This is a genomic window from Bacteroides sp. OM05-12, assembly GCF_003438995.1.
In the GTDB taxonomy this organism is placed as follows: Bacteria; Bacteroidota; Bacteroidia; order Bacteroidales; family Bacteroidaceae; genus Bacteroides.
This window is the reverse complement of record NZ_QSUN01000003.1, coordinates 57,672-115,342: the sequence shown is the minus strand read 5'-3', so window position 1 is coordinate 115,342 and position 57,671 is coordinate 57,672. Positions and strand designations below refer to the sequence as shown.

At 38.5% G+C, this 57,671-nt stretch carries 33 protein-coding genes (2 of these 33 cut by a window edge); 17 read left to right on the top strand and 16 right to left on the bottom strand.

What is annotated here, in order from left to right:
- The 9 genes from DXB63_RS03800 to DXB63_RS03760 all read left to right on the top strand — a co-directional run.
- Positions 1-511 carry the 3' portion of an ROK family protein gene (locus DXB63_RS03800; RefSeq protein ID WP_122125069.1) on the top strand. 452 nt of this gene lie to the left of the window's left edge, so 511 of the gene's 963 nt are visible here — the last part of the coding sequence; the start codon falls outside the window, past its left edge; the stop codon is at positions 509-511.
- Positions 495-2,270 carry a class I mannose-6-phosphate isomerase gene (locus tag DXB63_RS03795; protein ID WP_122125068.1) on the top strand — a complete coding sequence of 592 codons (1,776 nt, stop codon included), beginning with the start codon at positions 495-497 and terminating at the stop codon, positions 2,268-2,270. Before DXB63_RS03800 ends, DXB63_RS03795 begins: the two co-directional genes overlap by 17 nt.
- 11 nt (positions 2,271-2,281) lie before the next feature.
- Positions 2,282-3,061: a glucose-6-phosphate isomerase family protein gene (locus DXB63_RS03790; protein WP_122125067.1), complete on the top strand. Its 780-nt coding sequence runs from the start codon at positions 2,282-2,284 to the stop codon at positions 3,059-3,061.
- 36 nt (positions 3,062-3,097) lie between these two features.
- On the top strand, positions 3,098-4,528 hold the full coding sequence (locus DXB63_RS03785; RefSeq protein ID WP_122125066.1) for a sugar porter family MFS transporter: 1,431 nt from the start codon (positions 3,098-3,100) through the stop codon (positions 4,526-4,528).
- Between the two features lie 205 nt (positions 4,529-4,733).
- Entirely contained in the window at positions 4,734-7,856 is a 3,123-nt protein-coding gene (locus DXB63_RS03780; protein WP_233522772.1) for a TonB-dependent receptor, read from the top strand.
- 12 nt (positions 7,857-7,868) lie between these two features.
- A complete protein-coding gene (locus tag DXB63_RS03775; RefSeq protein ID WP_122125065.1) occupies positions 7,869-9,401 on the top strand; it encodes a RagB/SusD family nutrient uptake outer membrane protein in 1,533 nt (510 codons plus the stop codon).
- Between the two features lie 65 nt (positions 9,402-9,466).
- On the top strand, positions 9,467-12,661 hold the full coding sequence (locus DXB63_RS03770) for a glycoside hydrolase family 66 protein (RefSeq protein WP_122125064.1): 3,195 nt from the start codon (positions 9,467-9,469) through the stop codon (positions 12,659-12,661).
- A 45-nt stretch (positions 12,662-12,706) separates the two neighbouring features.
- On the top strand, positions 12,707-13,831 hold the full coding sequence (locus tag DXB63_RS03765) for a T9SS type A sorting domain-containing protein (protein WP_122125063.1): 1,125 nt from the start codon (positions 12,707-12,709) through the stop codon (positions 13,829-13,831).
- Between the two features lie 128 nt (positions 13,832-13,959).
- Positions 13,960-16,623, top strand: coding sequence for an RICIN domain-containing protein (locus tag DXB63_RS03760; protein ID WP_122125062.1), 2,664 nt, complete (start codon positions 13,960-13,962; stop codon positions 16,621-16,623).
- Between the two features lie 310 nt (positions 16,624-16,933).
- Here DXB63_RS03760 and DXB63_RS03755 read toward each other — a convergent pair whose 3' ends face one another.
- From DXB63_RS03755 to DXB63_RS03745, 3 genes are all read right to left on the bottom strand, one after another.
- The gene (locus DXB63_RS03755; protein WP_122125061.1) at positions 16,934-17,509 is read right to left on the bottom strand and encodes a DUF4858 domain-containing protein; all 576 of its coding nucleotides are present in this window, start codon (positions 17,507-17,509) and stop codon (positions 16,934-16,936) included.
- A gap of 171 nt (positions 17,510-17,680) precedes the next feature.
- The gene (locus DXB63_RS03750) at positions 17,681-19,975 is read right to left on the bottom strand and encodes a bifunctional dihydroorotate dehydrogenase B NAD binding subunit/NADPH-dependent glutamate synthase (protein WP_122125060.1); all 2,295 of its coding nucleotides are present in this window, start codon (positions 19,973-19,975) and stop codon (positions 17,681-17,683) included.
- 206 nt (positions 19,976-20,181) lie between these two features.
- Positions 20,182-24,618, bottom strand: a complete 4,437-nt coding sequence (locus DXB63_RS03745) for a T9SS-dependent choice-of-anchor J family protein (RefSeq protein WP_122125059.1) — start codon at positions 24,616-24,618, stop codon at positions 20,182-20,184.
- Positions 24,619-24,842: 224 nt separating this feature from the next.
- Between DXB63_RS03745 and DXB63_RS03740 the strand changes: the two genes are divergently transcribed.
- Positions 24,843-27,668 carry a M6 family metalloprotease domain-containing protein gene (locus DXB63_RS03740; RefSeq protein ID WP_122125058.1) on the top strand — a complete coding sequence of 942 codons (2,826 nt, stop codon included), beginning with the start codon at positions 24,843-24,845 and terminating at the stop codon, positions 27,666-27,668.
- A 100-nt stretch (positions 27,669-27,768) separates the two neighbouring features.
- Here the strand turns inward: DXB63_RS03740 and serS are convergent, their stop codons facing one another.
- A complete protein-coding gene (gene serS, locus DXB63_RS03735) occupies positions 27,769-29,043 on the bottom strand; it encodes a serine--tRNA ligase (RefSeq protein ID WP_122125057.1) in 1,275 nt (424 codons plus the stop codon).
- 157 nt (positions 29,044-29,200) lie between these two features.
- Between serS and DXB63_RS18345 the strand changes: the two genes are divergently transcribed.
- A complete protein-coding gene (locus DXB63_RS18345; protein WP_255419991.1) occupies positions 29,201-29,326 on the top strand; it encodes a hypothetical protein in 126 nt (41 codons plus the stop codon).
- A gap of 56 nt (positions 29,327-29,382) precedes the next feature.
- On the opposite strand, the gene rpmA is transcribed toward DXB63_RS18345, so the two are convergent.
- From rpmA to DXB63_RS03690, 9 genes are all read right to left on the bottom strand, one after another.
- Positions 29,383-29,646: a 50S ribosomal protein L27 gene (gene rpmA, locus DXB63_RS03730; RefSeq protein WP_122125056.1), complete on the bottom strand. Its 264-nt coding sequence runs from the start codon at positions 29,644-29,646 to the stop codon at positions 29,383-29,385.
- A gap of 21 nt (positions 29,647-29,667) precedes the next feature.
- Positions 29,668-29,985: a 50S ribosomal protein L21 gene (gene rplU / locus DXB63_RS03725; protein WP_122125055.1), complete on the bottom strand. Its 318-nt coding sequence runs from the start codon at positions 29,983-29,985 to the stop codon at positions 29,668-29,670.
- Positions 29,986-30,125: 140 nt separating this feature from the next.
- Positions 30,126-30,641, bottom strand: coding sequence for a C40 family peptidase (locus DXB63_RS03720; RefSeq protein WP_122125054.1), 516 nt, complete (start codon positions 30,639-30,641; stop codon positions 30,126-30,128).
- A 233-nt stretch (positions 30,642-30,874) separates the two neighbouring features.
- On the bottom strand, positions 30,875-31,576 hold the full coding sequence (locus tag DXB63_RS03715) for an ABC transporter ATP-binding protein (RefSeq protein WP_122125053.1): 702 nt from the start codon (positions 31,574-31,576) through the stop codon (positions 30,875-30,877).
- Between the two features lie 24 nt (positions 31,577-31,600).
- Positions 31,601-33,085 (bottom strand): DUF5687 family protein, encoded by a 1,485-nt coding sequence (locus DXB63_RS03710; RefSeq protein ID WP_122125052.1) that lies wholly within the window; start codon positions 33,083-33,085, stop codon positions 31,601-31,603.
- A gap of 75 nt (positions 33,086-33,160) precedes the next feature.
- Positions 33,161-35,974: a pitrilysin family protein gene (locus DXB63_RS03705; protein ID WP_122125051.1), complete on the bottom strand. Its 2,814-nt coding sequence runs from the start codon at positions 35,972-35,974 to the stop codon at positions 33,161-33,163.
- A gap of 182 nt (positions 35,975-36,156) precedes the next feature.
- On the bottom strand, positions 36,157-40,233 hold the full coding sequence (locus DXB63_RS03700; protein ID WP_122125050.1) for a fibronectin type III domain-containing protein: 4,077 nt from the start codon (positions 40,231-40,233) through the stop codon (positions 36,157-36,159).
- Positions 40,234-40,251: 18 nt separating this feature from the next.
- Positions 40,252-42,000 (bottom strand): T9SS type A sorting domain-containing protein, encoded by a 1,749-nt coding sequence (locus DXB63_RS03695; protein ID WP_122125049.1) that lies wholly within the window; start codon positions 41,998-42,000, stop codon positions 40,252-40,254.
- A gap of 43 nt (positions 42,001-42,043) precedes the next feature.
- A complete protein-coding gene (locus DXB63_RS03690; protein ID WP_122125048.1) occupies positions 42,044-43,768 on the bottom strand; it encodes an Omp28-related outer membrane protein in 1,725 nt (574 codons plus the stop codon).
- 302 nt (positions 43,769-44,070) lie between these two features.
- Between DXB63_RS03690 and DXB63_RS03685 the strand changes: the two genes are divergently transcribed.
- On the top strand, positions 44,071-45,891 hold the full coding sequence (locus DXB63_RS03685) for a tetratricopeptide repeat protein (RefSeq protein ID WP_122125047.1): 1,821 nt from the start codon (positions 44,071-44,073) through the stop codon (positions 45,889-45,891).
- 788 nt (positions 45,892-46,679) lie between these two features.
- Here the strand turns inward: DXB63_RS03685 and trxB are convergent.
- The 3 genes from trxB to DXB63_RS03670 form a co-directional block, all read right to left on the bottom strand.
- Entirely contained in the window at positions 46,680-47,633 is a 954-nt protein-coding gene (trxB, locus tag DXB63_RS03680; protein WP_122125046.1) for a thioredoxin-disulfide reductase, read from the bottom strand.
- A 121-nt stretch (positions 47,634-47,754) separates the two neighbouring features.
- A complete protein-coding gene (locus tag DXB63_RS03675; RefSeq protein WP_122125045.1) occupies positions 47,755-48,393 on the bottom strand; it encodes a LolA-like putative outer membrane lipoprotein chaperone in 639 nt (212 codons plus the stop codon).
- Positions 48,390-50,852 (bottom strand): DNA translocase FtsK, encoded by a 2,463-nt coding sequence (locus tag DXB63_RS03670; protein ID WP_122125044.1) that lies wholly within the window; start codon positions 50,850-50,852, stop codon positions 48,390-48,392. The genes DXB63_RS03675 and DXB63_RS03670 overlap by 4 nt, the downstream gene beginning before the upstream one ends.
- A 106-nt stretch (positions 50,853-50,958) precedes the next feature.
- Between DXB63_RS03670 and DXB63_RS03665 the strand changes: the two genes are divergently transcribed.
- The 5 genes from DXB63_RS03665 to DXB63_RS03645 all read left to right on the top strand — a co-directional run.
- Complete coding sequence (locus DXB63_RS03665; protein WP_122125043.1) at positions 50,959-51,531, top strand: DUF5063 domain-containing protein; 573 nt, start codon at positions 50,959-50,961, stop codon at positions 51,529-51,531.
- Positions 51,528-52,157, top strand: a complete 630-nt coding sequence (locus DXB63_RS03660) for a 3'-5' exonuclease (protein WP_122125042.1) — start codon at positions 51,528-51,530, stop codon at positions 52,155-52,157. Before DXB63_RS03665 ends, DXB63_RS03660 begins: the two co-directional genes overlap by 4 nt.
- A gap of 1 nt (position 52,158) precedes the next feature.
- Positions 52,159-53,343, top strand: coding sequence for a class I SAM-dependent rRNA methyltransferase (locus DXB63_RS03655; RefSeq protein ID WP_122125041.1), 1,185 nt, complete (start codon positions 52,159-52,161; stop codon positions 53,341-53,343).
- A 308-nt stretch (positions 53,344-53,651) separates the two neighbouring features.
- Positions 53,652-56,393 carry a SusC/RagA family TonB-linked outer membrane protein gene (locus DXB63_RS03650; RefSeq protein ID WP_122125040.1) on the top strand — a complete coding sequence of 914 codons (2,742 nt, stop codon included), beginning with the start codon at positions 53,652-53,654 and terminating at the stop codon, positions 56,391-56,393.
- Positions 56,394-56,404: 11 nt separating this feature from the next.
- Positions 56,405-57,671 carry the 5' portion of a RagB/SusD family nutrient uptake outer membrane protein gene (locus tag DXB63_RS03645; protein WP_122125039.1) on the top strand. The gene runs 365 nt beyond the window's last position, so only the first 1,267 of its 1,632 coding nucleotides appear in the window; its start codon is at positions 56,405-56,407; its stop codon lies off the right edge, out of view.

Below are 57,671 nucleotides of genomic sequence, written 5' to 3'. Positions count from 1 at the left end.
AAACGGCAACCATTATCAGGCCGGTTCGTTAGGAGGACATATCATTGTCGACTATCGGGGCAGGCGTTGTACATGTGGGAATATAGGTTGTGTCGAGGCAATGGCTTCCTCTTTTTTCCTGCCGGAAATTATTCGCACACATCCTAAAATCAGTAATGAATATAAAGTAAAGGCGACTCACTATGATTTCAAAACCTTATTTGGTTTAATGCGACAAGGAGAAGCGGAAGCGACCCTTTTGTGCAAAGAGTGTATGGACGTATGGGCTGCGGCTATCATCAATTATATTCATGCGTATGATCCGGAGATTATAGTAATGGGCGGAGGTATAATGCGTAGTGCGGATATAATCCTGCCTTATATAAAGGAACGGGTAGATCGTTTGGTGTGGGCTCCGGAATATAAAGTGAAAATCAAGCCGTCTTTATTGGGAGACAATGCCGCGCTTTTAGGAATTTCTTATACACTATCAACAATTAAAAAAGAAAAGTATTATGAACAAATATTATAATCATACATCTAATTATGATAAATATCCGGTAGTAAATGTGCCGGGCACGGATGGAGAGTGCTATACTGGTTGGGATGCTATTGCGGAGTGCCTGAACCGGGACTTGATGAAAATCAACGAAAAGGTAAAGGTGGTAGTTTTAGAATGTTATCAGGGGGTGTTGGATGAAGAAGTAGTCGTTTCCTTGCAAGCCCGTTTCCCTGCATCCCATTGGTTCTATTCGGCAGACGCCATGTTATCTTCCGATGAGATTAACGCTATCTTGAAGCAAGACATCACAGACGATGAGATATTTGGCTATATGACTCGTCTGAATATGGATTGTTATTTTGATGGGAAGAAGCTGGCTGAACTTCGTTCCAAAGTAGCTGCGGTCAAAGAAGGTGTCGTTTTTGTCTATGGAGTCGGGGCGGCTTATGTGCAGCAAGTATATGACTTGCTTGTTTATGCCGATATGGCCCGTTGGGAAATACAGATGCGTTTTCGTAGAAATGAAATATCCAATGTTGGTGTTGAGAATAAAGAAGAACGTGCTTCTTTGCAATATAAGAGAGCCTTCTTTGTTGACTGGCGCATCTGTGACCGTTTCAAAAAGAAACTGATGAGAGAATGGGATTATGTGCTGGATACGAATATCGCCGGCACTCCTAAAATGGCTACGGGAAAAGCTGTATGGGCAGGATTGGAAAAAGCCTCTCAAACTCCGTTTAGAGTGGTTCCTTTCTTTGATCCGGGACCGTGGGGTGGACAATGGATGAAAGAAGTATGCGACCTTGACCGGAATACAGCCAACTTTGCATGGTGCTTTGACTGTGTGCCGGAGGAGAATAGCCTTTATTTGGGATTTGGAAATGTCCGTTTTGAGATCCCTTCTATCGACCTCGTATTTGCTTATCCGGCACGTTTGTTAGGTAATCCGGTATATGGACGCTTCGGTGACGAGTTCCCTATCCGTTTTGATTTTCTTGATACGATGGGGGGAGGGAACCTGAGCTTACAGGTGCATCCTTTAACACAATATATACAGGAAAAGTTCGGTATGCACTATACGCAAGACGAGAGCTATTATATGCTGGATGCGACGGAAGATGCTACTGTTTATTTAGGCGTGAAAGAAAACATCCATCCGGATGAAATGATTAATGCGCTTAATGAAGCGCAGGAGAGCGGAAACTTTGATGCTGAGAAATATGTAGGCCATTATGCTGTCAAGAAACACGATCACTTGCTGATACCGGCAGGTACTATACACTGTTCCGGAACAAATGGAATGGTGCTTGAAATCAGTGCCACTCCTTATATCTTTACTTTTAAACTTTGGGATTGGGGACGCTTGGGGCTGGATGGTCGTCCGCGTCCAATCAACATAAAGCATGGAAAGGAAGTCATTCAGTGGAATCGTACCGAATCATGGGTAAAGAAAGAAATATTTAACCATATTGAAACGGTAGGAGAAGGGCAAGGCTGGAAAGAGGAACGGACAGGTTTGCATGAAAACGAATTTATTGAAACTCGTCGCCATTGGTTTACAGTGCCTGTTCTGCATAAAACGGATGGTAGTGTGAATGTTCTGAATCTGGTGGAAGGCAGGGAAACGATAGTAGAGAGCCCCGAAGGAAAGTTTGAACCTTTTGTGGTTCATTACGCAGAGACTTTCATTATTCCGGAGTCAATAAAAGAATATACAATCCGTCCTTATGGAGAGTCCGAAGGAAAGCAATGCGCTACCATTAAAGCTTTCGTTAAACATAACGCTTAATTTGTACTACAATGAAATTTAATCCCGGTTTTAATATAGAGCCTACGACAAATCCGATGGGGTTTGTCTATGGCACCGATGTTTTTGGGCCTCAGGTTGAGAACAGATATTTGAAAGACATTCGTAAAAGTTTGTCAGATCCTGATTGTGAAGGGCCCGAAGTGGTTTATGCAATAGCGATGGATGTCGGTAAAAAGATTCATGCTGAATTATTGAAAGATATGCATCTTTTATATGGAGTAGTGACCTATGCTGCCGGAAAATTAGGAAAAGAACCTATACGCAGTCAGGGACATATTCATTGGATATCCAAGTTTAGTCATTGGTCTACTCCGGAAGTATATGAAATATGGTCGGGTGAAGCTATTATTTATATGCAGGAATATGCGGAAGATAATCCCGGACGTTGTTTTGCTGTTTATGCCCGTCCCGGAGATGTTGTAATTGTTCCTCCATACTGGGCACATGCTACAATTAGCGCTAATCCGGATAAGCCATTGACTTTCGGCGCTTGGTGTGATCGTGATTATGGCTTTGAATATGAGGGCGTTCGCAAGCATAAAGGCATTGCATGGTTTCCTGTCTTTAACGAAAAGAATGAAATTGAATGGCAAGCAAATCCCTTGTATGAAGAATCAAAGCTGATTTGTAAATCTCCTGCGGATTATTCATCGCTTGGCATTGTAAAAGGTGAATCCATTTATACAACTTTTGAGAAGAACCCGGATACATTCTTATACGTTCCCCGGCCGGAACTTAAAAAAGAGGTATGGGAAAGGTATGAGCCTTAAATTTGAGAATTAGTAACCAGTCATAATTTAATTACCATGAAAACAGAGTATAATAGTAAGTTGATTTATATTATCGCAGTGGTTGCAGCAACAGGCGGACTTCTGTTTGGCTTTGATACCGGTGTAATCTCCGGAGCTATTCCTTTCTTCCAGAAAGATTTTGGAATAGACAATAATATGATTGAAATTGTCACAGCTTCCGGTTTATGCGGAGCTATTCTTGGAGCACTGTTTTGCGGAAAAGTAACGGATACGTTAGGACGTAAGAAAGTAATATTGGCTTCGGCTGTTATTTTCGCCATTGGTGCATTATGGTCGGGATTTGCTCCTGATGTTTATCATCTTATAGCTTCGCGTTTATTCTTGGGAGTTGCTATCGGTGTCTCTTCTTTTGCCGTACCTTTATATATAGCGGAAATTTCTCCTACAAAGAAACGCGGAGCTTTGGTCTCCATGTTTCAATTGATGATAACTATCGGAGTATTGGTGTCTTATCTTTCTGATTTGTTTTTCGCTGATGACAGTAAAATGGATTGTTGGCGTCCAATGTTCTATGTGGGTGTAATCCCTGCAATCATTTTATTTGTCGGTATGATTTATATGCCGGAAACTCCGCGTTGGTTGATGAGCCGTGGCAGAGAATCGGAAAGCTTGGCTATCCTGTCGAGAATTGAATCTCCGAAGGTAAGAGATGAGGCTTTCAAAGCAATCAAGGATGAGGTATCTAAAAGCCGCGAAGAAAAATCCAGTTATCGTGAACTGTTTAAACCGTGGTTGCGTAATGCTGTGATAATTTGTGTCGGCATTATGTTCTTCCAGCAGTTTGTCGGAATTAACACCGTAATATATTATAGCCCCAAGATTTTCTTAATGGCGGGATTTGAGGGAACAGTGTCTGCTATTGGGGCTTCAGTAGGAGTAGGAGTGATAAATCTGCTTTTTACGATTGTTTCGGTTTATTTTGTTGATAAATTGGGGCGGCGCAAACTCTTTTTTACCGGTTTAACGGGAATTACTATCTCGTTAGTCTTACTTGGGATTTGCTTTGCATTTTCCGGTTCGCTTGGCGAAATGGGTAAATGGTTGTCTATTATATTGGTTTTCTTTTATGTGGCGTTCTATGCCATCAGTATAGGTCCGTTGGGTTGGCTTATCATTTCCGAGATCTTTCCTCAGAAACTAAGAGGTTTGGGCTCTTCTTTGGGTTCTTTATCTGTATGGTTCTTTAATAGTATTGTGTCTTTTACTTTCTTCAAAATAGTTCATGCTTTTACGATAGAAGGTACGGAGATATATGTGGAAGGTGAGAATCTTGGGAATCCGGCAGGTGCTTTCTGGTTCTATGCAGTAATAGCTTTTGCGGCACTTATATGGGGATACTTCTATGTTCCGGAAACGAAAGGAGTTTCTTTGGAAAAGATTGAGGAATATTGGCGTAAGGGTGGTAAGCCGCGTCTGTTGAAATAGGAATTCTTTAATAAGATATTGGAATAATATCAATAAATAGGAATGGGAAAGCTTATTATGGTAAGATATCATAATAATCAGCTAAAATGATGGAAAGAACGTATGTCGTTTAACTGTAATTTTACATTCGTCATTCAATGCTAACCATAATTCTTTTGTTTAATTGAAATTTAAGTTGATTGTAATAATGAAAAACACAATGAATATGAAAACAGAGTATCTATGTAAAAGTCGCATGAAGCATACTTTGCTTATCGGGACTGCGATGTTTCTTATCTCTCCAATTGCTGTTCATGCAACTGGTATTACTGACAATCCGAGTGAGGGTAGTACAATGGGAGTCATGCATGTAACACAACAAGAACAAACGGTAAAAGGTACGGTGAAAGGGCAAGATGGATTACCTGTTATTGCCGCAACTGTTTCCCAAAAAGGAACTAATAATGCTACCATTACTGATTTGGACGGTAATTTTACACTGAAAGTCAAAGGGCAACGTCCTGTATTGGTTTTTTCTTATATAGGATACGTTACTACCGAAGTGAGTGTTTCTGATAAAACATTTATTAATGTAGTAATGAAAGAGGATGTTGAGACTTTGGATGAAGTGGTAGTAGTGGGGTACGGAACGATGAAAAGGAAAGATGTTACAGGTGCGGTTTCTTCAGTCAAATCATCTGAAATCACCAAAAATGCAACATCAAATGTTATGCAAGCTATTGCCGGAAAAATGTCCGGTGTTCAGGTTGTACAAAACTCCGGTGCTCCCGGTGGAGATGTCTCCATTCTTGTACGTGGACTCGGTACTATCAATGATGCTTCTCCTTTATATGTTATAGATGGAGTTCCGGTTAGTGCAGGCATGTGGTATTTGAATCCTAATGATGTGGAGTCCATAGACGTTTTAAAAGATGCTTCGGCTACAGCCATCTACGGTTCACGAGGTGCCAATGGAGTCGTGATGGTTACGACTAAGCAAGCGCAAGAAGGCCATACGGAAATTAATTTTGATTATAGTTATGGCATACAGCATTCTGCAAAGACATATAAGATGATGAATGCAGCGCAATATGCCGCTTTGCATAATGAGATGCGTACCAATGCGGGACCTGAGTATTCTTTGAATCCAGCATTTGCCGATCCTGAGTCTTTGGGTGTTGGTACTGATTGGACGGATGCTATATTCCATACTGCACCGATGCAGAAAGTAAATCTTTCTATTCTGGGAGGAAATCAAAAAATAAGTCACGCCACTTCTTTAGGGTATTATACTCAGGATGGTATTATGAAAAACTCTTCCTTTGAACGTCTGAGTTTACAATCAAACATTTCTTCCAAAATAGCTTCCAATGTAACGGTTAGAGCAAATGTAAATTTAAGTGCGGAAAACAGACGCAATCAACCGGTCGGAACGGTAATTCAAAATGCGATGCGTATTCTTCCGTCTATTCCGATAAAAGATGAAAACGGAGAATATGCAGGTCCTACGGGTAATGCCGAGTGGAATGGTAATGCACTCAACCCAGTGGCTATTATCAACGAACAAAGTTACCGGATGAAAGGCTTTCGTATGTTGTCTAATATATCTCTTGAATGGGAAATCATCAAAGGTTTGAAATTTAAAACAACGGGAGGAGCTGAATTAGGATATGATTATAATAACTCATACATACCTAAATACAAATGGGGGATGAATGAGTCGAAGAATACGATGCAGTCAATTGCTTCCGTTTATGAGCAATTATATTTGTGGGATAATATTTTGAACTATGATAGATCTTTTGGAAAGCATAAATTGAATGCAATGGTTGGTACGTCTTATCAGGAATATAAGAAAGAATCCGTTTCCGCAGCAGGGTCAGGACGTGCCAGCGAACTTACGACTGAATTGGATAACGCAACCAAAGCTACGGATGTTGGTGGTAACTCTTTACGGTGGGCATTAATGTCATACATGACACGTTTGCATTATTCTTTTGATGATCGTTATCTGTTGACTGCAACTTTTCGTGCCGACGGTTCTTCTAAGTTCGGAAAAGATAATCGTTTTGGCTTTTTCCCATCTTTTGCTGCTGCATGGAATGTAGCCAATGAATCTTTTATGCAAGATGTGAAACCTATTTCCCAATTGAAACTTAGGGCTGGTTATGGACAGACCGGTAATCAACATATCGGATCTTATACATTTGCAGATAAATTGAGCGTAAACGGTGTTTATAATTTTGGTTCCCAACGTGGCTTTGAATCTAATTTAGTGGATTTGATTTATCCGTATTTGTTGTCTAATCCATCTATAAGATGGGAAGCTGTGGAGCAATATAATGTAGGTATTGATATAGGCTTTTTGCAGAATCGCATCGTTGCAAATATTGATTTTTATAAGAAAAATACGATAGATATGCTCACAAAGAAACCGGTACCTCAAACCAGTGGTACTTCTTTGGAACAAGGTGATTGGCCTCCGGTAAATATTGGTAAAGTATTGAATAGAGGTTTTGAGTTTACTATTAATACTAAGAATTTTATAGGAGAATTTAAATGGGAAACCAATTTGAATATGAGTTTCAACCATAATGAAGTTGTTTCTATCGGAGGGCCTGAAATCTTAAACGGAGTAAGTCTTATTCGCGAAGGAGAGTCTATTAACTCTTTCTATGGTTACAAATTAGGAGGAGTATATCAGACGCTTGATGAAGTCTTTACTGGTCCGGTAATGGAGAATCGTGCTGCGGATAAAGCTTCTCATAACCCTTATAAAAATACTTCTCCCGGTGATATGTGGTTTGTGGATGTAGATAAAAACGGAAGTATAAATGATTTGGACCGTACTGTAATCGGTAATCCGTCACCTGATTGTTTCTTTGGATTTAACAATACCTTCAGTTATAAAAACTTCGATTTAAGTATATTCTTTCAAGGTGCTTTGGGAAATCAGGTATGGAATGGAGTCAGAGCCAGCCATGAAAGTATGAACAGTACATATAATCAGTTAGCTTCAACTTTGGAAAGATGGAAAGGGGAAGGTACCAGCACTTCAATGCCACGTGCTATTTATGCTGATCCGAATAATAATTCCCGGGCATCGACTCGTTGGTTGGAGAACGGTTCTTATGCTAAGTTGAAGAACTTGACTTTCGGATATACGTTCCCGCAGCAATGGACAAGTAAAGCGAAAATTAAAGCATTACGTCTTTATGTTAGCTTCGATAATCTTTGTACGATAACTAATTATTCGGGATTAGATCCTGAAGTGGGTTTAAATGGGCTTGATTATGGTGTATATCCTTCTGCTCGTACATATATGTTTGGTGCATCTGTTAAATTCTAATAATATAAGACTATGAAAAAGTATATTTATATATTCACCTTTTTAGGATTATCGCTCTGCAATCAGAGTTGTATGGATAAATTGGAGATATTACCCAATGATCAGATTATTACTGATAATTTCTTTGAGAAAGGTACTGCTGAAGAAATTGAAAGTGGAGTTAATTCAATGTATCAGCGATTACAAAGTTCGTATATGTATAACCTCCGTATGTGGACTCTTGATATAGTGGCAGGTGAAGGTAGTGTAGGAAATGAAGCCGGAGGCAATGGGTTGGAGACGACTCAATTAGCTAATTTTATAACAACCAGTGATAATTCCGGTGCTAAGGAACTATGGCGTGGACCGTGGGCAGGAATTAGCCGTACGAATTGGATTTTGAATAATGTAGATAATGCTGTTCACGTAGATCCGGATAAAATTATTCAATATAAAGGTGAAGCTCATTTCTTGCGTGCCTTGTATTATTTCAATCTGGTTCGTTTATTCGGTGATGTTCCTTTGATTAAAATTCAACAAACGGCTGCACATGATTTGCAGGTTCATCGAGCTCCTAAGGAACAGATTTACGAGTTAATTATACAGGATTTGAAAGATGCGGCATCTCTGTTGCCCGCGCAATATGAACAATCTTCTGATATAGGTCGTGCTACGAAGGGAGCTTCTTTAGGGTTATTAGCCAAAGTTTATTTAACGTTGAAAAGATATGATGATACCATCTCGACGATTGAAGAACTGGAAACTTTGAATGTTTATTCATTGAATAAGAAGTATGACTGGAATTTTGATTATTCGCGCGAGAATGGTCCGGAAAGTCTGTTTGAAGTACAATATGAGAAAGATGTAACGACTTATGCGGAGTTCGATATTCTGGGACAAGGTGCTTGGCATAATGATTATTTGGCTCCTTTGGCTCCTATCGCTATTGGTGGTAGATGGGGTAACTTCGGTTGGTTTGCCGTTTACCAGGAATTTGTTGATTCTTATGAACCAGGAGATTTGCGTAAGAAAGTTTCTGTGTGGTGTCAAGGTGATCAGTATAAAGGATGGTCTTATGATCCTTCATGCTCACAGACCGGTCATAATGTTAAGAAGTTCTTGTGTGAAGATATAGGTCAGGATCGTGCAATGGATAGTCCTCTTAATTTTCCGGTACTTCGCTATGCGGATGTATTGCTCATGTATGCAGAGGCTTTGAATGAAACAGGACATACCAAAGAAGCATGTGCACCTGCAACTTCTTATGAAGAAGGCGGACCGTTAAATCGTGTTCGTGCCAGAGCGGGCTTACCGAATGTGGATACGGAAGATCAAGCCGAGTTGAGAGAAATTATTCGTCATGAACGTCGTATGGAACTTGCCTTTGAAGGTGGACATCGTTGGTTCGATTTGATTCGTTACGATGAAAATGGTGAGTATGCGAAGAAGTTCTTCCATAGTATAGGTAAAACCAATTTCACTACTCCGAAGCATTTATTGTTACCTGTACCAATGGATGATATTGATGCGAATCCTAATTTAAGACCGAATAATCCGGGATATTAAGGCAAAATCATTTATTAATAGTAGTAGAGAGCCATAAGCCAATGGCTCTCCAATAAGATAAGAACATGAAAAAGAAAATATTGATGTCCTCAGGGTTGCTATGTTTGTTTTTGTCGATAAATGCCCATGATGATTTGGTTTATAGAACCCGGTCAGGGTGGTCTTTTGATATCGGTAGTCAAGCTCATATTTCGCAGACGGTAGATGCCTCTTTCCTAGGGGGAGCATGCGTTGGCGATTATGACGGGGACGGTTTGGCGGATCTTTGTGAAATTAAATTAGATAGTGAAAACATCCAATGGGTATGGAAAATAAATAAAGGTAAAGGTAATTGGATTGAAGAAAGCCCGATTAGTTTTGGAGTTAGTGAAGCAGACAAATGTGTTGTCGGTGATTTTAATGGTGATGGAAAAAGTGACATCGCTGTTATGCGGTCGGGTTCAGGAGCGCTGGCTACTTGGTATATCGATTTTTCCCCTTGTGAGGGAAATTTCGATGCCAAAGGTCAGTTCGGCTTACCGGGGGATATCCCGCTTGCCGGTGACTTTAACGGTGATGGAATAGATGATATTGCTGTTTATCGTCCTTCTACAGGGACATGGTACGTAGCCTTTTCTTCTTTGACCGGATATCCGGAGTTTGATATGCCTTTAGCCATTAATGGAGTTATTTTTGGTACAGCGGAAGATATACCTTTTACCGGTGATTTTAATGGAGACGGCTATACGGATATGGCACTTTATCGTTCTTCAACCGGTCAGATTCTTATTAATTACTGGTCGGCAGATAAACCAAGGTTTGAGCATTATGCAGATATTAATGGTTTTGGGGCTGTTGACCGTGCTATAACTGTACCGGTATCGGATGTCTTGAGTGTTATGGCGGCAGATATGGATAATTCACGTCCGGTAACGCTTCCTTTGGCAACAGTGGAAGAAATGGGAAAAGAAGTGAATCTACGTCATGGATGGACATGTATTTTTGATAATTCTTTGGATGTGGATAAGTGGGCACATAATTTGAAAGCGGCAGGAATAAATACATTGGAATATCACCCCTGGATGAGAGCTCATGAGGAAATTGCTCCTCAAACAGAGACATGGAATACCTATGTAGGTGATGATCGTCTTTGGACAAGCAAAGATATGATGAAAAAGAAAATTGAAAAGTTCCGTAGTATTGGTGGACGTTCTATTTGTTATACAGGTATATACGCCGCAACTCCGGCTTTTGCACATGATTATCCTAATTGGGCGATGCGTAATGCCGCTGATCGTAGCTTTATAACTTATGGAGGTTCTTATCTCTACTTGATGTCCACTAATGAATCGGTGAATGCTCCGTATATTATAAATGGAGATACATACAAGAATTTCAATGACTATTTTGTTTCCCAAGCTGTAGAAGCTCAAAGAGAATATAATTGGGACGGGTATCGTTGGGATTGGTATGGCTTGCCTGATAGTTATGTTTGTGACGGGACTTCTATTACCTGCAATTTTTCGAATGAGATGGCACCGTTGGTTAACCGGTTGGATTTAGCTGTAAAAGGTGAACGTGCGGATGTGACGACTACGGCTTTACAGCTTCCGTCAACAAACGGGAATGTGCCTCATTATACCACAGGAGCGGTAGCCAATCATCAATTTATGGAACTTTGGCCTTTTGGTACAGGAACGAAATATACGGATCTTTATCGTGATATTTATGAAGCGAAGTCGCGTTACCCGGATAAACCTGTATTTGCTAACTTCTATCCTCCGGCAGAAATGAATTTGAAGACAAGTTGGCCGAAGCAGAATATTGATTATCAGTTCGCTACTTGTCTTTCTGCAGGTGGTTATCCGGCAGCACAAGTAGTTGATGGAGTAGCAGGCTTCACTGACCCGGTTCCTTTTCATGCGGTAAATTATCCGGTGGAAGTTCTTGAGCGCATTGCCCGTTGGAATGAATTTACGGAGGCTTATGGAGGTTATCTTTATTATTCTAATCACGCTTATGTGATTGCCGATTATAATAATTCGGACTTGTCGTTGGATGATAATATAGCAGGAGTTTATGCAAAACTGAAAAAACGTTGGGATAAACGTACCCGTCGGGTTGATGCAATGATTATAAATCTGATCAACTATGGTACTACAACTGAATTGCGTTGGGATGCGGTTAATGCTACACCGCAAAGCAGAGCAGTTGGCGTTTCTTTTACGTTACCGGAAAATGTTGTTCCGACTGATCTTTATTGTGTAACTCTGGAAGGTCGTCAGAAGGTGAATTATGTAAAGGAAGGGACTAAAATAAAAGTATCATTGCCGACACTTGATACATTTGCAACCTTAGTACTTAATTTGGATAATGCTTCCGGAATGCTGGATGAGATGGATGATGATGCAATGTCATTTGATATTTTTCCATTCCAATATGATGCAAAAGGAGAAACTTTGCGTCCGGCGCAGTGTGATGCTGTTTCTGTTCTTGATGACCAGGAACCGTTGATTGTTGCTAATGATTATAATGGTAATATCTCTCAGACAAGTATTATTACGGATGCATTTGCCGGAGAAAGGGCATTGCAGGTAACTCCGGGTATAATTCGTTTTACGACTACTTCTGATGGGGCGATACGGGTACCTATAGATCAGTTTAATCGATTCAAGATAGCTATTCGTTCCAATAATACTACGGCTTGCTGGTTTGGCTTCCGTCTGATAAAACCATCTGATAGTTCTCCGGTATGGGAAACCAGGGATATATTCTATCGTGTAGGTTATTCTCAGCCTGGACTGGCTTATCTTACTTTAACTCCTGTAAAACCAATAGTTGGTGAGTGGGTAGAGTATGAAAGAAATATTCAACAAGACTTGGTGAAATTGTGGGGAGAAGATTGGGCAAATGCCATAGTCATCTCTGTTCACTTAGGACCGGTAGACCGTAATAGTGCGGATTACGACAATTTAATTTTTATGTCGGAAGGATATTCCGGTATCGATTCGATTAAAAAAAAAGATGAAGCCGTAAGTGTTTATTTTGATGATGAGGGCTGTATGCAGATTGTTTCTGGTGAGATGCAAGAAGAATCTCTTTATGAGGTCCGGTTGGTAGATTTAGGAGGACGTATTTGCTATAAAAGCAGGACTAAGTTTAATAACGGGGTTCTTTCCTGTCATGTTCCTACACTGTCACAGGGAGCTTATCTGTTGACGATTAACGATGTAGAGCAGCGTCATTTCAATCAATTATATTCCTCGGTAATATTCCGATAAAAAAGAAGTATAGATTCATTATTGTATAATTTAAATTTAATGGTTATGAAAAAGTTAACACTTGTATTTTTAGTAAGTTTAATGACCGTTTTTTCTTACGGTCAGAATAAAGACGGTATTGTGTATTGGTCTGCTGAAGCCGGTTATCAGTTTGATTTTGATTTGGATGGTAAGATTGACCTTACAGTTCCTACTCAGACAAAAGATGTGGCTATATCCGAGGTTTTTGTATACGATGCCAATGGTGACGGTTATTTTGATTTGTGTGAAGTAGATCGTTCTTGTTCTGTAGATCAGCTTATTCATTGGAAATTCTATTATAATGATGGGAATAACAACTTTGTTGATCCGCAAGATATTATTTATGGTATGGCAGTTGGAGATAAAGCTCTTACCGCTGATTTTAATGGAGACGGAATCGGTGATGTAGCTATTCGTCGTGATAATGAATATGGCCTTTGGTGGCTGATGCATTTCTTTTTGGAAGATGTTGCAGATGTAAATCTAGCTTTTGGTATTACGGATACGGATGCATTGTTAGCAGGAGATATGAATAATGATGGTCTGGCAGATGTCGTTTTATACGATAAGGGTGCATGGTTGTGTTCATTTACTCCTTCTACTACCGAACATAAGGTTCCGGACTTTGCCAATCAGGATATAGCTAATATGCAGTTTGGAACTAAAAACGACATTCCTGTATTGCTTGATGTAGATGGTGATGGATATGATGATATGGCTCTTTGCTCGGTAAATGATGAAGAGGTCAGCGTAAACCTGCATAGTGCGGATAAACCGGAAAATAATGGTTATAGCAAAAGCGGACGAGGTAGTTTTGATTTGACTTTTGATATGCCTTCAGGGATTAATCCGACTTGTGTACGCGGTGTGAAGATAGGTAAGGGTACTGTCAACGGTATTAATGCGATGAAACAAGATGAACCTGTATCGGTTTATCCTACAATAATTGTGGAAAACACTTCGTTTACAGTAAAGACAGCTTCCGATAATGCCAATATTTCAGTTTACAATGTAATGGGACAATTGATTAAAGCCGTTTCTGCCGATAAAGATGTCACCGTACAAGCTGAAGGTTGGAGCAAAGGAAACTATTATGTTCGTGTTGAATCAGGAAATAATATTGTAACCAAGAAACTTATTGTGAGATAGTCTTGGTATGATTAAGATTCCTTTTCGACAAAGAGAAGAATTAAATACATTACTAATATAATAATTAATCTTTTCCGGCTGGGGCTGCCTCTTTTAAAGCAGCCCTCCGGTCAAGACTCTATTTTCATATGAAATCATATCTATGTTTTAGTTTGTTCGTCCTATTTACCATGATCTCTTGCCGTAGTGAGAAAATCTATTCCGAGTGGAGTTTGCAAAACAGGGAGAGTGGTGAATATCTGGGTGAGAAAGAGGGATCTTTTTGTTTTGCAGTAGAACCTTCCGGAGATGAATATCTTTGGATTATTGAGAGTACTCCCGGCGAAGAGTTCCTGATAAAGAATAAGAAGAGTGGGAAATATTTGCAGCTTGATGGAGGTAAAGTCGTTTGTGCTGCTTCTGCTGATGGAGATCAGGAGAAGATGAAATGGCAATATGGGGGCTTTGACTTTGTAACGCAAAAGAATTGTGGCTGGTATACATTGGAGAATAATGCGTCGGATAAAAATTTGCATTTGGCGCGTAAAGAAAACGGCGTTGTAATGGATGCTTCGAATCGTGTGGAAGATTTTAGTTCACATTGGAATATTGTGCGTGAGAATGGTTCCGACCTGTCTTTTTCGATTACTCCCGAGAAAGTTGTTGATGCTTCTTTCCTTGGTACAAGAGAAGCTGTTGCTGTTTCGGATACGGAAATAGTATCTGATTATCATGGTAAGAACAGTTGGACATTACAGAAAGATATATCTTCTTTCCCTCGTTTTACAGCCGAAAATAATCCGATGCTGGTTGCACTTTATAATATGGCTTTGGAAGAAATGCAGTTGGATGTGCGCACGGACAGTACATTTATGGCAGGTGCTTTATGGCCTGATACTTGGACGCGTGATGCGGTATACAGTATTTATTTTTCTTATGCATGGATACTTCCCGAAGTTTCACGTAAGACTTTGGAGAAGCAGACTTTGCAGAATCCGAAAGAAGCTCTTCAGGACACTGGTAGCGGAGGCTCTTGGCCTATTTCTACAGATCGTGTCGTATGGGCAATGGCAGCGTGGGAATACTATTTATATACAGGAGATAAGACTTGGCTGGAATCGGTATATGATGGTTTGAAATATACTGCATTGAAAGATATTCATGTTGCTTTCGACCCGAATGTGGGCTTGTTTAAGGGAGAGACATGCTCGATGGATTGGCGTACACACACTTACCCTAACTGGTTTATTAATTCGGTGATAGGAGATTCATTCTCCAGTGGTACGAATGCGTTGCATAAGTTCTTTTATCAGTTCTTGGGAACTGCGGGACGTATTATTAACAAGCCGTCCGAGGAGATTGCCATGTGGGATAAGTATTGTAATATCGTGAAAGAGAATATCAATAAACGATTTTGGGATGAAAAGCAAGGTTGCTATACTTGTTATTTGTATCCGGAATATATGGGATATAAGTCTACTCAGAGAGTAGGGGTAATGTCAAATGGTCTGGCTGCTATTTTAGGGGTGTCCACTTCTGAACAGAGTACCCGAATGGTGGAGAACTTCCCGCTTTATCCTTATGGAGCTGCGGTTTTATATCCGAGCATTCCCGATGATTTTTCTTATCATAATAAGAGTGTATGGCCGGTTTGGCAAACACCTTATATGTATGCAGCCCGTGATGCCAAGAATTCTGCTGCTGTGGAGCATATGATGAAGTCTCTGATAAGAGCAGGTGCGTTGTTTTTAACCCACAAGGAGAATATGACTTATGATACGGGATACGATCGTGGCACGGCGTTGAATTCTCCTCGTCAGTTATGGTCGGTGGCATCCTATATCAGTATGGTTTATCGTGTATTATTCGGAATGACTATGACGGAAGAAGGCATTGTCTTTTCTCCGGTTGTTCCGGATCTGGTAAATGGCAAGTTGTCTTTGGCTGATTTCCATTATCGGGATGCAAATCTGAGTATAAATATCTCAGGAAAAGGAAATACCGTTAAGAGCATTAAGGTAAACGGAGAAGAGCAGAATATGCCTTATCTGTTTCCGTCAACGGCAAAGGGAGATTATGTGATTGACCTTGTAATGACTACCGAAAAGGCAAGTAATAAAATGAATCTGGTACAAGCCGGTCCTCGCAAAGACTGGTCTCCGGTAGAACCTGTATTGGAGCAGGATGGGGAAATGATTAATTGTGAAGTAGTACCGGGTTTAAGCTATTTCTTATGCGGTAAAAATATTGCAGACAAAGAGATAACATTGCCTTATGATCTTAGCGGAGAATCAAATGGTTTCTATTCCGTTTATTCAATGGATAAGCAAGGATTTAAATCAGATTGTTCCAATCCGGTTATCAAAACTGATTGGCAGAATGTTTTTGAAGCTGAAGATGCGGTCTCTAGAGGAGCCTTTAGTAATGTTCATTCCGATTATTCGGGAAGAGGTTTCGTTGTAGATCTATGTGCGAAACCGGCTGATTTTGTCTTTACAATAGATGTTCCGGCTGATGGAGACTATGCTTTGGTTCTTTCCGGTGCAAACGGGCATGGTCCGGATGGTACTTATTGTGCAATTCGTTCTGTGTATATTGATGATCAGGATGCCGGATCATTTATTCTCGAAGCTACAGGCGATTGGAATAAATGGTTGAACTCAAATTATGTAGTGAGAGCACTGAAAGCCGGACGTCATACTGTCAGCCTGAAGTTTAATCCGGAGGATAGAGGATTCGATTTTAATATGTCTCATGGTAGAGAAAACGCGAATGATTATAATCTTGATTATCTGAAAGTGATCCGGATGTAATCCTCTTTCTAGAGGAGTAGAATATTAGATTTATTAAGATACGGTCGATTGTTTGCAAACGATAGGAGTTTGTAATCAATCGACCGTATCTTTGTCTTCAAAGGACCGTATGTTTGTTTGCAAACGTCCTGATGTTTTTTTCAATCAACCTGATGCTTTTTAAAAACATCAAGGTCATTTCTTATTTATTCTCAAAGTGAGTAGGTGAAAAGCGTAAAGTATATACAGAAAACGATGGGGAGGATTATGCCCGAATTTATTAACACAAGCAACAGAATCACCACCGCCAACAAGTGAGAATGCACCGTTTTTAGTAGTTTTTCCAAGCATTGGCGTGCTCGGCATTATGCAGTCTTGCCCTGCCTTTTTTGCTGAAGATTCTTTGTAATAGATCTTCGGCAGAGAAAGAATAACTTATTCCGGGACCTATTGGTGCTAATACTCTGCCGCCGATTCCGGGTAAAGGTGTGGTAACTTTATAATTCCTTACCGGTCCATTACGTAAACTGAATTTTACAGCCATTGGATATATGTAAGATTGACCTGTGACCGGATTCTCATCATATCCGGTAAAAATGCCGTAAGGATGCAATGTCAGATATATTCTTCTTTTCCGTGGAATGCTGTCGGTAAAGTAAGTTGGAAGATTTGTCTTGAATTTCAAGGATGGTTTCTCCGTATCCATTAACGGAGATAAATCGAATGGCTTTTCAAGTGATGGAGATTCTAGCCGTATGTTTCCTATTTCCTCTGCATTCAATTTTAGTTCTTTCTCACCTGATAGAAACTTCTGTAGTTTCAGTGAATCTTGAGATGTCCATTGTGCATTGGCTGCAATGACTCCCGCAACAAATAGGAATGATAAAGAGCAGAATCGTTTGTTCATCAGGTAAACAACACTTTTGGGTTCTCGACAAAAGTAAGTTTTTTTGAGTTCGCCTACTTGTTTGAACTGTTATTTAGTCTTATCGTTAGGATTTATTAAGTGAGAATAATATAAAAAATATAAACCGGTCTAAACTTGCCCGGTTTATATTTTATGATGTGTAGATGAGTCTCATTTTAACTTTTCATGCATGGCGGCTGCGGCTCTACGTCCGTCGCCCATGGCAAGGATGACAGTTGCTCCGCCGCGAACGATATCACCCCCTGCATAAATCATCGGTATGGAAGATTCCATATTGTCGTCTACATTGATTGTGCCTTTTCTTCCCAGTTCAAGTCCCGGAATGGAGTGAGGAACAATCGGATTGGGCGATACGCCTACGCTGACAATAGCCATGTCGATGTCGATTGTCTCCGTAGCACCGGGGATTGCGACAGGACTGCGTCGTCCGGAAGCGTCGGGCTCTCCAAGCTCCATCTTCTGAAGTATAACTTGTTTAACTTTTCCCTGTTCATCTGCAATGTATTCAATAGGATTATGCAACGTCAAGAACTCGATACCTTCTTCTTTTGCATGTTTTACTTCTTCGATACGTGCAGGCATTTCTTCTTCGGAACGACGATAGATAATCATGGCACGCTCTGCGCCCAGGCGTCGAGCCGTACGCACGGAGTCCATTGCCGTATTACCGCCACCGATTACCGCTACGCGTTTTCCGAGTGTGACCGGAGTATCGGAATCTTCACTGGCTGCATCCATCAGGTTGACACGCGTCAGATATTCGTTGGAAGACATGATATTGATGGAGTTCTCTCCCGAAATACCCATGAAATTGGGAAGTCCTGCACCGGAAGCTACGAATATACCTTTGAAGCCTTCTTCTTTTAATTGTTCTACGCTGATAGTCTTACCTACGATACAGTCCTTAATGAAAGTGACTCCCATTTTAGACAGATTATCGATTTCCACATCGACAATTTTATTGGGTAGGCGGAATTCGGGAATACCGTATTTAAGCACACCACCGATTTCGTGAAGAGCTTCGAATACAGTTACGTCATAACCATACTTAGCCATATCTCCGGCAAAAGAGAGTCCGGCAGGTCCGGAACCGATAACAGCAACTTTAATACCGTTCTTTTCAGCTATGGCGGGGACGGATATCTGTCCGCTTTCACGTTCATAATCAGCTGCAAAACGTTCCAAATAACCGATGGCTACTGCTTCTTTACCCATCTTTAGGTGGATACATTTTGATTCACATTGCTTTTCTTGTGGACAAACACGTCCGCATACAGCTGGAAGGGCACTTGTCTCTTTCAAGGTCTGTGCTGCTTTGAGGAATTCTCCCCGTTCGATATTCTTTATGAATTTGGGTATATTGATACCTACGGGACATCCGCTCATACAGGATGGATTGACACAGTCGAGGCATCGTTTTGCTTCCGTCAAAGCCTGTTCTTCTTTTAATCCTAAATTAACTTCTTCTTTACGGCTGTGTGAACGGTATTCCGGGTCAAGTTCATTCATCTTAACCCGTGGAATGTCCGTACGTTCTTTGGCTTTCATGCTTTTACGTAACGCTTCACGCCAAGGAGCATTGCGGTCATCCGCTTCTTTTATCGCTTTTGTAGCTTCGCATACATCTTGATGATCCAGTTTGTGAATCTCATTGCGTTCTATTTCTTTGAAAGCTCCCATACGTTTCAACATCTCATCGAAGTCTACTTGGTGTGCATCGAATTCCGGCCCGTCCACGCAAACGAATTTTGTCTTTCCGCCGACAGTAATTCGGCAAGCACCACACATACCTGTTCCGTCCACCATAATTGTATTAAGAGAAACATCTGTGGATATGTTATATTTCTTCGTCAGCAACGATACGAATTTCATCATGATAGCAGGGCCGATGCAGAAACATTTATCTACTTTCTCACGTTTAATGACTTCTTCAACACCTTCGGTTACAAGGCCTTTTTTTCCGTAAGAACCGTCATCCGTCATAATGATTACTTCGTCAGAACTTTCGCGCATTTCCTTTTCAAGGATGATAAGTTCTTTGGTACGACCTGCAAGCACGGTGACAACCCGGTTGCCGGCAGCTTTCAAAGCTTGTACTATCGGGAGGAGAGGGGCAACGCCTACACCGCCTCCTGCACATACTACCGTTCCAAAATTTTCGATGTGAGTAGCTTGCCCGAGCGGTCCTACTACGTCCGTGATATAATCACCCGCTTCCAACTGGCAAAGTTTGGTAGAAGATAAACCTACTTCCTGCACCACTAAGGTGATTGTTCCTTTCTTGGTATCGGCAGCAGCAATAGTCAAAGGCATACGTTCACCTTTTTCACCTACACGTACGATTACGAAATGTCCGGCCTTGCGTGACTTCGCAATCAATGGAGCCTCTATTTCTAACTTGAATACTTTTTCGGAAAAGTGTTCTTTAGATATAATTTTATTCATGTTAGTCGTTAATATAATATTATTTTAGCCTTGCTGCTATCAGATTGATATTTATGCAAAGATAAGCGGTTTGGTTGGAATAGCAAAGGAAAAAGAGGATAGATATTCTTTTGATAAAAAACTTGTTATAATAAAAAGGTGTACCAAAACAAGATAATAATGATTTCTTGTGTTCGGTACACCTTTGTATATGCAGTTGCCAATTGTTACTTCACGATAACCTTGGTTATTTTGCCGTTGAGGTTGATTAGATAAACTCCCGGTTCAACGGAAATGTTTTCTTCATCGGTTGCTTTTGATTGTGTAATCAATTTGCCGTCCATCGTGTATATTGTCAGGTTATAGCCTTCCGCTCCTTTTATCAAGATAGTGCGGTATTCGGTATTAATGAACGGATATTGCATGATAGCTTCAATAGAAGAAGGCTGTACAGAGATGGTTATAACATTGGAAGGCAGAGATTCGCCTCTATCGTATACCACGCTGACTGTGTATGTATGTTCTTCTACGGAAGGTTTGGCATCCAAGTAAGAAACTTCTCCTATCGGTTGGGGCGTGATCTTTTCTCCGTCACGATATACATTATATCCTTGAATTTCTATCGTGCCTGATCCTTCTACTGGTAGATATGAAATATCATCGAGTAGGAGTCCGAACTTGTTGGAAGAGATGTAACGTATAGCAAAATATTTAGCATCCTTTGGTAATTGATAGGTGAATTCCGACCATTCTAATGAAGAAACCTCGTCGCTCTCCAATAAAGTGAAGCTTTCGATATTATCATTGGTTGATGATGTCAAAATTTCAAACTCTTCGGCTCCATATTGATTGGTCGCCTCTTTTGACCAGAATGAAAGTACACTTCCCCCTACTATTTCCGGAGATATCAGCCAATCATCATTTTTAGGATCTACAGTAGGTTCTTCGTCTCCGGGCATTATACCACTTGAAGCAAAACTGATTAAGTATTGATCTCCGGAATGTGATTTCCATCCTTTATTGCTCACTCCGAGATAAGATGGATTCCATACCTGGAATGCCATAGGTGCTCTCTTATTATCATATTCATCCATATCTTCTGCCGTATAAGTCTTTTGACCGTCTCCATCATAAAGTTTCCAAGCTCCGATATTTTTGATAATCAAAGGCTTGTAAGATTCAATGTCATCTGTTATCGGTAATTTGACATCGGTATTCGGTTCCTCCCATGATAAGGAAACATCTGCTCCGATCTGTTTTCCCTGTAGGTTGGTTACTACAGGATAAGTAGGAGAGATGATAGTCAATTCTTTGACTTCACTTTGGTTGTTTGATTCATTGTTATCACCTGCATAAACGATTTTAGCCTGATAGGTTCGTTTCTTTCCTGTATCGAAAATAGAAGTCTGGATTGGGAAATGGAACATTGCTTCTTGTCCGGAATATAATTTCTCTCCGTTTTGAGTCTCTACAACTTTTCCATCCATGTATAACTCTACATTATAATTATCGCTTTCCTGTCCTTCATTTCTAACTAATACTGAAATATACTCTTCTTCGTTGACATTCATTTTAGAAGGAACATTGAATGTGATTAATGCCATATCCCGGTCAGGAATGTTTTCGATACTGACATTATCTACAAGTATGACTCCTTCCCAGCCGGCAGCATATCCCTTAAATGCAAACTGGAAGTTTTCTTTACCGGAATATTCTTTCAGGGAGAGCAGGTGTTTGTTCCATCCCTCATTCCCGTTATTTAGTGCGATTCTTTCTCCAATTTGCGTAAATGGGTTTCCTTCCACTGAGACTAATATTTCGAGATAGAATTTTTCTGCCGGTTGTCCGGATACATGATACATCCAGAAAGTAAGTGCCGGATTAGTCCCTTGTTTTAGAGAAATAATAGGAGATTGTAATAGACCTTCAATGTCGAAATCATCCATATTACCGAAATAAGCCATTCCATTGTCTCCATCTTGCGCATCGGCTTGTGTATCGGCATCTGTAGCCAGTGCCCAGGATTGACTGCCGTGAATAACTTTTGTTGTCCATAAAGTCGTAGCTGCTTTGGCATTGGCAAATGATTCATGGAATGGAATTTCATAAGCAGCACCTGCAATGACTTCTTTTTCTATTTGAGCACTCTTGCCCATTGTTGATGATACAACAGTAACTGCGTATTTAAGAGACACTTGTTGATCTTCGGTAGAAAGAGGGGGATTCTCATCTGTGAATGTTAATTCTTTCGTAGAACCAAGTTCATCGTATTGATAAAGCAGAGGGTTGTACCGATATACTTTATAGGTTAAGTTCTCTGGATTAAGATATCCGCCTGATGTACCTACTGTCGGAGCTTCCCATGTCATTTCAACTTTGTCTGCTTTTCCGATAAGACGTAAGTTTTCTACCGCACTTGGAATATCCTCCCCTACATATACGGTAATGGATATACTTTCTCCTTCTCCGTCTTCATTGTTGAATCCGGTAATCCGGTAAGTATTCATTCCATGAATTGCATTTTCATCCGTCCAACTTAGAGCTGCTCCCATTTGTGGAGCGTTAAACACCTGAATTGCTTCTGTTTCCCTACCTTTGTATATTTCAATTTTGGAAAGAGAGTTCAGTGTTTCACCGTTGTATTTTTTTGTAGGTGCGTTGAAGCTGAGAGTAGCCTTTAATTCCCCAAGCGGAGCTGCTTTTGCTTCCAGATTGGTTACTGCACCCGGACCTTGCATGGAGGCTCCTTGCTCCAGTTTAATGTCGTCGAGGAGGATGTAGTATTTGTCCGGATCACTATATGCATTGAAACCTATATAATAGTTTCCGGCTGTTGGAGCTTTGACGGCTACCGTATAAGCCTCGTAGTCACCGCTTGCTGTTACAAAATGATTCAAATCCAATAAAGTTGTAGTTTGACTTTCTACGGTATTGGCTGTGCCTAAAGTTATTTTTAGGTTTTCTTCATTGTAGGTACTCGTTTTCAAACGGAAGGATAGTTTGTATTCGCAATCTGTTCCGAGTTTTATAGGCGGTGTTATAAACCATGCTGTTCCTTCATAAGAAGAACTATAACGGTACTTCATTGCTTTTTCGGAGCTTTCCCATTCCCACATATTGCCATCGGAATTAACAGTAAGATTTGTGAAAAGGTCTGTATCTTCTTCTGTATCGAAAGATACATAATAAGGAGGTATTATAGCGTCTCCGCAAATAAGTTTATTCGAACTGACTGTTTCTCCTGTTAAATCTCCGGCATACGATGTTACTTGATAGTAATAGCTGGCCAATTCTTTAGGCAGATTTTCTGTGAATGTTGTTTGTGTATGATTGGATGCGACAGTGACTTCACCGGGATAGCGAACTATCTTATAATGAAGAGATGACTTATCTAGGAATCCTCCATGTAGAGTCTCTGTTGGGGCATCCCAAGTAAGTGTCGCTTTATCGTTTGTTTTTGCAAATGTCAGATTTGAAACTCTTACCGGGGCATCCTTCCCGATATAAAGAGATATGGAAGAAATTGGAGAGTCTCCATAGCTATTTCCGGTTTTTACGGAAATAGTATGTGTGCCTGTCGTCATTGTTTTAGGAGTGCTGAAATTACTACCCGCTGCAGCGGAATAGGTCTTGGGAGTTTCCTGATCAATTTGAAGACTGATATCTATCATTCCCGTAAGGGCTTCTCCGGAAAATGTTTTTGATGGTACGGTAAATGAAATTGTTCCTTCAAGATTTCCTTGTTCAAATGTAGCTTTTAAGTCGTTTACGGCGGCAGGTGCATCAGGTAAAGCATCCGGATCTTCAACATATAAACCTACTACCTGTTCATTTTCGGGCATAGAACTGATTAAGGTAGCGTTACCGGAAGCAATATTGATTTCATATAATCCGCTGGTGGCGTCTGCCATTCGTGCACACCAGTATAATTTTCCTGTAAGGTTACTGAATGCCATGGATTGAGAACCATCGGGGTCTATCCCTGTTTCTCCTATTTTAGAGGTGGTACCGTTGCTTTTGTCTACAGAGTAGAACCCTCCTTCTTCTGATATACCATATAATATACCGGCAGAATTGGATGCCAAAGTAAGTAGATGTACAGGCATATCGATTAGGATCGGTGTAAGTTTACCATCTTCTAGATTAACAGAATTAAATCTGTATTTTTTGTCATCGTCAATACTTATTGCATATCCTTTCTTTGAAATAGGATCGTAAGTACAGGCTGAAGTCATGTAATCGGAGCGGGAAGGATAGTAGCTTACTTTATCTTTTTCTTTTTCATAGGTTTCTGTGCTATATTTATAATAACTTAATGAAAATAAAGTTCCGGAATATTCATATAGAGTTGAAAAATAATATTTTCCATCAGCGTATATGCCATTAACTCCGGTCAAGGTATTGTCAGCTTTAGTTTTAGTTACTTCGGTATTCTCTTTAACCGGAAATGAGTAGAAACCGTAGGCTGTGAAACTTGGTCCCCAACCGTTAGCGCGAATTACACTCCCATGTAGTATTGTCTCGTTACCTTGGGAAGAAGTCTTAAACATTTTTGTTTTGACAGGATTTGTTTCTCTTTGGAGAACTTGAGCGGATGAAAGCATCGGGAGAATCAGTAAAACTGATAAAGCACTTAAAATCCCTTTTTGTCGTCTTTTAATCATAGTAAAATGGCTTTAAATTAATAATAGGAAATAAGAACTCTTTTGGTAATCACTGGTTTTATGAGTGATTATTGTTTTTTATGCGTATATACTTTTAAGTATTACAATTTGTGATTTGTATCAGCCATTATAAAATTATCTAATGCTGCAAATATAATTAAGTTATTTTATTTATAAGTAAATAATATTATTTATTTTTGTAATCGAACATTAAACTCAATTTTATGCACAAGATTTCTCATGCGGCAATATGTATGTTCATATTGTTTTTAATTGGTATCCATGTGTATGGGGTACCGGCTAAACCTAGCCCTTTTACTTTTAAACAATCTGATGGTAGTGAAATTATGGTACGTCTCTTTGGGGATGAGAATTATCATTTTTATCTTTCGGAAGATGGAGTCTTATTATTGCCTGATGCGCAAGGCGATTTTTATTTTGCAGAACAGGAGTCTGATGGAGCAGTGAAAAAATCAGCTGTTTTAGCTAAGAATGTAAATCAAAGAAATGCTTCCGAGCAGTTGTTTGTTTCATCCTTAAACAAAGACCAGTTACTAAAGAAGTATGAAACCCGATATGCTGCTAATAATCAGATGAAATTTAGTGCTCCAATGAAACGGGCTTCCTCTGCTTATCCGACAAAAGGGCAACAGAAAGTATTGGTTATTTTAGCGGAGTTTTCTGATGTCCATTTTCAAACGGAGAATCCGAAAGAGGCTTTTTATCGGTTGATGAATGAACCGGGGTATTCTGAAAATGGCGGAACCGGAAGTGCTAGAGATTTTTATATGGAAAGTTCGTTTGGACAATATGAACCTATGATTGATGTTTATGGACCGGTGGTATTACCTCATGAAATGAAATATTATGGTGCTCCATCAGCTGGTGCCAATGATATTCGTCCTGCGGAAATGATAAGAGACGCTTGTCAGTTACTAGACTCGGAAATTGATTTCTCTGAGTATGATTTGGATCAGGACGGAGCTATTGATAATGTGTATCTCTTTTATGCGGGATATGGTCAGGCTGATGGAGGTAATGTAAATACGATTTGGCCTCATGCTTGGTATGTATGGCAAGGAGCACGTATAATGGCAACATTTGATGGAGTGCAGTTAGACCGTTATGCTTGTTCCAATGAAATCCAATCCGGAAGTAATGAGATGGTAGGCATTGGCACATTCTGTCATGAGTTTGGACATGTGTTGGGATTACCGGATTTATATTCTGCAAGTTATTCGAGTACGGAGCATCCGGGAAACTGGACTTTGATGGCATCGGGCTCTTATAATAATAATGGAAAAACTCCTCCTTATTTTAGTGCTTATGAACGTTATGCTTTGGGGTGGATAACTCCTAAAGTAATTAATCCTGCTGATACAGTGTTTGTTTTGCCTGCTATTTCAACCAATGAGGCTTATATGATTAAGACGAATAAAGAAAATGAATATTTTCTGTTGGAGAATCGTCAACTAAAGAAGTGGGATACTTATCTCCCTGGGCATGGAATGCTTGTTTGGCATATTGATTATAATGAGTACGTTTGGGCGAGAAATACTGTCAATGACAATTCTGCACATCAATATGTAGATATTGAAGAAGCAGATGGAATAGCTTCGGATGCAACGAGAACTGGTGATCCTTTTCCCGGAACATCAGGTGCTATAAGCATTACAGATGATACTAAACCTGGATTGCTGGCTTGGGACGGTAGTCGTAGAAATATAGGAATATATAATATTTATGAGACAGCGGATTCTATTATTTTATTTGATGCAATCGATACTACCGTGAAACTGGATGCGGGAGTAACAAAAGAAGCGACAGAGGTAACTCCGGTTTCCTTCCGTGCAAATTGGGAAAAGGTTGCAAATGCCACTGGTTATGTAATAGATGTGTATAAGAAGAATGCCCAAAACGGGAAAGAAGTGCTTGCTTATTTAGACGGCTATCGTGCTAAGCAAGTAGGAAACGTAGATTCGGAAGTAATATTGAACTTAGAACCTGAAACTGATTACTATTATACTGTCAGAGGAAAAGGGAATACTTATATCGGTGATTACTCAGAAGAAACAGTTGTGAGAACACTTGATAAGGATTTTCGTTTTTTTGCTCCGGTAGTTACAGCGGCAACAGCTGTTACCTCTAATTCTTTTACTGCAAATTGGGAATTGATGGAAGAAGCGCAGAGTTATCAGGTATCCGTTTATAGATTGGAAAAAGGAGATCTTTATTATGAAATAAATGATTTTTTTAATGGAGTAAAGGTTCCTGAAGGATGGGATACGAATTGTACTGTGACTTATGCCGCTCCCGGATATTTTGGGAAGGAGTCTCCTGCTATTAGTGCTAATAGAGATGGTACTTATGTGCAATCTCCTATTGGAGAGGACGGAGTAGAGTCTCTAAGTTTTTGGTATAGAGGTTCTTCAAATTTAGCTGAAGATAGTAAATTGAATATCTACGGCTATAAAGATGGTGAATGGAAGATTCTGACTAAAATAGAATCGATAGAAAAGAGTCTTGGTGGTGCAGAAGTTACCTTAGATGCGAGCCTGATCGGGGATTCTTGTTTTGCAATACGGATTGAACATAAACGTCCGACAGCAGGAAGTGTGGCGTTAGATGATATTGTTGTTGGTTATAGAAGCATTGTCAATGTGGAATTACCGGAATATACCGATACGAATGTTATGGATAAGTTGTATTTGCAAGTTTCAGGTTTGGAACCGAATACCATTTACGGATATAAGGTAAAAGCCAATAACGGAGTCTTGGATTCCATGCCTTCGGACTTAAAAGTGGTACGTACATTAGAGGCTGGAAACAGTATAGAGACAATAACAGAAGTTTTTAATTGGTTTGTGTCGGATAGGAAATTAATATTAAAGAATTATAGTGCAGAATGTATTGATGCAGAAGTTTATACTATTTCCGGCATTCTTTTGGATAAAGTATCTTTGGGAATTGGTACGACGGTGATTGCTTTACCTGATAATAATATTTATATCATGAAAGTTGACGGGAAGGTATATAAGATTATTCTTTAATTAGTATTTCCCCGGATAAGCATAGAATAGGAATATAAAAACGTCCTTATGAAATTAAAAATCATAAGGACGTTTTTTATAAAATATATCGTTGATTTATTTAGTCGATAATGTCGAATCCACAATAAGGGACAAGCGCCTTAGGTATACGAATGCCGTTTTCTGTTTGATTATTTTCAAGTAAGGCTGCGACAATACGCGGCAGAGCCAAAGCAGAACCATTTAATGTGTGGCAAAGCTCCGTTTTTTTATCGGCTGTACGGTAACGACATTTTAAACGATTGGCTTGATAGTTATCAAAGTTTGAAACAGAACTTACTTCCAACCAACGCTTTTGTGCTTCTGAATATACTTCAAAATCAAAGCAAAGAGCTGAAGTGAAACTCATATCGCCACCACATAAGCGAAGTATCCGGTAGGGGAGTTCGAGCTTTTGAAGTAATCCTTCTACATGATCGAGCATTTCTTGGTGAGATTGACGGGAATGTTCAGGCTTGTCAATACGTACCAACTCTACTTTAGAAAATTCGTGCAAGCGATTTAATCCGCGAACATCTTTTCCGTAAGAACCGGCTTCACGACGAAAACATTGTGTGTAAGCACAATTCTTGATGGGTAAGGATTTCTCATCAAGGATTACATCGCGATAAATATTGGTAACAGGAACTTCTGCTGTCGGAATTAAGTAAAGATCGTCTACTTCACAATGATACATCTGTCCTTCTTTGTCCGGCAACTGTCCTGTTCCATAACCGGACGCTGCATTGACAACTGTTGGAGGCATAATTTCCATATATCCGGATTTACGGGCTTCATCCAAGAAAAAGTTAATCAGGGCACGTTGTAATTGTGCGCCTTTTCCTTTGTATACAGGAAACCCTGCTCCGGTAATTTTTACACCCAAGTCAAAGTCTATCAAATCGTATTTTTTTGCCAGTTCCCAATGCGGAAGTGCATTTTTAGGAAGTTCTGTTTCCATGCCCCCCATCTTTTCTACTACATTATCTTCTGCGCCGCTTCCTTCCGGTACACTATCGTATGGTATATTGGGAATTGTATAAAGAATTTCTTGAAGGTCTGCTATTGCTTGGTCCATTTCTGCTTGCAGAGTTTTATTTCCTTCTTTCATGTCACTTACTTTGGAACGTGCTGCTTCTGCCTCTTCTTTTTTACCTTCTTTCATTAATTGTCCGATGGACTTGGAAATGGAGTTAACTTCTGCGAGGTTTTTATCTAATTGGTTTTGAGCGTTACGTCTTTTTTTATCCAGTTCCAGCACTTTATTAATAGCTTCCTGAGCTCCTTTAAAGTGTTTCTTTTCAAGACCTCTGATTACTTCATCAGTCTTTTCTGTGATTAACTTGATTGTAAGCATGTTCTATAATAATTTTATGAATTTTCAAATATGGTGCACAAAGATAGAGAAAAAATGAATAAGATGTGATTGATTCTATTAAGAATCACTTAAAACATAAACTTTCTTTGTGTTTTTGTGTTACTCGATTAAAATGTAAAATCAAAAGAATAATCACATGATACGTAAATGGACTAAAGATGGATTTCGGAATCCTAAATATGATGTTTGGGATGTAAAGTTGGGTATAACAATGCTTTTTCTCGTTGTAGTAGCTTCTGTAATGTTGATAGTGGCGGGATAAAATAAACCCCTGTAGCGATTAAACTACAGGGGTTTATTTTATAGTTGATTTTCTATTTATGCTTCAGTTGCAGGAACTACAGAAACATATCTTCTGTCTTCTCTACCAACTTTGAAACAAACTGTTCCATCTACTAAAGCGAAAAGAGTGTGATCTTTACCCATTCCGATATTTTCTCCCGGATGGAATTCTGTTCCTCTTTGACGAACGATGATATTACCTGCTTTGCAAACTTGACCACCAAATATCTTAACGCCTAATCTTTTACTTGCTGACTCACGGCCGTTCTTAGAACTACCGACTCCTTTTTTATGTGCCATTTCTTCTAAAAATTTAATTGATTAAGCAACAACTTGTTTAATAGTTAACTCTGTGAATTGTTGACGATGTCCATTTAATTTTCTGTGACCTTTTCTTCTTTTCTTATGGAAAATAAGAACTTTGTCGCCTTTTACCAAATGAGAAGCTACTTCGCATACAACTTTTGCACCTTCTACTGTAGGAGCACCTACTTTTACTTCACCATTGTTATCTACTAACAATACTTTGTCAAACTCAACAGTTGCACCGTTTTCTGCATTTTGAATGTGATGTACAAACAATTTTTTGCCTTCTTCAGCTTTGAACTGTTGACCGTTAATTTCTACAATTACGTACATTTTATTATTAATTATACGGTTTTTTCCGGAAGGTGGACTTTAATCACTTAAAATCACTTTTTTACCCAACACGGACTAATCGGGCACAAAAGTAGTGATTTGCTTTTGATTGCACAAATAATTTTTCTCCTTTTTACTTTTTATTTTACCCTTCCGGCAGATAACCAATACTTATGATAATAATTTTCTTCAAGGTCACTGATTATGACTCCTTGACTGGTACTGGAATGAATGAATTTGTTGTTTTTGAGATATATTCCTACGTGGGTAGCTTTCTTTTTGGATTTATTGTTGGAGAAGAAAACTAAATCCCCTTCTTTTAAATTACGTTTTGTTATTTTATAACAGTTCGAACTCCTTTGTTCTTCGGAACTACGTTCAAGTTTTTTTCTATATACCTTTTTATAGATATGTGCTGTAAGACCGGAACAGTCCACGCCTTTCTTACTCTCACCTCCATATCGATAAGGTACTCCCATCCATTCGGCTGCTTCTATGTAGAGTTTATGATTGTCGGTCAGGTCAATGTCCATACCTAATTTGATGGAGGCTTTAGCTAGTTTTTGATAATCATACTTAGGAGCTATCGTTCGGCATGAAGTAAAACCAATGGTTATAGTAATGAATAAGAATAATTTTATCAGTTGTTTTTTCATAATCAGTTTAACTCGTTGGGATGAATAAATTGTCACTAAATATCTACTTAAAACCAATCGCCCGAACGCTCCCTTGGATGATCGTCAACGCTCCCTTAAGTGATGCTTATCGCTCCCTTGAGCGTTGGCTGTTACTCCCTTAGGCGTTGACTATCGCTCCCTTAGGCGTTGGTCACCCTTTTCGTAAATACTATATCGTTTTGTATTCTCCTGTAAATCTTATAAATAGACTACTATTCCACATTAAAATAATCTTCTAATTCCTTTTCCGCAGAATTATCCACATTTTTTATGTCCCGTATTATGACTCCGTTTTCAAGTAATGCAATGCGTGGGCAAATGTCGGTTGTATGGTTTAAATTATGGCTGGATATAAGAACCGTAGCTCCGGTTTCCTCGTTGTATGATTTTAATAAATGCTTGATGACAGACTGTGAACTCGGATCCAGAAAATTAAATGGCTCATCCAATATCAGAATTTGCGGCTGATGAATCATGGCGGAGATGATACCGATTTTTTGCTTATTTCCCATAGAGAAATTTCGAATATATTTTTTTTGTCCGATTACTTCCCCATTCATGAAACGTTCAAATCTGGCTAATCTCTCATCGACCGTTGGCTTATCAAGATTATACATTTTCCCAATGAAGTAGAAATATTCTTCGGGAGTGAGATAGTCAATCAGGAAACCTTCATCTATAAATGCGCCTGTAAATTTCTTCCATTCCTCATTTTGACTGACATCAATATCATTAATAAGAATATTACCTGTATCTGCTTTCAATAAGTCGAGCATCAAACGGAACAGAGTCGTTTTGCCTGCACCGTTATTTCCTACCAAGCCTAGCAGGTCTCCGGTGTTGATGGTGTAATGTTCTATATCCACGGCTCTTTTACTGCCGAAGTCTTTTTGTATATTTTGAATTGTTATCATTGTTATATGCTTAAATTTATTAGACTATCGTGAACTTCTGAAACCTTCCATGTTTTCGTACCTTCTTTTCATGAAACGGTTATATACATTTTTTATCCAATAGGGAGAGGCAAGTATTAGTGTAATACCTAATCCTATGAATATCCATTGGGTCACTTCTACCCCGAATAGCGGACTAAGTATTGCGTTTATCAACATTGGCAGAAAGAAAGCTGCCATAGTAAGCAGTGTTTGGTAAAATGATCCTCCAGAGTTTTTTCCGGTGATACTTTCGTTTAGATTGACTGTTTTTTTATTGAAAACGGCTAGCTGGAATAACATGCAATATACCGGGCCTACCGATAAAAACATATAAGCAATAGAGGACAACAAAGTAATCTTTCCCATAATAACAGCCGGCAATAACAGCAGGAATGGTAATAACGCTACAAAACTATAGAAATAATATTTGGCTCGAAGTAGATTATAGATAGATTCTTTGCGACTCATCAATCCGTCGAGGTAATTCCCTTCAAAACTCATGATTTGTGTGAGCATCAGCCCTAAGATTGCATAGCAATAGGCTAGAACAAAACTTTGTCCCGATACACCGCTGTACATATCCGTATCAAATGAAAGAATTGCACTGAACATGATAATAGCCAGACAGCCGGTACGGAATGAGATTTTTCCCCGCTTGTTGCGAAATATGAGTTTTAGCTCCAAGCGAAAGTATTCGCCGATTTCTCCATAGCGATCTAAGAACTTGTATTCTGAAATATGTTTGGCTTTTGTATCTTTTATTTTTGATAACTCATTATATATATAATGGGTTTGTACTTTACGCACGATTAAAGCCATAAGGAGAATAGCTATTATTGTTCCTGCAAATGGTAAAATATTACCTTCAATGAATCCCTCACCAAGATTCATCGTAAAGGTGCTGATAGGATGATTGCATGTAAATTCTATAGCCCCCAATAATCCGTAAATGATAATGGGCAGAGCGATGAAATATATTTTTTCATTAATAAGTAATCGGCATAAGAGATACCAATAATTATTGAGTATCATCAAAAGCCAGATACCGATGCAGTAGAAAATGATTCCTTCGATTCCATAAAAACGAAAGAGTGTGAGGAATGCAAAAGGAACAAAGAGAATCAGCCAAAAAAGATTGTATCCTTTTAGCCCTGATTGTAATAAATAGGCGTTAAGTAGTTTATTCTTTTTTATAGGGAGTAGGAGGTAGGGCTTCATTTCTTGTGCCGGTGTCCTTTGTAGAGCGAAACGGGAAAGGAAATCAATAATCATGATATAAATTAATCCTTGGTTCATGATATGATAAGGTTCCATATTCGGAAATATGTCTTCAAATAGGAAAGACAGGAGAATGCTGGCGAAAATGAGATAGGCTATCCAAAAGATGACGCCAAAATAAAGAAAGAATTTACCGAAACGGTTTTGCTCAAAACTCGGATGCCGTTTGTTAGCTAATTTTTGGTGTTTTCTTAAATCAAGAAGAAGCATGTCTATTATAAGTTAATTGGAAATTGTAGCAAAGAAGGTCATGTTTGATTTTCTTCTTTGCTACAATTTGGTTTATTATTCAGCAGAAGTCATGATAACTTCCGTTTGATTCTTTTGGCTCAATAACTCATTCATGAATTTTTGTAATTTGGCTGGTGTCATATCATTGACAATCTTTTCATAACCGTCATTGATGTCTTTACCGGTATAATAATATTCATCTAAAGCATTTAGCCAATAGCTGTTCTCTTTCACGCTTTCTTTATGTTTTTTAAGCATGAATTCTTTAACCTTGTTCAGGTTGACTTCCGAAGGACCTTCCTTTGCCATTTTTTGTGCTTCATTCAAAATGATATCAATCATTTTTTCACGTCTGGCCGGATCTGTTTCAAATGCAATCTGAAGAAAGAAAGTTTCTTTTGGATACTTGATTAAGTCTCCATAGACACTTACACCGTATGTACCACCTTCTTTTTCACGTACTTCTTCTGTATAAACAAGATCGAGTGCCTGTGCGATCATATTGATCATGATGTCGTTTTCAAGAGTGTATGCACATTTTCCGTTATACAGAGTTAGTACCGTAGCTTTAGGAGTTTCCAGTTTCTTCGCAAATTCATTCTTATATTCTCCTTGACGCATATACATCTTATTGTCTTTGAATGTTTCTTTGCGGTTAATAGCAGGAAGTGAAGCGATATATTCTTCGATTAACGGTTTCATAGCTTCAACATCGACGTTACCGACAAACATGAAAGTAAAATCACTGGCATCTTTAAAGCGGTCTTTATACATATTCATAATCTTCTGATAGTCGATTTGATCTATCATATCAGCTTTCAACCGTAAGGTACGTGGATGGTGATTGTAGACTCCGGCTTGTACGGAATCCGAAAATGCAACCATCGGATTTACTTCCATATTTTGCAGAGCAGCTTTAGTACGGTTCTTGTAAGATTGGAATGCATCCATATCCATACGTGGAGCTGTAAATGACAAATAAGTCAATTGAAGCATTGTCTCCAAATCCTTGGGAGAACAGCTTCCGTTAACAGTTTCAGTATCATTGCCAATTGAAGCGGAAGCACTCGCTTTTTTACCGGCTAAGGCTTTTTGAAGATCTACAACACTGAAATTACCTAATCCGCCAATAGACATAACATCGTTTATTGACTTGATATTGATGATTTCAGAATCAGGGAATAAAGAAGAACCTCCCATACTGACTGCTTTCATTAGAATTTCATCAGCTTTGAAGTCTGTCTTCTTCAGAACTACTTTTGCACCATTAGATAGTGTCATGACCGTTGTGCCAAAAGGTCCATTTTCATTGATGGAAACAATTTTACCTGCTTTAGGCTTTTCCGTGATCAATGGCTCGTCGGAAACCTTATCTACGTATGCTTCTATTTTTTCAGCTTTTATGTCTTTTATTGTATTCAATATTTCATCCTTCGTCGGATATTTCATGTTTTCTTTGTCCGGACAGAAGATTGAGACAACAAGATTTGAATCGGAAATAAGTTGTCCCATCATCTGATTGATTGCTTCGACAGGAATGTTAGGAACAATCTGATTCATGATGGCATATTCATTCTCAATACCCGGAATAGGCTCATTGTCAATAAAGTGACGTACATATTCTTGTATATAAGCATCGTTCTTTTGTTTATCACGCTCGTTATAGGCAGATTCCAGATTACGTAGATATTCAGCCCTTGCGCGAGTGTATTCTGATTCTGTAAAACCAAAACGGTGTACGCGTTCCATTTCTCGAAGAAGTGAAGACAGTGCTGTTTCAATGCCGTCATCTTTGCTAACTGCTATTCCCATGAATGCATCTTTAGTTTTAGATACGAAGAAGTCATCATCATATGCTTGTGCATAAATGAATGGAGGATTGGGAGTTTGAGTTAGTTCATCCAAACGAGCGTTCAACATTTGGCTCATTATATCTGTGGCATAATTAACAAGAAGATAATCCATTGTTGTTTTAGCTTCGTTAGGTATGATGTCGTGTTTGTTGAATACATAAATAACGACGTTTGTCTGCTCTTTGTCTTTTTCAATGGCTACAATCGGTTCTTTATTGTCCGGAACAGGGAAGTATACACGTTCTGCAGGATTCTCTGGCATTTCGATGGATGAAAACATTTCTTTAATTTTAGCTTCCACTTTATCTACATCAATATCACCAACAATAACAAGTCCTTGTTGATCCGGACGATACCACTTTTCATAGTAATCACGTAGTGCCTGATAAGGGAAATTATCTACGACTTCCATAGTCCCGATGGGCAGACGGTATGCATATTTACTACCTTCATAAATAGTAGGGAATGCCTTTTCGTACATACGCATCATTGCTCCGGTACGTGTACGCCATTCTTCATGAATAACACCTCTTTCTTTATCAATCTCACTGTCTTCCAATGCCAAGTCATTCGACCAATCGTGCAGAATGAGTAAACATGAATCTATGATACCGTCACGACTAACGGGTACATTGGATATGTTATATACGGTTTCATCTACGGATGTATACGCATTTAAGTTTTCTCCGAAGCGCACACCGATTGTCTCAAGATAATTTTTCAAAGCATCACCCGGGAAGTTTTTGGTTCCATTGAAACACATGTGTTCCAGAAAATGCGCTAAACCTCTTTGGTTATCTTCTTCCAGTATTGAACCTACTTTTTGAGCGATATAAAAGTCTGCTCTTTTTTCAGGAAGTGCATTGTGGCGGATGTAATAAGTCAAACCATTATCCAATTTCCCGATTCTAACATTGGGATCAATAGGAATCGGCGGCATTTGCTGTGCAAATACTGCATTTGTGCTGCACAAAATAAGTAAGGCGGCAATTAGGTTACGAAATAAATGTTTCATATTAATTATTGATTTAATTAAGTGTTTTTACAGTTATTAGTCGCATTAAATATGCATATGTCACAAAGATATGTTTTTTATTACATTGTATCTAATTATTTATTCTCTTTCGATGGTTTATTTAGAAAAAGAACGGATGTCCTTTTGCAAAGACATCCGTTTGAAAGAAAAGTTTGGTTTAACTATTCAAAAAACACGGGATAACTCTTACTCCAATCTTTTCCATTAACCTTGATAATCGTTTTAACCTGATGCAGATTCATCGGTATCAAAATGTTCTCATCACTGTCTATGGTATAAGTATATAACATTTGACCGTTGAGGCTATAGATCTGAATATTGTTTATCCAGCAATGTTCTGTATTGATAATGTTTAATACATTACCGGAAACATATACTTTCAAAGCATTGATTGCTACATCGTTAATACCGGATGGGCTTGTCTCTATTTGTTTTTGTGAAGCCCATGCACTGGTACGTCCTTCATCACAAGTGGCTTTAACGCTCCACAAATAAATCGTACCGGCTAATAGATCATTTAGATCATAATTCTTGCTTGTCAGTTGTTCTACTGTAGTCCATGACGTTGCGGTGCTTGCACGATAGTGAATGTCCCAAGTTAGGTTATTTTCATCAGCATCCCATCCTAATTTTGCGGAGTTTTCAGTAATACTTGTAGCTGTCAAATTAGTTGGTGTAACGCAAGTTGGTATGGCAGTTGTACTGAAATCAACACTGGCTGACCATGCACTCATATCACTGGTTGAGCAAATACTACGTACGCGAATAGAATATGTGGTTTCAGGATCTAACTCTGTGATTTCTTTCGTTTTACCGGTAACCTCACTTGTACTCCAACTGTCCGAACCTTTGCGGAAACCAACTTCATACTTGTCAGCTTCACCTTCCCATGTCACGGTTGCAGATTTGTGAGTCGGAACTACTTTAACATTGGTCGGTGGGAGACAAGTAATAGCTAGAGTTGTAAAGCTCTTAGTTTCTGTCCATTCGCTTTGGTCACCATCTGCCGCACTACATACAGACTGAATACTATATTCATATTCTTTTTCAGATTCCAAACCTTCTATTGTGTAGGTCGTTTCAACTGTGTTTCTGTTTGTCCAATTTTCAGTCCCTTTTAAACGGTATCTGATGTTATAGTTTGCTGCATCACCTTCCCATGCAACAACAGCAGAGAATTGAGACGGAGTGACTCTAACATTGGTTACTTGTTCGCAAGGAGCTAAAGCCTGAGTCGTGAATCCTGCAATAACAACTCTTGCAGTATCGCCAACTGCACACATTTTTGTAATACCTACTTCATAAGTTGTGCGGGCATCCAGGTTATCGAATATCTTTTCTTTAACCGTCACTTTTTCGTGTTGTTTTTTTATTTCTCCTGCTTTGCGGATAAATACATAAAAATCTTCTGCTTCACTGGTCCATGTTACTTTTGCGCTTTCAGGCGTAATGTCGCTTACTGTTGCTACTATATCGGTAGGACAACTTGCGTCAATAGATACTTTTTGCAATTGAACAGTGGAAGCTTTTCCTGTTGTTGATTTTACATAAAGAGCTAACTGTATTTGGCCTTTGTAACCATTTAATGGGACAGAAAAAGTTTTGATTTGATTTGCAGTCGGAAGTTCATCCTTGGTAAACGTTTTAATAACGTTTCCACTATTGAATGTTTTTCCACCGTCGTAGGAAATTACAACCGAGTATGTTTCGTTATTATCTACCAAGGCTTGTAACATCATTATATCAAAATTCAAAATATAGTTGGCAGAACCATCTCCTAAGTCAATAACTGGCATCAGTAACCATTCATCAGCAGAAACACCTGATGCTGACAATATTAATCCTTTGGGGCGGGTTGACCATGTCCATTGTGGTCTGCACGAAGTTCCGCTACAGAATTCTGTTGGGTCGGCTAACGCTCCCGTTTTACAACTCCATCCTGCAGGAAGGGCATTACCGCTAAAGTTTTCTGTAAATGGAATAGTATATCCACTGGAAAAATAACATGTCTCAGACCATACGCTATGGTTAGTTAGAGAACATTTAGCACGAATTTGTAGCTCAATATTGGATTGAGGGGGTAATTTAGTCAATAAGTATGGATTACTATTTACTTCAAATGGTTCTCCCCATTCTTCTTCACCGGTAATACGATAACGCATTTCCCATAAATTTTCATCGCCTTGACTCTTCCAACTTGCTAGTGCTTGGTCACCAACGATAGAACTTGCATCTACTGATAGATCGATAGGATAATCACATTCATCTCTTTCTTCTATTTTGATATTTTTGATATAACAGTCAACACCAGTATAACATTTCCAATAAATTCTAAACTTTACTTTTTGATTGCTAAATACATCTACAGGAATATATAATCTTGCATACGAATCTGCTGTTTTTAATTGTGGAGCATTGTCTTTATTATATGTACAAATTGGTTCAAAATTAGTTCCATCTTGACTGATTTGTATTTCGAAAATGTCATTCTCATTCCATTCATTATAAGGAGTATTGCCCAATCTAGACCAAATATATATGTTAAGATCAAGTATAAATCTGTTTCTTCCTTCTCCAAGAAGCATCCATGGAGTAATTAAGGTGTTTATAGTCCCATCAGGAGATGCTGCTACTCTAGTGAATAATCTATAGCCATTATATTCGTTGATACTAAATGCATCACCTTCTCCTCCCCATTGGAAAGGTCTTCCTGCTGGCATTTGTTCATACTTGGGTTCATAAGGAAGTCTACCCCATGTTAAAATGTTTGCATTAGCTCCTACTGTAGAATAATTACCTTTGTCGTCAAGGCTCCAGGCTATAAAATGATATAAGTTATTGTTTTCTAATCCTTCTACCGGTATTGATGCAGAAGCTTCTCCAATATAGATAACTTTACCTCCTCCTTCAATATCTTGACCAACTGTCATCGTTCCTGTCGGTTGCCCGAATAATCCGTTTTCTGTGACGTTATTGAGATGATCTCTGCAATATTCGGTGGTCATAGCTATTAGGATTTTGTTTCCTGCTGCATTCTTTTCTGCTTTTAAAATAACTTGTTCATATCCATTTTCTTTTACTTCCAATGATGCAGGTCCGGAAGGCATTGTAATAGTACTTTTGACTAGAGGGGCAACTGTATTGTATTTTGGACCGTACATACAGTAAGTATTTGCTCCAAATACATGGAAATAATAAGTTTTAGCACCTGACAATGTTTCGGGAGTTTCGAAAGTCGCTATTGTATCGAATGCAATTACGGTACCATTACCTAATTTATCTCCGGTCTTATAATAGTTGTTATCTGTAGGAATACTGCTAAGAGATTCGGTTTCAGTCATGACAGTTAGATAATGGTCGGCATTTGCTACTTTGTTGAAACTACCGCTTACGCTGATCGTTTTTGGGATCAACACCAAATTAGTGGGTTGTGCAGTGGGTGTTTCGCAGTCTTTACATGGAATAAAAGTATAAGTTAATCCGTCTACTAATTTACTGTCCTCATTCCATGTCATAAGTTCATCTTTTGTACTTTTGATTGTGTTCTGCCAATCTCCGGCGTCGTTGTCACGCATATGAAGGTCGCCATCATTACCTTTGATGCCAACACGTACACTTCTGTTTTTATCAACAATGGCGTCATTCCATCCTTTATATATCATTTCGATCTTGTTAGATGTCTCATATAGGCGGATCTGCATATTTATAGAACCGACAGTTCCACTCCAGTCGAGTTCCATACCTAGGTTTTTGTATTGTACAACAAGTATACGATTAGGGGCATTACCTTCTAATTTATAGCTGATTTCTGTATTATCTACTCCACTTAAACTTGTATTTACACCTGTCTGTATAATATTTGTTTTTCCTTCACCTGTATCGTTCATAAAGAACGCAGAACGTTCAGGGTTAATTTTGATTTGATCTTTCCCAAGGGCAATATAGCAGTGGGTACCGATTGCAAATTGATTCATCACTTCGTCGTTATAAATAAAGTCAAATCCTATAGGAAACCCTGTACCCGTAGTTAATTCTTTTGTTCCTATAGTTGAACCAATGAAGGCTATATCTTGTATTTTTTCACCGATGCTGTCATTACCCAGAACAACTGTTCCATTTGTGATTTCTTCGTAAGTACCAATCTTGCTTTCGAAATCATAGCTCATGATGGGTTGTGCATGCGCTCCCATCCATGAGAGCGTGCACGCGACTACTATACTAAATAACGTTTTATTCATAATCTTCTGTTTTAGTAATTATTTTACAAGAATGCGAATAGATTTACTTCCTTCTGAAGTTGTGAGAGTTGCTATGTAAACGCCGCTACTTATATTTTCTGTATTCCAGTTTATTGTTTGCGTACCACCATCTAATTGATTATTAAATGCACTGGCTATCTTTTGTCCGGAAAGCGAGTAAATACTGAGGTCTACTAAACCTGCTTTACCGTTAGTTACGGTAAACTGGATAGAATTTGTATACGTAGATGCTAGTAAGTCAACTGTTTGATTCGCATTAATTGTTTCGATTGCAACAGGAACGCCTAATGTCCCATCTATATTAACACATTGCATATATGATATACCATCATATGCAGTCTCTTCATCTGCTTTCTTGTCACGTTGGTCTTTCCACATTGTAATCCAATGATCCCCATTAATTAGTGGAGAAGTGGTCAAATTAGCTTTCTCGGCAGTTGGGGAAGTGATTGTAATTGTTTGGTCTTGCCATATAAAACTCCCGTCATCTCCGTTTACTTTTGTAGCATAAGCTCCTACTTGTCCGTAAGCTCCGTATCTCAGCATATAAAAAGCAACAACTTCTCCGTCACCTGCCGATTGTAATGTGTAATATCCAACGGATTTGTCGTCTGCTAACGGCACGATATCTATGCCTTCCGGATCCCACATCAGCTCGCCTGTCATTGCTACTTTTTGCATTTTAATTCCTTGCCATGTTTGTCCGCCGGCGCTTGTTTCTCTCCAAAGGACATATAAACAATTTGTTTTTTGGTCATATAGCATATCCGGAGTAAACTTTCTTATATACTCTGTTGTTCCTACCGTTTGCCCGTCTATACCGGCAGAAAAAGCTAATTTTCCATCTGGATTAACATAAGAGACATAAGTTGATTCGTAATTCGTGAAATAACGGTCATCATACCAACCTACAAATACGCCACCTCGAGGATCTGGCGCCACCTTTAAAATAACGTGTAATGGAATTGCCGGAAATCCTCCTTTATAGATTCGTGCGTCTTCTTCCCATACGGAAGCACCGTCAAAATCTATTTTACGAGCCATAATATCTTGGTTCGTTCCCTTAGCATATACAAGTATGATTTGATTGTTGCCTGCATCCGTGAGATAAGGATAAGTATACCGTACATTATCTTCTTTCAAGTAAACGGATTCTTCCCATAAGAATTCTTTGTCCTTAGAAATACATTCCATTTGAATGCATATCTGATCACCATAATCTTTTTCCCATGCAAATACATAGCTTCCATCTGTACGTTGTACCATGCTTAGCGCTGCTTCAAAGTCATTAGAATGTCCCTTTTCCAAATCAAGACCTTCTTCTCCCCAAAGCATTTCACCAGTAGGAGAAACTTTATATATGGTATAAGATAAATATTGTAGGTTATCAGGTGAATTGCGACAGTCAGAAACAGCCAATAAAGCGTTCCCATCATCATCAATCATTAATATATCATTAACCATAGTATAAGTTCGAGTCCTTTCCGCAGTAATAACTTTTCCTTCTTCCGGAAGTAGTTTATTACCTGCCTGATCAATGATCTGAAGAAAAGTAGTCGTTGTTCCATTTTTAGGACCATTATAATGGAGGAATGTAATTCCGTCCTTATTTACCCCAAATTCTGTGCTGTAAACTGTTTGATCCAAAGGGGTAACTCTGTTATTTACATCTGGACTATTGCTCCATTGTGCCATCGCTGTCATACAACTTAACACAGCTGCAAGTGTTAGTAATGTTTTTCTCATAATTTCTACAATTTGGTGTTGATAATAGTTTTATTTAATTAATCTAACGAATAATCATTTTATGTGTCGTCTCTTTCCCATCTTGATTGATGTTTAATAAATAGATTCCCATAGGAAGTGTAGCTGCTGAAATACTTTGTTTACTGTTTCCACCAGCTATAGTTTGAATGTTTTCATTTATTAAACATTTACCTGTTATTGAATAGATAGAAATATTAGCTTTTCCCGTATTCTCTGTTTTGAAACCGATTTCTATTAATTTATGTATCGGATCAAAAGAAACAATTGTATTATTATCTATTCCAATGGGGGAAATAGAGGAGGGTGACAACGCTTGGAAGAATGTTCTCGCTCCAAAACCTGTTATACTAAAGTTTTGTTCTACTAATGATTGGTTGGATGTATAAATCTTATAAGAACCTTTAGGTAATTGCATACCGTCTCCCCATTCGTCGGTTATTTCAAAACAATAAATTTGGTCTAATTCTAATTCAGCTGTTTCTTCATAAGTTGCTTTTGTATCGGTAATATAAGGACCGAATTCTTTTACAATGTTGCCGTTACGATCTCTGATTACAAATGTATTTTCATCTGCATATAAGTCTGTTACTAACGTAATAGTAATGTTTGGCGTACCTTTTAAGGGAGAATTGAAACTTCCTTCTAATGAATTTCCTGTGATATTCTGCCCGTTTATTGTAGTTAGTTTAACCTCATATTCGTTTGTCTCTTTTATTTCATAAGGAGAAGCATGAATAGTTATAGGTAATGTTTCGAATGCATTAATATGACCTTCCCATGCAGCATCCTGTTTCTCTCCATTAATTGTAACTTGGAAACCGGCAGATGTGATAGGTTGATTTGATTCATTTTTTAATTTAGCCTCGAAGAAATTGTACGCATAACGTGATTTAACTTCCATCATAGGTGTAAGAAGTGTTGCACCCAATGGCTTCTCATAATTAGTATAAGTTGGTTTTCCTCCGGTAACATTTAGAACTTCTGTTTTATCTGTACACAAAAAGGCTACAACTTCAATATTTTCAGCTTTGACTTCTGTACCTTTTATATCGTTAGGTAATGTATAAGTATAAGTACGTGTGAAATATTCCCCTTTTTTAGGAGTCTCGATTATATCTCCCCATTCTTGAGTAATATATCCACGTAGCATATGCTGATGCATATATTCATCTCCCATAGCTGCACCGTTTTGGGGACCTTTAATCGCGGATTGTGTCCATGCTACATTCAATAAATGTGAAGGCTCTGTAACTTCTCCTGTATAATATCCTTCTACGGTAACCTTTAGCTCGCGATTATTACCATTGAATTCGCTTTTCATCCAAAGATTAACCAAAGCATCTTCTTGATGAATTTTTTTTCCGTTTTTAGTCCAATCAGCACGTCCTGTAATGATAGAACTACCACTAAATACATGGCGATTAATAGTTCCACATGGATAACCAGCTTGACTTGCTCCTAATTCTACATCTAATATATCACCTATATCCGTACGGAAATCAGGTTCATCACTACCCGGGATGGAATAATTTCCAGAGTGTATTGCTATTACGTAGACATTTTCTGGCTTAGCTGTTAATAATGTATTAGCTATGGCATGGCCTTGAGGGCAATATCCACAATGAATACCCGTAAACTCTTCTAATAAAATGTTCCTTTTTTGAACGTTTGTTGGCACTTCATATCCATATATAGGATGGATAGTTAATAAAGCCAGTACTAGATAAGAAAGTAATAAATGTTTCATGCGCTTATAGTTTGTAAATTCATATTGTACCTTTCTTTCGTTATCTCAAATTTAGGTTTTAGCTTTCATTTTGCCTAATTAAGTACCATTGTTTGACTACGCTAAATATTTATATAAATGTTTTTTTCTACGCCAATATGGTATAAAATATTATAAATTAAGTATTTAGCTGACTTTTTAAAAGAACAGTTTTTTAGGTAAAATAGAAAATAAAAGAGCAAAAAGCGTATTTATATTGTTTTTTCATTATATTTGTTTCCTTGAAATTATCAATAAATAGAACCATTATATAATAAAATAGCATGAAAGTAAGGCGTTTCTCTTATAAATTGTTTAATTTGAAAATAGCTATTTTTCTATTGTTTTTTCATTTTTCTATCCCTATTTATGTCATGGCAAGAGATCGGAAATGCAATATTCTAGAAAATGCGAGGCAATTGGTCTTTCAAAAAGGAGAGGGAAGTGAGGATGCAAAACTAATGCTATTAAGACTTGACTCTTTGATTAATAGCGATGTTGTTCCGGAAAATATTTATGTACAGGCTGTTAATGGGGTTGGAACATTGTTTCGTAAGCAAGGAAAGATAATTTATGCTGTGGAATTGTATTTAGAAGCTGTGTCTTGTTATGAGCAAAAAAAAGAACTAACGGATGACGAAAAGCAGGCTTTAATACAGTTTTATATACCCCTCGGGGCTTCTCATGAGGAACTAGGTATGTGGAATAGAGCAATGGATTTTTATATGAAAGCATTATCAATATCCGAAGATTATAATTATGAAACATATAAAGCAATGATTTATAATAATATAGGCGCAATTTATTATAATCGTGAGGAATTTGAAAAGGCTGAGGAGTATGTGCTTAAAGCTTTGGAAATCAATAAGAAAACTGGAAATAAAAAGGAATTATTCAATAATTATAATAATCTGGGCGGAATCTATGTACAGAGAAAGGAACAGGATAAAGCTTTGGATTATGCGCTCCAAGCGATACAATTGCTTGATAATGAAAATGATGCGTATCTTTATTATTTTATGCAAACTAATATTGCCAGTTTGTATTTGTCAAAGAAGGACAATATATTGGCGATCAGTTATCTGAAAAATGCAATGGTTCATCAACAGCAATTTGGTTTTAAATCGGATTTAATACAAACTTATAGTGTTTTAGCTGAGGCATATGAAAGAATGGGTAGGAGGGATTCTACACAAATTTATTTGGAAAAAGCACTATGGCAGGCTAAAGAACTGAATAATAAATATGTGGAAGGAATGATTCAGCGTAATTTGGCTTCATTCTATAAAAGAATAGGGAATACAGATAAGGCGTATACGGCCTTGTTGGAATCAATGCAGGTTAATGATTCCATATCTGAGGTAGACAATCGTAAGAAGATGAATGATATGGAGAAGATATATGATGCAGATAAAAAAGTTCGGGAGAATGAATTGCTGATCAAGGATATAACATTACAAAAAGTTACTTCGGATCGTTTATGGATTTTTATGGCTTCAGTGACTATTTTATTGATAATAACCATTTTATTATTGGTGACTCGTGCGCGTAATAAAGAGAAGGAAAGAAAGACACAAGCATTACTTGTACAGCAGCAGACTGCTCTTTATGAGAAAGAGAAAGAACTGCAACAGCAAAAGGAACAGGAACTTAATTATACAATTGATCAACGGAATAGAGAATTGACTTCTTATACTTTGTATATGGTGAAAACCAATGAGTTTATATCTGACATAAATGAAGAATTAAAACATTTGTTATTGGAACTTAATCCTAAGGACAGGTCTCATAAACAGCATTTGCAACAGATATTAAGTAAGCTGCAACAGCAAAATACGACCAATAATTGGAATGAATTCCGTTATTATTTTGAACAGGTGCATCCTTCTTTCTATGAGAATCTGGAGAAACGATATCCGGATTTGACGATAAAAGAAAAACGTTTATGTGCCTTTTTACGGTTAGGATTGTCTTCAAAAGATATTTCTGCAATAACGTTTAAGGAGGTTCGTAGCGTGGAATCTGCACGGAATCGGTTGCGGAAGAAATTAGGAATGACTCCGGACGGGAATCTTACTGAGTTCTTGAGTCAGAATCTATCTTAATTATAGGTACGGTCGATCATTTACGAACGATAGGAGTTTGTAAACAAACGACCGTATGTTTGTTTTTAATCGTCCTTATGTCTTTTTTCTTCTTCCTATATGCGGCTTTTAGTGACAAGTGACAGGAATGACAGGCTTTTTAAAAGATATATAGTGATTAATATATAATAGGTATAGTGTATATACTACTATATATCTATATATAAGTTTATGAAAACCGCTGTCATTTCTGTCACTTGTCACTGTTTCAAACAACCCGATGTTTTTAAAAAACACCCTGATGTTTGTTTGCAATCATCGGGGTGTTTGAAAAAAACATCAAGGTCATTTTTATAAATTTCGTGATGGTTTATCTATATACTCAAGAAATATGCCTGGAAACGAATTATCTTCGTTTGTTCTTTCATCTTTCAGTTTTGGATGTTTTGCTTGATTATTAATAAATTAGGCTGAACCTTTTAGGGGGATAAAGGTTCAGCCTGAATAAGGGTAGGTCTTTTTTTGACTTATACAAAATAATGAGAGGTCAAAACTTTCTCAATTCCCCCGCTTGAGCGGGGGATAGGGTGTGTGTGAATTTTCTAACAGTTTAATAATCAAAGAAAGATCACACACCCCTTAATCCCCGCTCAAGCGGGGAAACTTGGATGCTTTGACTTTTGATTCATTCCGGTATTTCTAATCATTCAGTCTAATCTGCTATGTATCAGTCTAAAATATGAAGACTGAAGGATGAAACTTACAGAGGAAACAGTGTGTCGATACCTGATTGGGCTGTTGATGAAAGTCTAAACAGACTTTAATAGACCTAATTCTGACAGATATCTTTCTGCTTCAATAGCAGCTTTGCATCCGCTTCCGGCAGCTGTGATAGCTTGACGGTAATGAGGATCAGCCACATCTCCGGCTGCAAAAACACCCGGTACACATGTTCTGGGCGAATCGGGCTCGGTAATGATATAGCCTACTTCATCCGTTTCAATATATGGTTTGAATATATCGGAGTTAGGCTTGTGACCGATAGCGAGGAAGAATCCGTCAATCGGTAAGTCGTAACGCTTTTCTACTCCGGCTACATTCTCTAATAGGTGAACGCCTTCTACACCATTTTCTCCGTATAGCCCCACTGCATTGTGGTTGAATAGAATGACGATGTTTTCGTTCTCCATTACGCGTTGTTGCATGATTTTTGAAGCACGTAGATAAGACTTCCGGACAATCAAATAGACCTTAGATGCGAGTCCGGCAAGATAGAGCGCTTCTTCGCAAGCTGTATCACCGCCACCTACTACCGCTACGACTTTTTTACGGTAGAAGAATCCATCGCAAGTGGCGCATGCACTCACTCCCATACCTGCATATTTCTGTTCGTCCGGTAATCCTAAATATTTGGCTGTAGCCCCGGTAGCTATAATTAAAGTTTCCGTTTCGATGACTTTCTCATCATCAATCGTTATTTGGTAAGGACGTTTGCTTAAATCGGCGGCAGTGGCTATGCCGTAACGGATATCCGTACCGAAACGTGTTGCCTGTGCTCTTAAATCTTCCATTAAAGCTGTTCCGCTGATACCTTCAGGATATCCCGGGAAGTTTTCTACATCAGTAGTTGTTGTGAGTTGTCCGCCCGGTTGCAATCCTTCGTAAAGAACAGGACACAGATTTGCTCTTCCTGCATAAATAGCGGCTGTATAGCCTGCAGGGCCAGAACCGATAATCAGACATTTGGTTGTTTCTTTTTCCATAATTTTGTATTGTTAGGTATGTAAATAATCTCTTTTTTCGGGAACAAAATTAAGTATCCGAAAGTTCTTTTGCAACTGATACTATTTATCCTTATATAGAATATTTTTATAAGGTAACATTCTACCTCAAATCAATTTCTTCGACATCAGGGTATTTCTTTTTGTCGAAAATGAACATCTTATCGGAAAATACTTGTTTTATATGGTACGCTGTAATTGTTATTTTACTCAAACTTCCATTGTCTTGCATCACTTCAATAAAAAGAGGATGGAATGTTTGCTTATCTATATATAAGGTAACAAAAGATATTCCGTTCTTAGCGGTGACCGGAGTAAAAGTTACTTCATATATAGGTTTATTCCGGAATGTTTTTGCTTTTCCGAGTTCATAGGTAAAGCCTTTCTTGTATGTACTTAATAATAAGTAAGGATTGATTGTTTGCAACTCTTCCCGAGTAGGATTGCTGATGTTTACTTCACCGGAAGTAACAACATAGCTCCATTGCGTCTTCCCGTCAAACCAAGTAATACTTTCGGGAGTATCCATCACGAATTTTTCTCCTTTAATACAAATCGTTCCGTCTGTTTGTCCTTTCGGACGACCTTGTTCTGATACTTGCAAGTTGAACTCTGCTTTTACTCCACTATCTTTGATAAAGGTAGAGGATGCCTTGTCCAATATACTTTTGGCATTGTCTTGTGCTTCGGAAAGTAGTATACTTGCAAAGGTGAATAGAAGGAATAGGCTTATTTTTTTCATTGTTGCAAATTGTTTAGTCTCATTTCCAAATCATTTTCGTCCATGCAAAGTACATCTCTTGCTTTGCTACCTTGGGTAGGACCTACAATTCCTGCTTTTTCCAGTTGGTCCATAATGCGTCCGGCACGGTTGTAACCGATTGAAAATTTACGTTGAATTAATGATGTTGAGCCTTGTTGATGAATAACAATCAGTCGGGCTGCTTCTTCAAACATCGGGTCGAGACGATTCATATCCACGTCAGCCAAACCATTGTTATCGCTTTCTTCGCCTACATATTCCGGTAGGAAGAAAGGAGTAGGATAACCTTGCTGATGACTGATATATTCCGTTATTTCTTCCACTTCGGGTGTGTCTACAAAGGCGCATTGTACACGAACCGGGTCGCTGCCTTGCAAGAACAACATATCTCCCCGTCCGATAAGCTGATTGGCTCCCGGACGGTCAAGAATGGTGCGTGAGTCCATCATAGATGAAACGCGGAAAGCAACACGGGCAGGGAAGTTCGCCTTGATAGTTCCGGTAATGATATTGGTTGTAGGCCTTTGGGTGGCAATAATCATGTGGATACCGATGGCACGGGCTAATTGGGCAATACGGGCTATCGGGAGTTCCACCTCTTTGCCGGCAGTCATAATCAAATCTCCGAACTCGTCGATGATAACTACGATATAAGGCATATATTTATGTCCTTTTTCCGGATTTAATTTCCGGTTAATGAATTTCTCGTTGTATTCCTTAATATTGCGAACATGCGCTTTCTTTAGTAGGTCATAACGGGTATCCATTTCGATACAAAGTGAGTTCAGCGTATGTACTACTTTTGTGAAGTCGGTTATAATCGCTTCTTCGCCATCCGGCAACTTCGCCAAGAAGTGTTTCTCTATTGTGGAATAGATACTGAACTCTACTTTCTTGGGGTCGATTAATACGAATTTTAGTTCGGCCGGGTGTTTCTTATATAATAAGGAGGTAATGATGGCATTCAAACCGACTGATTTACCTTGTCCGGTAGCACCTGCCACCAGAACGTGCGGCATCTTACAGAGATCCACCATAAATACTTCATTCGTGATAGTCTTTCCAAAAGCAATGGGCAGGTCATACGTAGATTCCTGGAATCGTTTCGAACCGATAACCGATTGCATGGATACAATTTTAGCATCAGAGTTAGGAACTTCAATACCGATTGTGCCTTTACCCGGTATCGGTGCGATGATACGGATACCAAGTGCTTTAAGGCTCAAAGCGATGTCGTCTTCCAAGCCACGAATCTTTGAAATACGTACTCCTGACTCGGGTGTGATTTCATATAATGTGATAGTAGGACCTACGGTTGCTTTGATTGTATTAATTTCAATACCAAAACTCCTTAAAATATTGATAATACGGTTTTTATTCGCATTTTGCTCCTCCATATTAATGGTAGGTTCGCTATTATCATACCGTTTCATTAAGTCCAATGTAGGATAATGATAGTTCTCCAAATCCAATTTAGGATTATAGGGTTCCAGATTCGGTCCGTTATACTCTTCATCCTCGTCAGACCCCCCTGTCTCTATGGTGATCTTTGGCTCTTTTTCTTCTGTCTCTTTTTTAGTTGTCTCCGGTATAATTATTTCTTCCTGAGCACTTTCTATCCAATCCTCATCCTCCTCATTGTTCTTATTTGTTTCCGGTTCCGACTCTTTCATATCGGCAGATACAGGTGGTTGTTGCGTATATGTCTTCGTGAAGGTTACCGTTTGAGGTTGAGGATCTGCAATTTCTATCTGTTCTTCCGTATTGTCTGACTCCGTTTGTTCTTCCTGATTTGCTTTTTCTTTACGTTTTAAGAACGAAGGTTTGAATGCCTTTCTTAGAATAATGATTGTTTGTGTGCTTAAATAAATAAAGAAACATAGGGCTGATACGAGCAATATCAACCATACACCCGGTATCCCAACCTGTGAAACAAGCCATTTGCTGACATTATATCCATGAAGTCCGCCCGGATAAATGAAACTGTTGCTAAAAGCATCTCCAAGTGTAAATCCTAAAAATATAGAAAACCATACAAGTAGTAAAGAGCAACATATAAACCATTTCCACAAACGGAATTGATAGGCTTTCATCAGTTTCATTCCCGCTACGGCAAGGAAAATAATGATAAAGAAAGAGGATATGCCGAAACATCCGTTTATTAAATAGTCCGCAAGTTGCGCTCCGCGTGCTCCTGCATAGTTCTTTACGTGATTGTCTGTAGATAGTAATTGTTCGGTAGTATGATTCTCTAGTATACTTTGGTCGGCAGAACCCGTAAAAAAGAACGAAGCAAAAGCCAACAACAGATATACAGAGAATATAACCATTATCAAACCGATAATGAAATGTAGTGTCTCATTCTTGAAAATAGTTGTAAATTTGTTTGTTTTAACCGGTTTCAATTCCGGCCCTTTATCTGTTTTCTTCTTAGCCATGAAAAAATTCCTTTTATGATGATTCTGCAAATGTACACGAAAATCATTAATTAATGTCTTAACTTAATCCCTTTTTTAGTAACTTTGCATTTCAAATTTGAAGAATATGGAAAAGAATACTCAGGTTATATTCGATAGGAACACAGTAGAGTTTGTTACTGTTGCGGCTGAATTCTGTGCTTTTTTGGAGCGTTCGGAAAGGATGAAGCGTTCTGTCTTTGTCGATACAACTTTAAAAATACTGCCTTTACTTTATTTAAAAGCATCTATGCTTCCTGAGGTAGAAACGATAAATGAGGATACTCCCGAGAGTTTTGTGACCGAAGAAGATTATGAAGTTATCCGTTTGACAATCGCTTCCATAATGGCAGAAAAAGATGATTACCTGGAAGTGTTTTTACAAGATATGGCATATAGTGATACTCCCATAAAAGCAACAATATCGGAAGACCTTGCCGATATATATCAGGATATAAAGGATTTTGTAAGCGTTTACCGTTTAGGATTCGATGAGACAATGAACGATTCTTTGGCTGTATGCAAAGAAAACTTTGGCCTATATTGGGGGCAAAAATTGGTGAATACGTTGAGAGCTTTGCATGATGTAAAATATAATGTGAAAGATGAGGATATTGAAGATGAAGAGGGTGACGATGAAGATATGAATGATATGTTATGATTGTAAGAAGAACAATATCTAAAGAAGAAATATCCCAAATGCCGAAGGCTAGTTTTCCGGGGAAAATAGTTGTGGTGCAAACAGAACAAGAGGCGGAAAAGGCAATCCGTTTTCTTAATGAGCAACCGATAATCGGACTTGATACGGAAACACGCCCTTCATTTACGAAAGGGCAATCGCATAAGGTTGCATTGTTGCAAGTATCTACAAAAGATATTTGTTTCCTTTTTCGATTGAATATGATTGGAATGCCGGATTCGATAATTAGCTTTTTGGAGAATCCTTCCGTAAAGAAAATAGGTTTATCCTTGAAAGATGATTTTATGGCATTGCATAAACGGGTGGATTTCAAGCAACAAGCCTATGTGGAATTGCAGGATTATGTAAAGTCTTTTGGTATTCAGGATAAAAGTTTGCAAAAAATATATGCTATTTTGTTTGCACTTAAGATATCCAAATCGCAACGACTGTCTAATTGGGAAGCAGATGTGCTGAGTGATGCACAGAAAATGTATGCTGCAACGGATGCCTGGGCTTGTTATAATATTTATAACTTGTTGCAGGAGTTGCAACGGACGGGGAATTATGAGAAAGAAAAAGTAATTGAAACTGTAGATAAAGAATGATATGAGTTATAAAAAAGTATATCTGAAGCCGGGAAAAGAAGAGTCGTTGAAGCGTTTTCATCCATGGGTGTTTTCAGGAGCAATTCATCGTATTGAAGGAGAACCGGAAGAAGGGGAAGTGGTGAATGTTTATACTTCTAAAAATGAATTTATAGCAATGGGGCATTTTCAAATAGGAAGTATTGCCGTGCGTGTGATCTCTTTTCTTGAAGAAGATGTAAATAAGGATTTCTGGAAAAGAAAACTTGCTATTGCTTATGATTTACGTAAGAGAATTGGATTGGCTGATAATCCGACAAATAATACTTTCCGTTTAGTACATGGTGAGGGAGATAATCTTCCGGGGCTGATTATTGATATTTATGATAAAACGGCTGTTATGCAGGCTCATTCTGCCGGTATGCATGTTTACCGGATGGAATTGGCTGAAGCTCTTTCTGAAGTAATGGAAGGTCGTATTGAGAATATCTATTATAAATCGGAAACGACATTACCTTATAAAGCTGATTTAGGTCCGGAAAATGGTTTCTTGAAAGGTGGAAGCCCTGAGAATATAGCAATAGAGTATGGTTTGAAGTTTTATGTAGATTGGTTGAAAGGACAAAAGACCGGTTTTTTTGTCGATCAACGGGAAAATCGTGCTTTATTGGAAAAATATGCCAAAGATCGTAATGTGCTGAATATGTTTTGCTATACCGGTGGCTTTTCTTTCTATGCAATGAGGGGAGGAGCTAAGTTAGTACATTCGGTAGATAGTTCTGCTAAAGCAGTTGACTTGACCAATAAGAATGTAGAATTAAATTTTCCGGGAGATCCGCGTCATACGGCATATGCAGAAGATGCGTTTAAATATCTGGATAGGATGGGAGACCAGTATGATTTGATTATACTAGATCCTCCGGCTTTTGCAAAACATAAAGATGCCTTGCGTAATGCTTTGCAGGGTTATAGGAAATTGAACGCAAAGGCTTTTGAAAAGATTAAGCCCGGAGGTATTTTATTTACTTTTTCTTGTTCGCAAGTGGTAACAAAGGATAATTTTCGTACGGCAGTTTTTACTGCGGCAGCAATGGCTGGTAGGAGTGTACGCATACTTCATCAGTTAACTCAACCGGCGGATCATCCGGTAAATATTTATCATCCTGAGGGTGAGTATTTAAAAGGTTTGGTTCTTTATGTAGAGTAGTTTATATTGTTTAGAATAGATTGAAATATTAATAATTCTTAATTGAAAGAAGAATTCTCTTTAAATATCATGTTTAAAAACATAAAACACATATCTTTGCACTGTGTTTTTCATGGTATTAGATTTAAGGTTAATGAAGGTTGGTTGTCGTGACGACAATCAATTTTTTTTGTTTTATCCCCTACCTGTTCTTTTATTTTTCTCTTTGTCATTCTTCTCCGTTGAAAATAATCTATTGTTTTTTTAAATCCAAAATGATACATTTGTAATGTTTCCTTGTTATATAGTTAACTTTAAACGATTAGTCTATGAAAACAATACAACCTGTATGCTTGAAAATCCTTTTCGTTATTTCTTTTTTAATTTGGTTGCAGCCTGATACTTGGGCACAGGAATTACGCTTGTTGCCACTTGATTCTATTATAACGGTTGGTTATGCTACCGGGAACCGGAAAACTATTTCCGGATCTGTGGAGCGGATAACCGAACAAGGAATGAATAGAGATCAGATTACTAATCCTTTGGAGGCTTTGCGCGGGCGTATTGCCGGATTGACGATTCAGAAAGGAAATAATGGTCCGGCAGCTTTGGATGCTGTGCGGCTCCGTGGTACCACATCTTTAACGAGTGGGAATGATCCTTTAATTATTGTGGATGGGGTGTTTGGTGACTTGAATATGCTTATGTCTATATATCCTGCTGATATTGAAAACTTTACTATTTTGAAAGATGCTTCGGAAACTGCTCAATACGGTTCTCGAGGTGCTTCCGGCGTTATTGAAATTACGACAAAGAAGGGTGTTAACAGTAAAACTCAGGTTAATTATAACGGAAGTTTCGGGGTTGCATCGGTTTATAAGAATCTGAGAATGTTGTCGGCAGATGAATTTCGCGACTTTGCAAAGGAGCAAGGTATTGCAATTCTTGATAAAGGAAATAATACCGACTTTCAGAAGGAAATAGAGCAAACAGGATTGCAGCAAAACCACCATATCGCTTTTTATGGAGGTTCGGATGCCTCCAGTTATCGTATCTCGTTAGGATTTGTGGATAGGCAGGGAATTATTTTGAATGAGGATATGAAGAACTTTACTTCTAATATGAACATGATGCAAAAGATGTTTGATGGTTTTGTGAAATGTGAAATAGGGATGTTTGGTTCTATTCAAAAGAATCGGAATATTGTAGATTATCAGAAAACTTTTTATTCGGCGGCAACTTTTAATCCTACTTATCCGGATCATAAGAATGCAGAAACGGGCGCCTGGGATCAGATAACGAATGCCAGTCAGATAACCAATCCATTGGCTTGGATGGAAGTAAAGGACAAAGATGCCAATTCCTATATCAGTACCCATGCACGTCTGACTTTCAATTTATTGGAAGACTTAAAGCTCATAGCTTTTGGGGCTTATACTTATAATATCATAGAAAATTCTCAGTATTTGCCAACCTCTGTTTGGGCTCACGGGCAGGCATATAAAGGTACGAAGAAATCCGAGACGTTACTGGGGAATTTAATGTTGAACTATATTAAAGACATAAAGAAACACCATTTGGATGCATTGGCTTTAGCCGAGCTGCAGAAAGAAACCTATACGGGTTATTATACAACTTCAACAAACTTCAGTACGGATAAATTGGGATATGACAATTTGCAAGCCGGAGCTGTGCGTCCTTGGGAGGGAACAGGCTCTTATTATGAACAGCCGAAACTGGTTTCTTTTTTAGGACGTTTAAATTATGCATATGCTGATCGATATATATTAACAGTCAATGCCCGTACAGATGCTTCTTCTAAGTTTGGAGTAAACCATAAATGGGGGTTCTTCCCTTCTGTTTCTGCGGCGTGGGTAATAAGTGAAGAACAATTTATGAAACGTTTTTCATGGCTGGATAATTTGAAGTTACGTGTCGGGTATGGCTTATCCGGAAATCAAAATGGGATAGATTCATATACTGCACTCAGGTTAGTAAAACCTAACGGAGTGGTTCCTATTGGTAGTGCTCCTACTGTGACGTTAGCTGAATTGAGTAATACGAATCCTGACTTGAAATGGGAAGTGAAACATACTTTAAATGCAGGAATAGATGTTGCATTGTTGGGAAATCGTTTATTGCTGGCATTGAATTATTATAATTCTAAAACGACTGATATGCTTTATCCGTATGATGTAAGTGTCCCTCCCTATACTTACCCCACTTTATTGGCAAATATGGGTTCTATGCGTAATAAAGGAACGGAGTTGTCAGTCGGTATCACTCCTTTGAAGACTAAAGATATGGAATTAAACATAAATGTAAATCTTACCTTCCAACAGAATAAATTGCTTTCGTTGAGTGGAGATTATAATGGGGAATATTATTCGGCTCCCGAATACAGAAGCTTGTCCGGTCTGGATGGAGCAGGATTTCATGGAGGATATAATCATATCGTTTACCAGATAGTGGGACAACCGCTTGGCGTTTTCTATCTTCCCCATTGTAAAGGACTGATTTCTGATGGTAAAGGCGGCTATACTTATGATATTGCGGATTTGAATGGAGGGGGTGTGAGCCTGGAGGATGGAGAAGACAGATATATTGCCGGACAGGCTGTGCCTAAAACATTATTAGGCTCGAATATAAGTTTTAGGTATAGGAGATTTGATATATCTGTTCAAATCAATGGAGCTTTCGGACATAAAATTTATAATGGAACCTCTTTAACATATATGAATACGAATATATTTCCGGATTATAACATCATGAGAGATGCTGTAAAGTATACTATTAAAGATCAGACAGCAACGGATTATTGGCTGGAGAAAGGGGATTATGTTAATTTTGATTATGTAACGATTGGTTGGGATGTGCCTATGGAGAAGTGTAAATATATAAAGGCTCTTCGTTTGGCATTTACAGTGAACAACTTAGCCACGATAACAGGCTATTCCGGTCTGTCGCCGATGATAAACAGTTCTACTATTAACTCTACAGTGGGAGTTGATGATAAAAGAGGATATCCGTTATCAAGGATATATACGTTAGGTTTGAGCATTAATTTCTAAACGAACAGGCTATGAATTATCGATTTGCATATTTGATTTTCCTTTGTGTCTCTGTTGGAATATTAATTTCCTGTGATGATTTTTTGCGTGAAACTCCTAGAGATAAATTACCTGAAGAAGAAGCATATGAAGATATCTCAAGTCTTTATTTGAATGCAGTTGCTTCTTTATATAACAATATTGGAGGATATAGTGATAGTCAAGGCCTACAGGGTACAGGAAGAGGTGTCTATGACTTAAACACTTTTACAACGGATGAGGCGATAATGCCGGTAAGAGGGGGTGACTGGTATGATGGTGGTTTTTGGCAAGGGCTTTTCCTGCATAAATGGGGTGTTAATAATGATGCGATTCAAGCCACATGGGAATATCTTTATAAAGTTGTTATGCTTTGTAATAAGTCTCTGGAGAAGATAGAACAGTTTCAACAGTCTCATAATGATAATGCTATTCTAGCTTATCAGGCGGAGGTGCGTGCATTGCGTGCGATGTATTATTATTATTTAATGGATTTGTTTGCACGCGTACCTATCGTTGAATCTTCATCCGTTGCAATAAAAGATTTGAAGCAAAATGAACGGAAGGAGGTTTTTTATTTTGTAGTTAATGAATTACAGGAAGTTGCTCCTTTGCTAAATCATAGTCATAGTAATTTGCAAGGAAATTATTATGGCAGGATTACCCGTCCGGTTGCATACTTTTTATTAGCAAAGATGATTTTAAATGTTGAGGTGTATACAGACAATGATTGGACAGACGGTCAGCGTCCGAGTGGAAAAGAGATTTATTTTAATATAGCCGGTAATCAGTTGAATGCCTGGCAGACTGTTGAGGCTTATTGCGATTCTATAACAAAGTGTGGTTATGAATTGGAGAGGGATTATTCTACCAATTTTTTTGTGTTCAATGAATCTTCCGTAGAGAATATTTTTACGATTCCTATGAATAAAAATCTATATACCAATCAGTTCCAATATCTTTTCCGTTCTCGTCATTATAATCATGCAAAGGCGTATGGGCTGGGAGGAGAAAATGGCTCTAGCGCAACGATTGAAGTGTTGCGGACTTTTGGGTATGGAACGAATGAAGAAGATCCGCGTTTTAACAAATGCTATTTTGCCGGAATAGTTTATGACCTAAAAGGGAATGTGGTTACATTGGACGATGGAACTGTTTTAGAATATCTGCCGTGGAATGTTGCTCTTGATGTATCTGATACTCCGTATGAGAAGACTGCCGGTGCGCGTATGAAGAAGTATGAGATAGATGAAACAGCAA

Bases quoted from the DNA above. Each gene is read 5' to 3' on its own strand.
- DXB63_RS03795 (WP_122125068.1), top strand. From the start codon at position 495: ATGAACAAATATTATAATCATACATCTAATTATGATAAATATCCGGTA.
- DXB63_RS03790 (WP_122125067.1), top strand. From the start codon at position 2,282: ATGAAATTTAATCCCGGTTTTAATATAGAGCCTACGACAAATCCGATG.
- DXB63_RS03785 (WP_122125066.1), top strand. From the start codon at position 3,098: ATGAAAACAGAGTATAATAGTAAGTTGATTTATATTATCGCAGTGGTT.
- DXB63_RS03780 (WP_233522772.1), top strand. From the start codon at position 4,734: ATGAAAACAGAGTATCTATGTAAAAGTCGCATGAAGCATACTTTGCTT.
- DXB63_RS03775 (WP_122125065.1), top strand. From the start codon at position 7,869: ATGAAAAAGTATATTTATATATTCACCTTTTTAGGATTATCGCTCTGC.
- DXB63_RS03770 (WP_122125064.1), top strand. From the start codon at position 9,467: ATGAAAAAGAAAATATTGATGTCCTCAGGGTTGCTATGTTTGTTTTTG.
- DXB63_RS03765 (WP_122125063.1), top strand. From the start codon at position 12,707: ATGAAAAAGTTAACACTTGTATTTTTAGTAAGTTTAATGACCGTTTTT.
- DXB63_RS03760 (WP_122125062.1), top strand. From the start codon at position 13,960: ATGAAATCATATCTATGTTTTAGTTTGTTCGTCCTATTTACCATGATC.
- DXB63_RS03755 (WP_122125061.1), bottom strand. From the start codon at position 17,509: ATGAACAAACGATTCTGCTCTTTATCATTCCTATTTGTTGCGGGAGTC.
- DXB63_RS03750 (WP_122125060.1), bottom strand. From the start codon at position 19,975: ATGAATAAAATTATATCTAAAGAACACTTTTCCGAAAAAGTATTCAAG.
- DXB63_RS03745 (WP_122125059.1), bottom strand. From the start codon at position 24,618: ATGATTAAAAGACGACAAAAAGGGATTTTAAGTGCTTTATCAGTTTTA.
- DXB63_RS03740 (WP_122125058.1), top strand. From the start codon at position 24,843: ATGCACAAGATTTCTCATGCGGCAATATGTATGTTCATATTGTTTTTA.
- serS (WP_122125057.1), bottom strand. From the start codon at position 29,043: ATGCTTACAATCAAGTTAATCACAGAAAAGACTGATGAAGTAATCAGA.
- DXB63_RS18345 (WP_255419991.1), top strand. From the start codon at position 29,201: ATGATACGTAAATGGACTAAAGATGGATTTCGGAATCCTAAATATGAT.
- rpmA (WP_122125056.1), bottom strand. From the start codon at position 29,646: ATGGCACATAAAAAAGGAGTCGGTAGTTCTAAGAACGGCCGTGAGTCA.
- rplU (WP_122125055.1), bottom strand. From the start codon at position 29,985: ATGTACGTAATTGTAGAAATTAACGGTCAACAGTTCAAAGCTGAAGAA.
- DXB63_RS03720 (WP_122125054.1), bottom strand. From the start codon at position 30,641: ATGAAAAAACAACTGATAAAATTATTCTTATTCATTACTATAACCATT.
- DXB63_RS03715 (WP_122125053.1), bottom strand. From the start codon at position 31,576: ATGATAACAATTCAAAATATACAAAAAGACTTCGGCAGTAAAAGAGCC.
- DXB63_RS03710 (WP_122125052.1), bottom strand. From the start codon at position 33,085: ATGCTTCTTCTTGATTTAAGAAAACACCAAAAATTAGCTAACAAACGG.
- DXB63_RS03705 (WP_122125051.1), bottom strand. From the start codon at position 35,974: ATGAAACATTTATTTCGTAACCTAATTGCCGCCTTACTTATTTTGTGC.
- DXB63_RS03700 (WP_122125050.1), bottom strand. From the start codon at position 40,233: ATGAATAAAACGTTATTTAGTATAGTAGTCGCGTGCACGCTCTCATGG.
- DXB63_RS03695 (WP_122125049.1), bottom strand. From the start codon at position 42,000: ATGAGAAAAACATTACTAACACTTGCAGCTGTGTTAAGTTGTATGACA.
- DXB63_RS03690 (WP_122125048.1), bottom strand. From the start codon at position 43,768: ATGAAACATTTATTACTTTCTTATCTAGTACTGGCTTTATTAACTATC.
- DXB63_RS03685 (WP_122125047.1), top strand. From the start codon at position 44,071: ATGAAAGTAAGGCGTTTCTCTTATAAATTGTTTAATTTGAAAATAGCT.
- trxB (WP_122125046.1), bottom strand. From the start codon at position 47,633: ATGGAAAAAGAAACAACCAAATGTCTGATTATCGGTTCTGGCCCTGCA.
- DXB63_RS03675 (WP_122125045.1), bottom strand. From the start codon at position 48,393: ATGAAAAAAATAAGCCTATTCCTTCTATTCACCTTTGCAAGTATACTA.
- DXB63_RS03670 (WP_122125044.1), bottom strand. From the start codon at position 50,852: ATGGCTAAGAAGAAAACAGATAAAGGGCCGGAATTGAAACCGGTTAAA.
- DXB63_RS03665 (WP_122125043.1), top strand. From the start codon at position 50,959: ATGGAAAAGAATACTCAGGTTATATTCGATAGGAACACAGTAGAGTTT.
- DXB63_RS03660 (WP_122125042.1), top strand. From the start codon at position 51,528: ATGATTGTAAGAAGAACAATATCTAAAGAAGAAATATCCCAAATGCCG.
- DXB63_RS03655 (WP_122125041.1), top strand. From the start codon at position 52,159: ATGAGTTATAAAAAAGTATATCTGAAGCCGGGAAAAGAAGAGTCGTTG.
- DXB63_RS03650 (WP_122125040.1), top strand. From the start codon at position 53,652: ATGAAAACAATACAACCTGTATGCTTGAAAATCCTTTTCGTTATTTCT.